49 protein-coding genes (1 of these 49 cut by a window edge) are annotated in these 57,671 nt (G+C 42.2%); 14 read left to right on the top strand and 35 right to left on the bottom strand.

Features of this window, described 5'->3' with window-relative positions; translation table 11 throughout:
- Positions 1–134: 134 nt before the first annotated feature.
- The 3 genes from PSYC_RS07410 (at position 135) to PSYC_RS07400 (ending at position 2,433) form a co-directional block, all read left to right on the top strand.
- Positions 135–848, top strand: coding sequence for a CoA transferase subunit A (locus PSYC_RS07410; RefSeq protein ID WP_011280698.1), 714 nt, complete (start codon positions 135–137; stop codon positions 846–848).
- Between the two features lie 76 nt (positions 849–924).
- The gene (locus tag PSYC_RS07405; RefSeq protein ID WP_011280697.1) at positions 925–1,554 is read left to right on the top strand and encodes a CoA transferase subunit B; all 630 of its coding nucleotides are present in this window, start codon (positions 925–927) and stop codon (positions 1,552–1,554) included.
- Positions 1,555–1,632: 78 nt separating this feature from the next.
- Positions 1,633–2,433: a 3-hydroxybutyrate dehydrogenase gene (locus PSYC_RS07400; protein ID WP_011280696.1), complete on the top strand. Its 801-nt coding sequence runs from the start codon at positions 1,633–1,635 to the stop codon at positions 2,431–2,433.
- Between the two features lie 44 nt (positions 2,434–2,477).
- Here the strand turns inward: PSYC_RS07400 and PSYC_RS07395 are convergent, their stop codons facing one another.
- Positions 2,478–3,359, bottom strand: a complete 882-nt coding sequence (locus PSYC_RS07395; RefSeq protein WP_011279666.1) for an IS982 family transposase — start codon at positions 3,357–3,359, stop codon at positions 2,478–2,480.
- 403 nt (positions 3,360–3,762) lie between these two features.
- Between PSYC_RS07395 and apbC the strand changes: the two genes are divergently transcribed.
- Together apbC and dcd are read left to right on the top strand one after the other, a co-directional pair.
- Positions 3,763–4,989 carry an iron-sulfur cluster carrier protein ApbC gene (gene apbC / locus PSYC_RS07390; protein WP_011280695.1) on the top strand — a complete coding sequence of 409 codons (1,227 nt, stop codon included), beginning with the start codon at positions 3,763–3,765 and terminating at the stop codon, positions 4,987–4,989.
- A gap of 485 nt (positions 4,990–5,474) precedes the next feature.
- Positions 5,475–6,050 carry a dCTP deaminase gene (gene dcd, locus PSYC_RS07385; RefSeq protein WP_011280694.1) on the top strand — a complete coding sequence of 192 codons (576 nt, stop codon included), beginning with the start codon at positions 5,475–5,477 and terminating at the stop codon, positions 6,048–6,050.
- Between the two features lie 88 nt (positions 6,051–6,138).
- Here dcd and PSYC_RS07380 read toward each other — a convergent pair whose 3' ends face one another.
- The 6 genes from PSYC_RS07380 to PSYC_RS07355 all read right to left on the bottom strand — a co-directional run bounded on the left by PSYC_RS07380 (position 6,139) and on the right by PSYC_RS07355 (position 12,442).
- A complete protein-coding gene (locus PSYC_RS07380; protein ID WP_011280693.1) occupies positions 6,139–6,579 on the bottom strand; it encodes a ClpXP protease specificity-enhancing factor in 441 nt (146 codons plus the stop codon).
- Between the two features lie 149 nt (positions 6,580–6,728).
- Positions 6,729–7,343, bottom strand: coding sequence for a glutathione S-transferase N-terminal domain-containing protein (locus tag PSYC_RS07375; RefSeq protein WP_011280692.1), 615 nt, complete (start codon positions 7,341–7,343; stop codon positions 6,729–6,731).
- 195 nt (positions 7,344–7,538) lie between these two features.
- Positions 7,539–8,252: a cytochrome c1 gene (locus tag PSYC_RS07370; protein ID WP_011280691.1), complete on the bottom strand. Its 714-nt coding sequence runs from the start codon at positions 8,250–8,252 to the stop codon at positions 7,539–7,541.
- Positions 8,252–9,472, bottom strand: coding sequence for a cytochrome b (locus PSYC_RS07365; protein ID WP_406621539.1), 1,221 nt, complete (start codon positions 9,470–9,472; stop codon positions 8,252–8,254). Before PSYC_RS07365 ends, PSYC_RS07370 begins: the two co-directional genes overlap by 1 nt.
- Before the next feature lie 7 nt (positions 9,473–9,479).
- On the bottom strand, positions 9,480–10,064 hold the full coding sequence (petA, locus tag PSYC_RS07360; protein WP_011280689.1) for a ubiquinol-cytochrome c reductase iron-sulfur subunit: 585 nt from the start codon (positions 10,062–10,064) through the stop codon (positions 9,480–9,482).
- Between the two features lie 431 nt (positions 10,065–10,495).
- Complete coding sequence (locus PSYC_RS07355; protein ID WP_011280688.1) at positions 10,496–12,442, bottom strand: ATP-binding cassette domain-containing protein; 1,947 nt, start codon at positions 12,440–12,442, stop codon at positions 10,496–10,498.
- A gap of 195 nt (positions 12,443–12,637) precedes the next feature.
- Here PSYC_RS07355 and PSYC_RS07350 point away from each other — a divergent pair, with 195 nt between their 5' ends.
- The 3 genes from PSYC_RS07350 to PSYC_RS07340 all read left to right on the top strand — a co-directional run bounded on the left by PSYC_RS07350 (position 12,638) and on the right by PSYC_RS07340 (position 15,896).
- Positions 12,638–12,919, top strand: coding sequence for a SlyX family protein (locus PSYC_RS07350; RefSeq protein ID WP_011280687.1), 282 nt, complete (start codon positions 12,638–12,640; stop codon positions 12,917–12,919).
- Between the two features lie 221 nt (positions 12,920–13,140).
- On the top strand, positions 13,141–14,301 hold the full coding sequence (locus PSYC_RS07345) for an OmpP1/FadL family transporter (protein WP_011280686.1): 1,161 nt from the start codon (positions 13,141–13,143) through the stop codon (positions 14,299–14,301).
- Between the two features lie 380 nt (positions 14,302–14,681).
- Positions 14,682–15,896: an OmpP1/FadL family transporter gene (locus PSYC_RS07340; RefSeq protein ID WP_011280685.1), complete on the top strand. Its 1,215-nt coding sequence runs from the start codon at positions 14,682–14,684 to the stop codon at positions 15,894–15,896.
- Between the two features lie 88 nt (positions 15,897–15,984).
- Here PSYC_RS07340 and putP read toward each other — a convergent pair whose 3' ends face one another.
- Both putP and PSYC_RS07330 read right to left on the bottom strand, forming a co-directional pair.
- Entirely contained in the window at positions 15,985–17,484 is a 1,500-nt protein-coding gene (gene putP, locus PSYC_RS07335) for a sodium/proline symporter PutP (protein WP_011280684.1), read from the bottom strand.
- Between the two features lie 537 nt (positions 17,485–18,021).
- The gene (locus PSYC_RS07330; RefSeq protein WP_011280683.1) at positions 18,022–18,894 is read right to left on the bottom strand and encodes a LysR family transcriptional regulator; all 873 of its coding nucleotides are present in this window, start codon (positions 18,892–18,894) and stop codon (positions 18,022–18,024) included.
- 314 nt (positions 18,895–19,208) lie between these two features.
- On the opposite strand from PSYC_RS07330, the gene leuC reads away from it, so the two are divergent.
- The 4 genes from leuC (at position 19,209) to leuB (ending at position 23,424) form a co-directional block, all read left to right on the top strand.
- Positions 19,209–20,627 carry a 3-isopropylmalate dehydratase large subunit gene (leuC, locus tag PSYC_RS07325; RefSeq protein ID WP_011280682.1) on the top strand — a complete coding sequence of 473 codons (1,419 nt, stop codon included), beginning with the start codon at positions 19,209–19,211 and terminating at the stop codon, positions 20,625–20,627.
- A gap of 47 nt (positions 20,628–20,674) precedes the next feature.
- Entirely contained in the window at positions 20,675–21,325 is a 651-nt protein-coding gene (gene leuD / locus PSYC_RS07320; RefSeq protein ID WP_011280681.1) for a 3-isopropylmalate dehydratase small subunit, read from the top strand.
- Between the two features lie 173 nt (positions 21,326–21,498).
- Positions 21,499–22,236: a hypothetical protein gene (locus PSYC_RS07315; RefSeq protein WP_011280680.1), complete on the top strand. Its 738-nt coding sequence runs from the start codon at positions 21,499–21,501 to the stop codon at positions 22,234–22,236.
- A gap of 84 nt (positions 22,237–22,320) precedes the next feature.
- Complete coding sequence (leuB, locus tag PSYC_RS07310; RefSeq protein WP_011280679.1) at positions 22,321–23,424, top strand: 3-isopropylmalate dehydrogenase; 1,104 nt, start codon at positions 22,321–22,323, stop codon at positions 23,422–23,424.
- A 298-nt stretch (positions 23,425–23,722) separates the two neighbouring features.
- On the opposite strand, the gene infA is transcribed toward leuB, so the two are convergent.
- The 15 genes from infA to PSYC_RS07235 form a co-directional block, all read right to left on the bottom strand.
- On the bottom strand, positions 23,723–23,944 hold the full coding sequence (infA, locus tag PSYC_RS07305) for a translation initiation factor IF-1 (RefSeq protein ID WP_010199824.1): 222 nt from the start codon (positions 23,942–23,944) through the stop codon (positions 23,723–23,725).
- 124 nt (positions 23,945–24,068) lie between these two features.
- Positions 24,069–24,899 (bottom strand): tRNA pseudouridine(38-40) synthase TruA, encoded by an 831-nt coding sequence (truA, locus tag PSYC_RS07300; RefSeq protein WP_011280677.1) that lies wholly within the window; start codon positions 24,897–24,899, stop codon positions 24,069–24,071.
- A gap of 45 nt (positions 24,900–24,944) precedes the next feature.
- On the bottom strand, positions 24,945–26,030 hold the full coding sequence (locus tag PSYC_RS07295; RefSeq protein ID WP_011280676.1) for an asparaginase: 1,086 nt from the start codon (positions 26,028–26,030) through the stop codon (positions 24,945–24,947).
- Between the two features lie 162 nt (positions 26,031–26,192).
- Positions 26,193–27,788: a FimV/HubP family polar landmark protein gene (locus PSYC_RS07290; protein WP_011280675.1), complete on the bottom strand. Its 1,596-nt coding sequence runs from the start codon at positions 27,786–27,788 to the stop codon at positions 26,193–26,195.
- A 50-nt stretch (positions 27,789–27,838) separates the two neighbouring features.
- Positions 27,839–29,653, bottom strand: coding sequence for a type IV pilus assembly protein FimV (locus PSYC_RS07285; protein WP_011280674.1), 1,815 nt, complete (start codon positions 29,651–29,653; stop codon positions 27,839–27,841).
- A 120-nt stretch (positions 29,654–29,773) separates the two neighbouring features.
- The gene (gene queA, locus PSYC_RS07280; protein ID WP_011280673.1) at positions 29,774–30,985 is read right to left on the bottom strand and encodes a tRNA preQ1(34) S-adenosylmethionine ribosyltransferase-isomerase QueA; all 1,212 of its coding nucleotides are present in this window, start codon (positions 30,983–30,985) and stop codon (positions 29,774–29,776) included.
- A 230-nt stretch (positions 30,986–31,215) separates the two neighbouring features.
- A complete protein-coding gene (locus PSYC_RS07275; protein ID WP_011280672.1) occupies positions 31,216–32,412 on the bottom strand; it encodes an aromatic amino acid transaminase in 1,197 nt (398 codons plus the stop codon).
- A gap of 235 nt (positions 32,413–32,647) precedes the next feature.
- Positions 32,648–33,358, bottom strand: coding sequence for a pirin family protein (locus tag PSYC_RS07270; protein ID WP_011280671.1), 711 nt, complete (start codon positions 33,356–33,358; stop codon positions 32,648–32,650).
- Positions 33,359–33,640: 282 nt separating this feature from the next.
- A complete protein-coding gene (locus PSYC_RS07265) occupies positions 33,641–34,363 on the bottom strand; it encodes a YoaK family protein (RefSeq protein WP_011280670.1) in 723 nt (240 codons plus the stop codon).
- Positions 34,364–34,541: 178 nt separating this feature from the next.
- Positions 34,542–34,736 carry a DoxX family membrane protein gene (locus PSYC_RS07260; protein WP_227500317.1) on the bottom strand — a complete coding sequence of 65 codons (195 nt, stop codon included), beginning with the start codon at positions 34,734–34,736 and terminating at the stop codon, positions 34,542–34,544.
- A gap of 283 nt (positions 34,737–35,019) precedes the next feature.
- The gene (locus PSYC_RS07255) at positions 35,020–36,081 is read right to left on the bottom strand and encodes a CaiB/BaiF CoA transferase family protein (RefSeq protein WP_011280669.1); all 1,062 of its coding nucleotides are present in this window, start codon (positions 36,079–36,081) and stop codon (positions 35,020–35,022) included.
- Complete coding sequence (locus tag PSYC_RS07250; protein ID WP_011280668.1) at positions 36,074–38,245, bottom strand: 3-hydroxyacyl-CoA dehydrogenase NAD-binding domain-containing protein; 2,172 nt, start codon at positions 38,243–38,245, stop codon at positions 36,074–36,076. The genes PSYC_RS07255 and PSYC_RS07250 overlap by 8 nt, the downstream gene beginning before the upstream one ends.
- Before the next feature lie 202 nt (positions 38,246–38,447).
- Positions 38,448–39,656, bottom strand: a complete 1,209-nt coding sequence (locus PSYC_RS07245) for an acetyl-CoA C-acetyltransferase (RefSeq protein WP_011280667.1) — start codon at positions 39,654–39,656, stop codon at positions 38,448–38,450.
- Positions 39,657–40,539: 883 nt separating this feature from the next.
- Positions 40,540–41,073, bottom strand: coding sequence for a DUF2058 domain-containing protein (locus tag PSYC_RS07240; RefSeq protein WP_011280666.1), 534 nt, complete (start codon positions 41,071–41,073; stop codon positions 40,540–40,542).
- A gap of 188 nt (positions 41,074–41,261) precedes the next feature.
- Positions 41,262–41,957: a haloacid dehalogenase type II gene (locus PSYC_RS07235; RefSeq protein WP_011280665.1), complete on the bottom strand. Its 696-nt coding sequence runs from the start codon at positions 41,955–41,957 to the stop codon at positions 41,262–41,264.
- A gap of 195 nt (positions 41,958–42,152) precedes the next feature.
- On the opposite strand from PSYC_RS07235, the gene PSYC_RS07230 reads away from it, so the two are divergent.
- Positions 42,153–42,761: a TetR/AcrR family transcriptional regulator gene (locus tag PSYC_RS07230; RefSeq protein WP_011280664.1), complete on the top strand. Its 609-nt coding sequence runs from the start codon at positions 42,153–42,155 to the stop codon at positions 42,759–42,761.
- A gap of 192 nt (positions 42,762–42,953) precedes the next feature.
- On the opposite strand, the gene PSYC_RS07225 is transcribed toward PSYC_RS07230, so the two are convergent.
- The 7 genes from PSYC_RS07225 to bhcA form a co-directional block, all read right to left on the bottom strand.
- Positions 42,954–43,508: a carboxymuconolactone decarboxylase family protein gene (locus tag PSYC_RS07225; RefSeq protein ID WP_011280663.1), complete on the bottom strand. Its 555-nt coding sequence runs from the start codon at positions 43,506–43,508 to the stop codon at positions 42,954–42,956.
- A gap of 231 nt (positions 43,509–43,739) precedes the next feature.
- Positions 43,740–44,558 (bottom strand): sterol desaturase family protein, encoded by an 819-nt coding sequence (locus PSYC_RS07220; protein ID WP_011280662.1) that lies wholly within the window; start codon positions 44,556–44,558, stop codon positions 43,740–43,742.
- 155 nt (positions 44,559–44,713) lie between these two features.
- The gene (locus PSYC_RS07215; protein WP_011280661.1) at positions 44,714–46,882 is read right to left on the bottom strand and encodes an FAD-dependent oxidoreductase; all 2,169 of its coding nucleotides are present in this window, start codon (positions 46,880–46,882) and stop codon (positions 44,714–44,716) included.
- Between the two features lie 443 nt (positions 46,883–47,325).
- Entirely contained in the window at positions 47,326–48,327 is a 1,002-nt protein-coding gene (gene bhcD / locus PSYC_RS07210; RefSeq protein ID WP_011280660.1) for an iminosuccinate reductase BhcD, read from the bottom strand.
- A 124-nt stretch (positions 48,328–48,451) separates the two neighbouring features.
- Complete coding sequence (bhcC, locus tag PSYC_RS07205; RefSeq protein ID WP_011280659.1) at positions 48,452–49,603, bottom strand: 3-hydroxy-D-aspartate aldolase BhcC; 1,152 nt, start codon at positions 49,601–49,603, stop codon at positions 48,452–48,454.
- Positions 49,604–49,718: 115 nt separating this feature from the next.
- On the bottom strand, positions 49,719–50,699 hold the full coding sequence (bhcB, locus tag PSYC_RS07200; protein ID WP_011280658.1) for a beta-hydroxyaspartate dehydratase BhcB: 981 nt from the start codon (positions 50,697–50,699) through the stop codon (positions 49,719–49,721).
- Between the two features lie 79 nt (positions 50,700–50,778).
- A complete protein-coding gene (gene bhcA / locus PSYC_RS07195; protein WP_011280657.1) occupies positions 50,779–51,954 on the bottom strand; it encodes an L-aspartate--glyoxylate aminotransferase BhcA in 1,176 nt (391 codons plus the stop codon).
- A 759-nt stretch (positions 51,955–52,713) separates the two neighbouring features.
- On the opposite strand from bhcA, the gene PSYC_RS07190 reads away from it, so the two are divergent.
- Positions 52,714–54,396 carry an NAD-dependent malic enzyme gene (locus PSYC_RS07190; protein ID WP_011280656.1) on the top strand — a complete coding sequence of 561 codons (1,683 nt, stop codon included), beginning with the start codon at positions 52,714–52,716 and terminating at the stop codon, positions 54,394–54,396.
- A 177-nt stretch (positions 54,397–54,573) separates the two neighbouring features.
- On the opposite strand, the gene PSYC_RS07185 is transcribed toward PSYC_RS07190, so the two are convergent.
- The 4 genes in view from PSYC_RS07185 to PSYC_RS07170 are tightly spaced (at most 20 nt apart) and all read right to left on the bottom strand, a layout consistent with a single transcriptional unit that may run on beyond the window.
- Entirely contained in the window at positions 54,574–55,485 is a 912-nt protein-coding gene (locus PSYC_RS07185; protein WP_011280655.1) for a DUF7281 domain-containing protein, read from the bottom strand.
- Positions 55,458–56,786 (bottom strand): hypothetical protein, encoded by a 1,329-nt coding sequence (locus PSYC_RS07180; RefSeq protein ID WP_011280654.1) that lies wholly within the window; start codon positions 56,784–56,786, stop codon positions 55,458–55,460. Before PSYC_RS07180 ends, PSYC_RS07185 begins: the two co-directional genes overlap by 28 nt.
- Positions 56,783–57,382: a hypothetical protein gene (locus PSYC_RS07175; protein WP_148201657.1), complete on the bottom strand. Its 600-nt coding sequence runs from the start codon at positions 57,380–57,382 to the stop codon at positions 56,783–56,785. Before PSYC_RS07175 ends, PSYC_RS07180 begins: the two co-directional genes overlap by 4 nt.
- Positions 57,383–57,402: 20 nt before the next feature.
- Positions 57,403–57,671, bottom strand: the end of a protein-coding gene (locus tag PSYC_RS07170; protein ID WP_011280652.1) for an ATP-binding protein. The gene runs 3,667 nt beyond the window's last position; only the last 269 of its 3,936 coding nucleotides appear in the window; its start codon lies off the right edge, out of view — the gene reads right to left on this strand; its stop codon occupies positions 57,403–57,405.

Genomic DNA, 57,671 nt, shown 5'->3' with positions numbered 1-57,671 from the left:
CTCTATATTTTATAGTGATATAAAATGTATTACTTTAAATATAAACCCGATTAATAGCCAAGTATTTGCTTGAATGAGCAAAACCTCTAATGAACAATGTAAATAATAAAAATGATACTTGCAAGGAGATAAGCATGAGTCAATCAAAAGTGTATGACAGCGCAGAAGCGGCGCTGAGCGGTGTTGTGCGTGACGGACAAACGCTAGCCATCGGTGGTTTTGGTCTATGCGGTATTCCTGAAGCATTGATTGAAGCGCTGCGTGATAGTGAGGTTAAAGATTTGACCTGTATCAGTAATAACGCTGGCGTTGACGACTTTGGTTTAGGGTTGTTGTTACAAACGCGTCAGATTAAAAAAATGATCTCATCTTATGTGGGTGAAAATAAAGAGTTTGAGCGCCAATACTTAGCAGGCGAGTTAGAAGTTGAACTGACTCCGCAAGGTACACTAGCAGAAAAGCTACGTTCAGGCGGTGCAGGTATTCCGGCATTTTACACGGCAACTGGCGTCGGCACCTTAGTTGCTGAAGGCAAAGAGACGCGTGATTTTAATGGGCGCACTTATGTGCTTGAGCATTCATTGCGTGCTGATGTGTCATTAATTAAAGCGCAAAAAGCGGATAAAGCAGGCAACTTAATCTTTAATAAAACCGCTCGTAATTTTAATCCAGACTGTGCGATGGCAGGCAAGATTACCATTGTTGAAGTTGAAGAAATTGTAGAAACAGGCATTTTAAATCCTGATGAGATTCATCTGCCAGGTATCTTTGTACAGCGTATCGTATTGAACCGCAATCCTGAAAAACGTATCGAAAAAACCACGACTAAAGCTGTCGAAGGCGCTTAGTCATTGCGCTTGCACCACAATTCATAAATGATCAAATTGATAATACTAGAATATCGTAAAAATTAAGGAAATTACTATGGCATGGACAAGAGAGCAGATGGCACAGCGTGCCGCACAAGAGTTACAAAACGGTTATTATGTCAACTTAGGCATTGGTCTACCGACGCTCGTTGCAAACTATATCCCTAAAGATGTCGATGTTTGGCTACAGTCAGAGAATGGCTTATTAGGTATTGGCGAGTTTCCTACTGCAGAAAACGTCGATGCAGATTTGATTAATGCGGGTAAACAGACGGTCACTGCCGAGTCAGGCGCCAGTTATTTTAGTAGCTCAGAGTCGTTTGCGATGATTCGTGGCGGTCATGTCAACCTTGCGATATTGGGTGCGATGGAAGTCTCAGAGCAGGGCGATTTGGCAAATTGGATGATTCCGAAAAAGATGGTCAAAGGCATGGGCGGCGCGATGGATTTGGTCGCAGGCGTGCAGCGCGTGATTGTTTTGATGGAGCAGGTCAACAAACACGGCGAGCCAAAAATCCTTGCCAATTGCGAGTTGCCACTGACGGGTAAAGGGGTCGTTGATCGCATCATCACAGAGCTTGCCGTACTCGATGTGACTGACAACGGTCTAAAATTGGTTGAGCTAGCAGAGGGTGTTAGCTTTGATGAGTTACAAGAGAAAACCCCAGTGACCATTATCCAATAAAAAAGCGTACTAAGCATTGCTCTGTATGCACGCTCGTAAAGGTTAGATGCTGAACGCTCTCATTATTAAGGACAATATATGGCGACCCAATTGCAACAGGATTTGACCGGCAAAGTGGCATTGGTCACAGGCGCTGCCAGCGGTATCGGACGTGATATTGCCGAAACTTATGCCAAGGCGGGCGCTGCGGTTGGTATTGCAGATATCAATCTTGAGGCTGCTCAGAAAACCGTCGATGCTATTGAAGCAGCAGGCGGGCGTGCCCTTGCGATTGCGATGGATGTAACGTCTGAAGCTGCTGTTAATGACGGTGTTCAAAGATTGGTCGATACCTTTGGTGGTATTGATATTCTTGTCTCTAATGCCGGCATTCAAATCATTGATCCCATCCATAAAATGGCGTTTGAAGATTGGAAAAAAATGCTCGCCATTCATCTCGATGGCGCGTTTTTGACCACCAAAGCTGCCATACAGCATATGTATAAAGACGATAAAGGTGGCACCGTTATTTATATGGGTTCTGTGCACTCGCATGAAGCTTCATTATTTAAAGCGCCTTATGTCACCGCCAAACATGGTCTGCTTGGTCTATGTCGGGTATTGGCAAAAGAGGGCGCTGTTCATAATGTACGCTCGCATGTAATATGCCCAGGGTTCGTCAAAACACCTTTGGTCGAAAAACAAATCCCACAGCAAGCGGCTGAAAAAGGCATCAGTGAAGAGTCTGTGGTGAATGACATCATGCTAGTTAATACCGTTGATAAAGAGTTCACCACTGTCGATGATATTGCCCAGTTGGCCTTATTTTTAGCAGCGTTCCCAACTAATGTCTTTACCGGACAATCAATTGTTGCAAGCCACGGCTGGTTTATGAATTAAGAATATGAATTAAGAATATGAATTAAGAATATGAAACCCCACTCTCAACTTGAAATAAGCAATTCAAACTGAAGTGGCGGGTTACCAAGTTTTTTGTTGAGTACAAAGCATAGATTATGTGACAGAATTTTACGAATCAATCGATGAGACAAATGCCATAAATCTCTTGCTCGTACCCTTTGTATATTAAATCGTTCTGATAGCTGACCAATGACTGTTTCAACGATACGGCGGGCTTTCATTAGCCGTTTTACCACAGGTTTGGGTCTATCCTCTTTCATGTTAGCTCTGAGTGGCGTTTGTAAATCCACTCCTTGAGCGTCGTAGTACTGAGTGAGACTAGGGCTGATATACCCTTTATCAGCGCCGAGCAAACCATAGATATTGTCAGTAATATCAGGCGCAACCGCTCTTTCATCAACATTGGCAGGAGCAAAGGTAAAGCCTTTAATCATGCCCGATAAGTTAACAAGCAAATGTCCTTCAAAGCCATAGTACCTCTCTTGCTTAGCCGCACAGTAGCTAAAAGCCGCTAAGTCTTGATAGTTTTTATGCCGATAAGCGCGTCCATAATGACAGACGGGTATCGGAAAACCATCCATAAAATGGATGTTGTCACGGCCCTCAAGTTGACTGACGTTATCTTGTATCCGCTGTTTGACTTGCCACAGATTCGCGCAATGCTTTGCGAAGTTAGGATATGAGCCTATGGCTGGAAACCAGGCTTGCCAGTGCTGGGTAAAATATTGCCAAATCTGTTTGTCTTGATCAAGGTTTAAAAATTCACCGACCAGTTCCATGCAAATGATCTCAGGATCACTCAGCTTTGGCGCGTAACCTGCACCTCGCAAGGGTTCAGTAACGACTATTTTGTAATATTGCTCTACCATTAAATAGATATTGATGATAAATTCGTCTATGGGCATCTCATGACTCCGTTGTATTCTTGGTCGAAAACAATAGATTAGTGAGATGCTCTTCTTTTTTCAATCACTTTCGAAGTTGAGAGTGGGGTAATATGAATTAAGAATATGAATTAAGAATATGAATTAAGAAATCGCTTGGTCTGTTAGCTTATCAGTATTCGAGTGTTGTACCGTAAGCGGGTATTTTGGCTGGTATTTTTGTCCATTGGTTCAAGGATTCTACAAGAGAGTTATCAGCTAACGACATTACAGGCTAGAAGCGTTACGTAAAAGGCCGTCTTACTAGCATCATAGTTTTTTTATGCTTGCAATTGAGCTACACTAATACGATAAAAGGTTTAGCTAAAAAGTTCATGGTATTTTTTAGCATACCAACCCACTTGTATAGGTAGTCACGGTCGCTATGTTTAATTTTATGAAGAAAAAACCCACCGCACAAACGGAAACTCCAGAGCAGCAAGCCGCGCGTGATAGCGCCATTGATAAAGTGCTGCTGGGTTATCATGTTGGTGATACCAGTATTGCGACGATGGTCACTGGGCTTGAGCGTAATGGTGGTGAGCTGACATTAGAGTTGCGTCTGCCACATGAAAGCGATCTTGAGAGCATTCAGCAAGCGCTTGGGCAGCTATTACAGCCGCACGGTATTCAAACCATTCATATGAATGTACGGATATCAGCGCCGATGAAAGGGGCAGAAGCAAATTTACCGAAAGCAATGCCAAAAACCACCAATGCGATGGACAGTCAGAGTAAGCCTGTCGCCAAGAGTGATGATAGTACGGTAAATGCTGAGCCACCTATCACGAAGCCTGCGCCAACCCAAGCTTCGTTGTCCGCTCATCCGCGCATTCGTCATATTATTGTAGTTGCCTCAGGTAAGGGCGGTGTGGGTAAATCAACCACCACTGTCAATATCGCCTTGGCATTACAAAAGCTTGGCAATCGTGTTGGGGTGTTGGATGCTGATATCTATGGCCCCAGTATGCCAGCGATGCTAGGTGTGGGTAGTGTTAGACCTGAGCTTGAAAATGAGCAATTTGTGCCTATCAATGCGCATGGACTAGCGATGTTATCGATTGGTAGCTTACTTGATGGTGACAATACGCCTGTCGCCTGGCGCGGTCCAAAAGCCACAGGGGCATTGATGCAGCTATACAATCAAACCAATTGGCCACAGTTAGATTACCTAGTGATTGATATGCCACCAGGTACCGGTGATATTCAGCTCACGCTTGCTCAGCGTATTCCGGTAACGGGCGCTGTTATTGTGACGACGCCGCAGCATATTGCGTTACTTGATGCGCAAAAAGGCATTGAGATGTTCAATAAAACCAATATTCCTGTACTTGGCGTGGTTGAAAACATGGCGCTACACACTTGTAGCAATTGTAATCATACCGAAGCCATCTTTGGTACAGGCGGTGGCGAGAAAATCGCTGAGCAATATCAAGTGCCGCTGCTAGGTCAGTTGCCCCTGGCAAGCGCTATTCGTGCACAAGTAGATAAAGGCGAGCCAAGCGTCTTAGTAGATGATGAGTTTGCGTCTTACTATTTGAGCATTGCTAAAAATATTGAAACCAATATTAATAAGTTTGCTAAACCGGTCGATGATAAGCGTATTTTTTAATAACTAAGCTTTAATGCTGAAAGTCATGACGTTTGCATAATCAAGAGACTATCGTTTGCTATTATAAAAAAGTAGTAGAGTCGGTGAAAAGTAATATCGATACAACCCGTATTGCTGGTGCAAATTTTTCTTGCTTGCTGTGCCTACGCAGACAGAGGCTGCAAAAAATTTACACCAGCAATACGGTAGCGACTTTAAAGTATTTCAACTATAGCAAGCGATGTCTATTACATATAGTCGGTTCAAAATAAAATCGATACGTTATTAAAGAGGTGCGACTGGTATAAACTTCTCTTGCTTGTTGCTATCACAGAGGCTACGAAAAATTCATCCCAGTCACGCTGTATCGGTTTTACAGTGGATCTACTATAGAATTGGTTTTAAAGTGCGGCTAAGTCTATAAATCAGGCCATCAATTCCGTATAATCGTCGCTATCAAAATACTGTTGTCATAATCGCTATTAAATATTTGCTAAGGAACAATGATGTCTATCAAATCTGACCGCTGGATTCGTAAAATGGCTGAAGAACACGGCATGATTGAGCCGTTTGAAGCGGGTCAAGTACGTTTTAATGACGCCGGTGAGCGTTTGGTCAGTTATGGCACTTCAAGCTATGGTTATGATGTACGCTGCGCGCCTGAGTTTAAAGTTTTCACCAATGTGCATTCAGTGATCGTAGATCCTAAAAACTTTGATGAAAAGAGCTTTATTGATATCATCGGCGACGAGTGCATTATTCCGCCGAACTCTTTTGCATTGGCACGTACGATGGAGTATTTCCGTATTCCACGCGACGTATTGACTATCTGCTTAGGTAAATCAACCTATGCCCGCTGCGGTATTATCGTTAACGTCACACCACTTGAGCCTGAGTGGGAGGGACATGTGACCTTGGAGTTTAGTAATACGACCAATCTGCCTGCCCGTATCTACGCTGGCGAAGGGGTTGCGCAAATGCTGTTTTTCCAAAGCGATGCGGACGATGTCTGTGAGACCAGTTATAAAGATCGTGGTGGTAAATACCAAGGTCAACGCGGTGTTACCTTACCAAGAACGTAATCGTTTTTAGGATTATAGTCCTTTTAGATTGGCAATAAAAAAGCTGAGCATATTTAATATGCTCAGCTTTTTTATGAGGTATATTTTGTTATTTTAAGACTTTTAAACCGGCTTTATTATCACGTTTGGGCTTAGGAGTGGCAACCTTTGTTTTAGAGCTGCTACTCGCAACGGCATCCTCTTCAGGCACATAGTCATCATATTCATTAGGATCGAAAAACATCCCTTGTGAGTTCTCTTTTGCATAGATACCGAGCACTGCCGTTAACGGCACCCAAATATCTTGTGATACCCCACCAAAGCGTGCACTAAAATGAATATAGTCATTTTTCATACTCATATTACCGGTGGCACGGCTGGCAATATTGAGCACGATGCGACCATCTTGCACGTGCTCCGTTGGAATCTGCAGGTTATCAGCAGTCGCATCAACCATCAGATACGGCGTCAGCGCATTGTCTTCTATCCATTGGTAAAGGGCGCGCACCATATAAGGACGAGTTGGGGTTATAGATGTGGTTTCGCTCATATTTTGGTTTCCTATCATAAGGGTATTAGGTAATGATCAATAAGATATTTGCCACAAGTTTTTATTGGTTTACAGTTTTTAGTGATTGATAACAAATAAGTCATTTTTTAATAGCGTCTATTTTAGGGCAGTCATCACGCTTTGTCTAATTAGCGCACGCTTTTTTGAAAGCTTTGACGCTCAAATACTCGAGTTTGATAATCAAACAGGGGACGACTGATAGCGCGTGGTAGCTCAATGCCCATTTCGTCCAATCGCCATAATAAAGGCGCTAGCAATACATCACACCAGCCAAACTCGTCCGCCATAAAATAAGGTTTATGAGCAAATAACGGCGATAGAGTAATCAGAGAATCGCTCAGCTGTTTTTTAGCGCTGGCGGCTTGAGCCTTATTAAAACTGTCAGGGTGCATCAATAGACGTTTACCCAACACCAACCAATCACGTTGGATACGCCAAGCTAACTGGCGAAATTGTGCCCGCTCTTGCGGTGTGTCAGGCAGGAGCTTATTGGCATGGTAACGCTCTTCAAGATATTCAAAGATTACATTTATCTCATAAAGTGCAATTTCACGCTGTTGCAGGACAGGTAAGGTATGATAAGGGTTTAGCTCGGTCAAATCCTCAGGACGCTCAGAGTGTAGCCGTGATAAGTAATAAGCGAGCTTCTTTTCTTCAAGTAATAGGCGTACCACATGACTATTGTAGCCGTCATCAGCGTATAAAATTAGCTGACTACTTGGAATGTCATTCGCATCAATCATGAAAGCCTAATGTTCATAGTAAAGCCTGTCATCGTAAACAATGTTGCTGTGTTTATCAAGGTAGCATGCGTAAACATTGCCACTGCGCTTATTTTTAGATGCTCATTTATGAGTAGTCTAAACAATAAAAAGCACTACCGAAGTAGTGCTTTTTTATACCAATATATTGCTTGACTGATAAATTCTCAGTATTACTTATTTGATATCTTTCCAGAATTCTTTATTGAGCAAGTAAACTGGAATCAATAAGACAAGTAAGAATAAAATCACAAAGAAACCAATGACTTTACGGTCATGACGAATAGGCTCAGCCATCCATGCCATAAAGTTAACCAAGTCGCCTACTTCAGATTCAAACTCTTCCTGACTCAGCTCTTCTTGCATGTTATGCAAGACATGAGGCATTGCCGCGTTGTGTAGCACTAAGTTGTTAGCACCCCAAGGACGGCTTGGATCTTCATAGAAAGACAAGAGGTAAGTGTAAACCCAATCATCGCCGCGCAGTCTTGTTTCAAGTGACAGATCCGGAGGCGCTGCGCCAAACCAAGACGCTTGAATCTCAGGGTCAATCTCAGCATTGATATGCTCACCAATTTGATCGGTGGTGACCATCAGATACTTTTCAACCAATTCAGGCGGTATTTCTAGGTCTTTGGCAATGCGCGAATGACGAACGTACTTTGCTGAATGGCAGCCAGCGCAGTAATTCATAAACGTTTTAGCACCGTTTTGTAATGAACCCTTATTGGTAAAATCAATAGGAGCTGTGCTACAAGCTAGATGTTCTTCAACACCCTCAGCATTGGTAAACGTACCGCAGCCACTACCTGACGCTAGAGCGCTACCAGCAGTCAAAGTTAATGCCGCGCCTAAGCCCAAACCTGCTAGGGATTTAATTAGCGTGCTCATTAGTGACCTCCGGTAACGCGTTCTGGTGGCTGTTTACACTTCTCAATGGCAGTGTAAAACGGCATCAGTAAGAAGAACAAGAAATATAGAATCGTAAATATACGAGCCATAAGAGTGGCTGTTGGCGTCGTTGGTGTCGCACCTAAGTAACCCAATACAACAAAGCTAATGGCAAAGACAGTAAGAGCAATCTTAGACAAAATACCTTTGTAGCGTATAGAGCGTACAGGCGATCTATCCAGCCATGGTATCAAGAACAATACGGCAATAGCAGCACCCATCGCAATAACACCACCAAGCTTATCAGGAACGGCACGTAGGATGGCATAGAAAGGGGTGTAGTACCATACCGGTGCAATATGCGCTGGTGTCTTCAATGAGTTTGCTGTCTCAAAGTTTGGTGGCTCAAGGAAGAAGCCGCCGCCTTCTGGGAAGAAGAATACCACAGCAAAGAACAAGATAAAGAAGACAACGATACCAACCATATCGTGTACGGTGTAGTACGGATGGAATTCGATACCATCTAATGGCACACCGTTTTTATCTTTTAGCTTCTTAATGTCAATACCATCAGGGTTGTTTGAACCCACATGATGCAGTGCCACTAAATGCATAAAGACTAAGCCGACAAGTACCAGCGGAATCGCTACAACGTGTAGAGCAAAGAAGCGGTTTAGAGTGATACCTGAAATAATGTAATCACCACGAACCCATTCAGCAAGCCCGTCACCAATAACTGGTAGAGCTGCAGGTAAGTTTAGAATAACCTGAGCACCCCAGAATGACATGTTGCCCCAAGGGAGTAGATAACCGAAGAAACCTTCTGCCATCAATGCTAGGTAAATACCCATACCGATGAGCCAAATCAGCTCACGTGGTTTTTGGTATGAACCGTATAGCAAGGCTCTAAACATATGCAAGTAAACTACGACGAAAAACGCAGATGCGCCGGTTGAGTGCATATAACGGATGAGCCAGCCACCCTTGACATCACGCATGATGTATTCAACAGAGGCAAATGCCCCTTCTGAACTTGGGTTGTACATCATCGTTAGCCAAATACCAGTCACCAATTGGTTGACCAGTACGACCATCGATAGCACGCCAAAGAAGTACCAAAAGTTAAAGTTCTTTGGTGCATAGTACTTTGACATATGATATTCATAGGTTTCGGTCGCTGGAAAGCGCGCGTCCACCCAATGCATTAACTTTTTACCCATGCTCATATTAAGCCTCCCCAATCGTCAAGATGGTACCATCCATGTTGTAATCTGGGACAGGTAAGTTGAGCGGTGCAGGTACACCACTATAAACGCGACCCGCTAAATCGTATTTAGAGCCATGACAGGGGCAGAAAAAACCGCCATACCAGTCATTACCACCTAAATCGGCTGCGCCAACATCAGGACGGTAGTTTGGTGCACAGCCCAAATGCGTACAGACGCCTTCTACCACCAATATTTCTGGCGAGATAGAGCGTTCAGGATTTTTACAGTACTCAGGTTGCAAAGAGGCATCAGAATCAGGGTCAGACAATAATGGCTTTACTGACTCAAGCAACGTCAGCATCTCTTCAGTACGCTTAACCACAAAGATAGGTTTGCCACGATATTTGATGACAATCATTTGTCCTGCTTCGATAGAACCAATATCTTGGGTCACTGCCGCACCGGCAGCCTCAGCTTTAGCGCTTGGGGTCCAAGAGCGGACAAAAGGTGTTGCCACAGCAGCTACCCCAGCTGCACCAATTACGGCAGTCGAGGCAATAAGAACTCTACGGCGTTGTACGTTAACGCCTTCGGCATGGCTCATTAATACTTCCTCCAGGTGAATGAAATGGGATTATCCCACACTGGGTTTGTGGCTTAGAATAGAAACAATTATCAAGCCACGTTAGCTGTGCCTAATTTTGCTAATTGTTGCTATTCTAAGCTATTTTGGTCATAAAATAAATTATTGTGTTAAAAATAAAGCAACCTCGATAGGGCACGCTACAACGTTAAACAAGACAATCAAGACATAACATCTTGATTATCATTGTTTAACGCCGGCTTTATCTCAACAAAAATGTTATGAATAATGACCTTGTAAATGATAAGGGTATTCAGCAATAGCGAATGATACTTGAAATTACGACAATGTTCACTAACTTTCAGCACATCACTACTTTGTAAGTCGCTGTGACGCGATTATCACCACTTTATATTATAAAATGATGATAATTGCATGCGTAAAGACTTAGATTAGCTCTCGAGCGTATTCCAGCGTTCAAGCTTAGTCATCATCTCATCTTCAATAGCGAGTAAACGCTCACTAGCAGCCGTTGCTGCATCAAAGTTTTGATTAAACCATGACCCATCCGCCAGCTTTTCTTCTAGCTGAGTTTGTTCCGCTTCTAAAGCGGCAATCTCTTTTGGCAACGCATCAAGTTCACGCTGGTCATTAAAGTTGAGCTTTTTAGCGGCGTTATTAGGTTTCGCTACTGCCGCTGATTTATTGGCAGATTTGCTGTTGGCGGTATTACTACTACTAGAAGATTTAGCTGCTTTAGAAGCTTCTTCGCGATTCTTTTGTACCAAATACTCTTGATAGCCACCGACATACTCGCTGACTGTTCCTTTGCCATCTTCATCAGTATCAAACACCCAAGTAGAGGTAACGACGTTGTCCATAAATGAGCGGTCATGACTAATCAATAGAATCGTACCACCAAAGCTTGCTACTGATTCTTCTAATAACTCAAGCGTTGCCATATCCAAATCGTTGGTTGGCTCATCGAGCACAAGGATATTGGCAGGCTTTAAGAGTTGCTTGGCAAGTAGCACGCGGTTACGCTCACCACCTGACAACGCTTTTACGGGCGTACGTGCACGCTCTGGGGCAAATAAGAAATCTTGCAGATAGCTCATAATGTGCGTCTTGCGGCCGCCAACTTCGACGAAGTCAGAGCCTTCTGAAACGTTTTGCGCCACACTGGCTTCAAGATCTAACTGATCACGCAGCTGATCAAAGAAAGCGATTTTTAGGTTAGTACCTAATTCAACGCTACCTGTTTTGATCACATCATCGTCTGACATATCGAGTAGGGCTTTAATAAGCGTGGTTTTACCCGCACCATTAGGACCGACGATACCGATTTTGTCACCACGCATGATAGTCGTACTAAAGTTATCAACCAATACATGGTCGTCATACTGTAGATGTAGGTTTTTGACTTTACAGACCAGCTTGCCGCTTTTCTCACCTTGACCCATCGTAATATTGACATTACCGACTTGCTCACGGCGGTCGCCACGCTCTTCACGTAAGGCCTTTAGCTCACGAACGCGGCCTTCATTACGGGTACGGCGCGCTTTGATGCCTTGACGAATCCAAACTTCTTCTTGCGCTAACTTTTTATCAAAGTTGGCATTATTTTTCTCTTCAGCTAATAACTGTAGCTCTTTGAGCTCTTGGTAACGTGCATAGCCGCCTTCACCTTGTGTGACGTCATAGCTGGTCAATTGACCACGATCAAGCTCAATGATACGAGTCGATAGTTTATTAACGAATGCTCTATCATGGGTGACAAACAATAGTGTCAGACCTTGCCAATCTAATAAAAAGCGCTCAAGCCACTCAATACTATCAACATCTAAATGGTTGGTTGGTTCATCAAGGAGTAATACATCAGGCTTAGTCACTAAAGAGCGCGCTAATAAAACACGGCGCTTACGACCACCAGAGAGTGACGATAAATCATCTTCTGGATCGAGACCCATTGTGGTGATAAGGCGGGTGGCTTCACGCTCCAAATCCCAACCATGTACCGCATCGATATCATGTTGCAAGTCTGCCATACGCTCGCACGCATCCATGTCACCATTGGCACATAAATCAGTTTGCGCATTATAGTTAATCAGCAGCTCGGCAGTGCGTTTGCTACCACCCATAACGATATCTAAAATTCTACCGCTCGTCTCGGGCACATCCTGCTCAAGCATGGCGACGCGCACACTGTTGTTAATAATAACTTCGCCGCTATCAGGCAACAGTGTGCCATTAATTAGCTTAAATAAGGTGGATTTTCCTTCGCCATTGCGGCCAATTAAACACACGCGCTCGCCTGAATCGATAGCAAAGTCAATACCATCAAGGACAGGAGCGACGCCAAAGGCAAGGTGAATATCTTTTAAATGTATCAGTGCCATAGAGTATCTTAAGCTTATATAATAGGGAGGTAGGGGTTGTTGCAAAATTTGCAGCAGTATAACATGCTGCCACCTAACTGTAGTGTGCGTAAATAGAATTATCAGCACAATTTAATCAGCAGTATTTCATGTCATAGCGTAAAAATTTTGCCGCCACCTTAGACATCGCCCTAGTACCTTATTATCGAGAAAAACATGAATGAAATTAATCCAAAAAATAAAAATGTGTCCAATCCTCAAGTCGACAACTTAACCACACAAGCTGATTTACAATTGCAATTAGTCGAACTGCAGATGAATATGTCTCATCTTGAGCTAACCGTAGAACGACTTGACGAAGTCATTACCCGTCAAGATAAGCATATCCAAACCCTACAACGACAATTGCAGTTTATATATAAGCAAGTTGAGAGCCAAGATGAAGAAGGAGGCGTGGCACCATTTGATGTTATGGCAGATAGACCACCCCATTATTAAACCTAATATCGCCATGCATAAACAGCGAATAAACTGAATTATTTTGAATGAATTTATATGTGTATTTTCGAAAAAAACTACCTTGCAGTGACTATCCAGTCATATTAGAGAAATAATGTTGTTTTAGTGTACTAAAAATATTAGTATCCTTCCCCTTATGTACCGTCTACCTAACAAAGTTCGGGATAACGGTAAACAACGTGGATGTTTGGAGATACACAATGGGCGCAAATTTTAATCTTAAAACCCTCACGGTAGCAATTGCTACTCTATCTATTGCTAGTGTCGCGAGTGCGGCAGGTCTTGATCGTTCAGGGCAAGATATCACCGCATTTTTGCAAGATGGTGTATACGCTGAAGCGGTTTATACCTATATTGATGGCGATGTCACTGGTAAAGATTCGTCAGGTAAAGAGATTGATGATATTGCCGAGTCTTATGACTTCTTTCGTTATGGTGTAAAGGCAGATATCAATGATACGTTCAGTGTTGGTGTTTTATATGATGAGCCTTTTGGTGCGGCAGCCAAATATAGTGGTGATAATAAGTTTGTTAATGCGAAAGGTGAAGGTACGAATGTAGAGGTACGTACAGAAAATCTGACAGCTATTATGGGCGCAAAACTTGGTGAAAATAAAAACTTCCAAGTATATGGTGGTCCAGTCGCCCAACGTGTACAAGCGGATGTGAAATTACGTGGCGATGCGTATCAAGCAGCTAATGGCTATACGGCACATATCAGTGCTGCTCAAGATTATGGTTGGTTAGCTGGTGTTGCTTATAGTAAACCTGAAATTGCGTTACAAGCTGCTTTAACCTATCGCTCAGAAATTGATCATACTTTACCAATTTCTGAAAAATTTCCAGCATTAGGTGCTGCCGCAAACAGAGTTGGTGAAATTGATATCACTACTCCTAAGTCAGTAAACTTTGATTTCCAGACCGGTATCAATCCTACTATGTTAGCCACTGCTAAAGTACGCTGGGTACCGTGGAGCGATTTTGAAATTGTGCCACCTTTATATAACCAAGCTAGCAAATTATCGTTGGTTAGCTATGATGAAGATCAGTGGTTAGTAGAATTAGGTCTAGCTAAACGTCTAACACCAGTATTAGCTATGACAGGTACAGTTGGTTGGGATAGTGGTGCAGGTAACCCAGTATCTTCTCTAGGTCCTATCGAAGGTTACTATAGCGCTGGTTTAGGTGCAAAGTATAACTTAACTGACAACTGGGCAATTTCTGCTGGTGGTAAGTACTTATGGTTCGGTGATGCAAAAGGTCAAATTCCAAATAAAACTGTTGTCAGTAATTTTGAAGACAATGATGGTTTTGCGCTTGGTGTGAAACTATCTTACCAAGCCAAGCAAAGTTTTAACTAAAAGCTCATGGTTTTACGCTAAATCAGATTATTTGAATAATTTCAAAAACGATCCTTAATGGGTCGTTTTTTTATGCCCTGTTTAAATGCCAGTAAGTATATTTGATACTTATCATCAATTAAAAAGCAAATTTAAGTTTAGTGTAAAGAAGGATGTTGATGTCGCTATAAACAAACTATTGTTTTTAACTTAATTTGCTATTTGTTATTGATACTGATCAGTCATTTGTAAGAAATAAAGTAGGTTAGCTATTGTCTTAGTGCTAAAAAGCCATTACTATTCATCTCAGGACATCGTTTACATAACCTTATATTTTAAGCAACAATGCTGAATATGAGTTATGAAGATGATTTAACAACGAGGACGTTTGGAGATATACAATGCGCGCAACCTTTCATTTAAAGACTCTTTCGGTAGCTGTCGCTGCTCTTTCTGTTGCTAGCCTCGCTAGTGCCGCCGGTCTTGATCGCTCTGGTCAAGATATTACAGCATTCTTACAAGATGGCACCTACGCTGAAGCGGTCTATACCTATATCGATGCAGACGTTAGTGGCTATGATAATGCGGATACACCTCCACTTGGCACAGCTAATAGAGAATATGTGCGTGGTGACAACACAGGTGATATTTCTGAGTCTTATGATTTCTTCCGTTACGGTGTAAAAGCAGACATTAATGATACTTTTAGTGTCGGTGTTTTATATGATGAGCCGTTCGGTGCAGCAGCCAAATATAGTGGTAATAATGATTTTGTAGATGAAAAAGGCGAAGGTACTAACGTAGAAGTTCGCACTAACAGTATTACCGCTATCGTTGGTGCGAAGTTGGGTGCCACTAAAAACTTCCAGGTATACGGTGGTCCAGTAGCACAGCGTATTCAAGCGGATGTAAAACTGCGTGGTGAAGCTTACAGTGTTGCTAATGGCTATGACGCGCATGTGAACCCTGATCAAGATTATGGTTATATTGCTGGCGTTGCTTATAGCAAGCCTGAAATTGCACTAAAAGCAGCTTTAACCTATCGCTCTGAGATTGAGCACAAAGCAGATATATATGAGGATTATCCAGCAATAGGTCCTTTCCTTCGTACCATGCAAAATAGTGAGATTGAGATTACTACTCCTAAGTCAGTAAATTTTGATTTCCAAACGGGTGTTAATCCTACCACTTTAGCAACAGCTAAAGTACGTTGGGTACCATGGAGTGACTTTGCAATCACCCCACCGCTATATAATACGAGGGCTAAGCAGCTAGCTGGTCGTGATCTGAGTCTGGTCGAGTATGATAAAGACCAATGGCAAGTAGAGCTTGGTCTTGCTAAGCGATTAGCACCAGCCTTAGCGGTTAGTGGTACAGTTGGTTGGGACAGTGGTGCAGGTGACCCAACGACATCACTCGGTCCTGTCGATGGCTACTACAGTGTTGGTCTAGGTGCTAAATATAATCTTACAGAGAACTGGGCAGTATCAGCCGGTGGTAAATACCTATGGTTCGGTGATGCTAAAGGTCAAATCCCAACAGGTCAGATCGTTAGTGATTTCCAAGACAATGATGGCTATGTCGCTGGTGTAAAAATATCTTATCAAGCTAAATAAAACGTTATTATAGTTAGTCAAGATAGACATAAAAAAGCGACCCATTATGGGTCGCTTTTTCTATCTAACAACAGTAATGACAAAGTGCTTATTGGTCTAAGTTCATTTCCATCTCTTTAAACTTCGCTGAGACGGACGCTTTTGGACCACCCGTCATGATACTAACAGCAAAGATGGCGATAGTACTTAAGACAAAGCCCGGAACGATTGCATATAACCAGCTATTCAGCGCCATACCATTCATCTGGAAAGGACCATAAATCCATAAGATGACAGTTAATGCACCAACGACCATGCCAGCAACTGCACCGTTTCGATTCATACCGCGCCAGATAAGACTGAAAATAACCAACGGTCCAAAGGCTGCACCAAATCCTGCCCAAGCGTTAGAGACCAAACTTAATACAGAGCTTTCAGGATTAGAAGCCAGCAAAATGGCAACTATTGCGACCACGATAACTGAAAGACGACCCACCATGACTTGACGTGCTTCTGGTGCATCTTTATCAAAAAACAGCTTATATACATCTTTAGTTAATGAGCTTGATACGACCAATAGCTGTGATGATATCGTACTCATAATCGCGGCTAAAATAGCGGCTAACAAGAAACCTGAAACCAGTGGTGTGAATAAAAACTGTGTAAATACTAAGAAGATAGTTTCAGGATCATCTAAAGTCATCGCTGTTTTTTGTACATAAGCACGACCCGCAAAACCAGTCATCAATGCACCAATTAAACTAACAATCATCCAACTCATACCAATGTTACGTGCTGTTGGTATATCTTTAACTGAACGAATAGCCATAAAGCGCACGATAATATGTGGCTGACCAAAGTATCCCAAACCCCAAGCCATTAACGAGACAATGCCAAGGATCGTCATGCCACTGGTAACATTGAGTAGGCTTGGATCGATATTTCTGACCGCCTCAGTTGTGGCTGAAATGCCACCTAAGTCTGTAAAGGCGACGACAGGTACGATGACCATCGCAAACAGCATGATGATGCCCTGTACAAAGTCAGTCATTGACACGGCTAAAAAACCACCAAATAGTGTATAGGCGACGACCACACCAGCAGTCACCCATAGACCCGTGCTATAAGAGAGGTTGAGTGAGCTTTCAAAAAGTTTACCACCACCAACTAAGCTGGCTGCGGTATAGACGGTAAAGAATAAAATAATGACCACTGCTGAGATAACACGCAGCATGTGTGATTTGTCTTCAAAGCGGTTCGCAAAGTAGTCAGGTAATGTGATGGCGTTGTCTGCAATCTCAGTATAAACACGTAAGCGCGGTGCCACGATTAGATAGTTTAAAAATGCACCCAATGTCAAACCGAGCGCAATCCATATGCTCACGACTCCATCGGCATACATATAGCCCGGTAAACCAAGTAGTAACCAACCGGACATATCTGACGCACCAGCGGATAAAGCAGTTACTGCAGGACCGAGGCTACGACCGCCAAGCATATAGCCTTCAGTATCATTGGCTTGCTTAAAATAAGCGTAAACCCCAATCCCAATCATCACTAAGAAATAGGCGCCAAGTGATATTAGCACGCCACTAGAAACTCCGTTCATATAAATAGTCCTTAACCAACGTTGTTGGCTGTCATTATTTTTAACGAGAAAAATTAAGTCTTGCAAGACGATGTTTAGAAACAATATCTAAAGACAAAAAAAGCCATTAAGTAGGACATAATGGCTTTTATTCAATATCTTCTGTTAGTTTTATATGATTGATGCTGTTCTAGGACCAATACTTATCAAACAGTGCTCTAGAAAAAATGGCGAATATACTTCCGTATTGCTATGCTAAATGCTACTTCTTCTTCACCACTTGCCAAATATTAGTCGCTTATATAACCAATCATTTAAAACCATTAAACCTACTGCTTACTATCATATATCACTAGAACTGTTCACTATATGATTATCAGTGTTAGTTGAGTAAAATTATGTTATAAAAAACGTCAGACGTATTATAACGTATGAGAGTCACAAATGCGAACTTGGTATCTTTTCAGCAAGAAATGTTTGAGCAAGTGATATTACCTTAGTCATTTAGCGCAAATAGATTGGAGGCTATTACCCAGTAGCAGGTTATTTAATAGCTGTCTACTCAATTGGTGCCAGCAAATCTAATAGCGCAGTGACGCTGCTTGATTGGGTCAGTTTTGGATTAATTACCACACCCAAATGACGCTGCAATTCGATATTGTCTGCCATATCAATACACTCTAAATCTTGACTAATCATCGTTTGCGGCAATACTGACCAACCAAGCCCAACAGAAACCAGCATCCGAATAGATTCAAGCGGGTTGGTACTCATGGTGGCATAAGGCTTTAGGTTGTGCTTGGCAAATTCAGCCAAGGTAATCTGACTGGTAAAGGTGTTGGCAGATGGCAAGATAGCAGGGTAGCGTGCCAATTGCTCTAGCGTCACATTCGACTTGCTGGCCAAAGGCGATAAGGTGCCAGTCATAAAGTAAAGTGGATCCGACCATAGGGTATGATAGGTCAGACGCTTGTCATAAACAGGCGGCAGCGTCAAAAAGGCTAAAGACAAGTCGCCATCGAGTACTGCTTTGTGTGCTGTCTCTGAATCGACGAAATGCACCTCTAACTGTACGGCAGGATAGGCTTGAATAAAATGCTTAAGCACAGGGGCAAGATGGTGTAACCCTATATGGTGACTGGTGCCAATGACCAGCTTGCCCGATACAATATGCTTAGAGTGTTGTAAGTTGATTTTAAAGTTTTCGTAGTCTTCAAGCCAGCGTTTGGCATGAGGTAACATCTCACTGGCGGCTTGGGTTGGAACAATACCGCGACCCACTGTATCAAATAAAGTGATGTTGAACTCATCTTCTAGGTTTTTGATGCGTTTACTGACTGCAGGCTGAGTGATAAACAGTTTTTCTGCTGCACCCGAAATACTGCCTGTATTCATTACGGTCACGAATGTCGTCAAATTTGTGGTATTCATACCGATGTCCTTAGCTATATAGCGAGCTATAAATAAAAGTTGGCTAACCCAATCATAATGTATTAGAAATAAAAGTTTGCAACTATGAAAAAATCATCAATTATTATTATAGGATTAGCCTGCTATAATCACAAGACATACGAAACGTATTTCGACATATTTATTGTATTTACTTTACTTGATAATCTGCGCCATAAATCTTATTTTAGGCATCGATTATCGCAATCATGATTAAATAATAGATAAAAAACCTAGCACATTATGGGCTTGGTAAATGAAAAATAAAGTCATTAGCCACTAAAAAGGATAGCAACATGGCCGGTCAAACGTTATATGACAAACTTTGGAATGCTCACGAAGTCACCAAGCGTGATGATGGTTCGAGCCTGATTTACATCGACCGTCATTTGCTACACGAAGTGACAAGCCCACAAGCATTTGAAGGTTTAGAGCTGGCGAATAGAGCGCCGTGGCGTCTATCTGCTAATATTGCAAGTCCTGACCACAATGTACCTACAGTCACTAAAGAGCGCTCAGAAGGCGTGGCAGGTATTAAGGATAAGGTCTCGCGTTTACAAGTATTGACGTTAGATAATAACTGTGCCAAATTTGATATAGCTGAATTTACGATTAATGATGCGCGTCAAGGTATCTTGCATGTCGTCGGTCCTGAGCAAGGCTTGGTGTTGCCTGGTATGACCGTTGTTTGCGGTGATTCACATACCGCCACTCATGGCGCACTTGGCTGCTTAGCGCATGGTATCGGCACCTCTGAGGTTGAGCATGTATTGGCAACCCAGTGTTTGATTCAGAAAAAATCAAAAAATATGCAAATCCGTGTCACGGGTGAGCTTGGCGTTGGCGTGACTTCAAAAGACGTCGTACTGGCTATCATTGCAAAAATTGGTACCGCTGGTGGGACAGGGCATGCTATTGAATTTGCAGGTCAAGTCTTTGAAGATATGAGCATGGAAGGTCGCATGACCGTCTGTAATATGGCGATTGAAGCAGGCGCGCGCGTTGGTATGGTTGCGGTCGATGATACGACTATTAACTATGTCAAAGGTCGTCCTTATGCACCGAACGAGTCGCAATGGCAGCAAGCAGAAGCTTACTGGCGTACTTTTTATTCAGATGATGACGCTGTATTTGATAGCGTGGTTGAGATTGATGGCAGTCAAATTGCGCCGCAAGTCTCTTGGGGTACGTCGCCTGAAATGGTGGTTGATGTCACACAGTCTGTTCCAACACTGGATCAAGCCATTGATGAGGCACAAGAAGAAGGTTGGTTGCGTGCTTATACTTATATGGGTTTGGAAGCGGGTCAAAAAATTACCGATATCCAGCTGGACCGTATCTTTATTGGCTCTTGTACCAACTCGCGTATCGAAGATTTACGTGATGCTGCCGCCGTGATTAAAGGTCGTAAAGTTGCTGATAATATCAAAGAAGCGATCGTCGTTGCTGGCTCTGGACAAGTGAAGTTGCAGGCGGAAGCAGAAGGCTTAGATGCTTTGTTTACGGATGCAGGTTTTGAATGGCGTGAGCCTGGCTGCTCGATGTGCCTTGCGATGAATGCTGATAAGCTTGAGCCACAAGAGCATTGCGCTTCGACCTCTAACCGTAACTTTGAAGGTCGTCAAGGTAATGGTGGTCGTACGCATTTGGTCAGTCCAGCTATGGCAGCGGCAGCAGCATTGGCAGGTCACTTTGTGGATGTGCGAACCTTTTAGTTATTACGCGTCATTTAACAATAAGCACAATATTGATAGGAAATACTATGCAAGCTTATAACACCCAAAAAGGTATCGTTTGCCCACTTGATCGTGCAAACGTTGATACCGATCAGATTATTGCAAAACAGTTTTTAAAGTCTATTAAGCGTACCGGTTTTGGCGTCAATTTATTTGATGATTGGCGTTATCTCGATGAAGGGTATCCGGGTCAAGACAATAGCACACGTATTATCAATCCTGACTTTATTTTAAATAAGCCACGCTATCAAGGTGCTAGCATCTTACTGGCTCGCCGAAACTTTGGCTGTGGCTCAAGCCGTGAACACGCCCCTTGGGCACTTTCAGAGTATGGCTTTCGTACCGTTATAGCACCAAGCTTTGCTGATATTTTTTATAACAACTGTTTTAAAAATGGCATGCTACCGATTGTATTGGACGAAGAAATCGTTGATAGCTTAATGAAAGCCACATTTGCCAACGAAGGCTATGAGCTGACTGCAGACCTTGAGCGTCAGGTAGTCATCACACCCACTGGCGAAGAGTATGCGTTTGAAGTTGACGACTTTCGTAAGCATTGCTTATTAAATGGTCTAGATGATATTGGACTGACGTTGCAGCAAAGCGATGCCATTAAGGACTACGAGCAAAAAATGATGCAAAAAACGCCTTGGATATTCAATGAAGTGAGAGCGTAGCTTTTAATCATAAAACAGCTAACAGCAAATGGTTAACAACAAAGTATTAATCGCCATAAAAAATAGCGTAGCGCTAATACAGCGTTGAGTTATGGTGACTAAGTGGCTAAAATGAATGGTAATGTATTTTTACCTTATTATAATTTTCCACTTGATAAATAGTAGCTGCCATTATGAATAAAATACGTTTTGCTGTTTGGATAAGCACGCTTATTGCTACAATCTTAGGGCTATCTGGCTGTCAGGTGTTGACTGGCTATCATCAGATAGACCAAGCAGAAACCGCCAAAGCTTGGACGGGCAATATTAAACCGATCGCTGGTGAAGTAAACCTTGCCTGTGTCGGTACCTATCACTGTGAGATTGTGCAGATAGACCGCACCATGATTATATCGTCTGAAACTCATAAGCCTGTGAATTCTAATATGTTGGTTGCAATGAAGGCTACCAGCGAAGGTAAGAAAATCTTTACTAGCAGTAAGCATTCCAAAGTCACTATGACGATGGATATGACGCCGCTTATGCATAATAATTCGATTAAGATTGTGCCATTATCAGCGTCTGCTATGCCAATGCTAACCAATTATTATGCTCGAGTAAAGCCTGCTAAACGCGAAGTGCATGTGAATTTTTATCCAGAAAATAACGTGGGCTATGTAGAACGCTTTGCGATGATTCATGATTTTTCGACTCCGGGCACTTATCAGCTGCGCGCTTATCAAAACAAGCCTGGTCAAAAATCCGGTAGCTTACTAGAAACAGCATCACCCGAGCCTTTATGTGTTGAGCTTTATCAAGGGAATACGGTACAGCGTCGCTTTTGCAAACAGATTGGTACTGACTATCAAGGAGAGTTTGCAGAAACTCGTGTCATCAAGGCAGCATCACCAAAAATAAAAGCCAAAGTATAATCGCTAAAAGTCTGCCGCCATGAGCGGATAGCAGAAGCAAGCATAAAATAAATAATAGAAAGTCACTTAACCACAAGGATTAGTATGGCAACGATTTTAACATTAGCGGGCGATGGTATCGGCCCTGAAATCATGACTCAAGCCATTGATGTGCTGAACGCTGTCAATAATAAGTTTGCGTTAGGTTTGACCCTTGAGTCTGGATTAATCGGCGGTGTGGCAGTTGATGCAACAGGTGAACCTTTGCCAGAAGAGACGCTACAACGTGCACGTGCAGCAGATGCAGTGTTATTAGGTGCAGTTGGTGGTCCTAAGTGGGATGGTATTGAACGTAGTAAACGTCCTGAGCGCGGTTTGCTAAAGATCCGTAGCGAGCTTGGTTTATTTGCTAATCTGCGTGTAGCCAAACTTTATCCGCAGCTTGTTAATGCCTCAAGCATTAAACCTGAGATTATTTCAGGTCTAGATTTGCTTATTGTGCGTGAGCTGACCGGTGGCATTTATTTTGGTGAGCCGCGTGGTATTCGTACGCTAGAAAATGGTGAGCAGCAAGGCTATAACACGATGGTGTATAGCACCAGCGAAATTAATCGTATCGGTAAGGTTGCTTTTGAATTGGCGCAAACACGTGCGCAAGCAGCAGGAACCCCTGCCAAAGTTTGCTCTATCGACAAAGCCAATGTATTAGAAGTCACTGAGCTTTGGAAGCAGACCATGATTGAGCTACAGCAGGCAGAATATAGCGATGTGGCGTTATCGCATATGTATGCTGATAATGCCTGTATGCAGCTGATTAAAGACCCCAAGCAGTTTGATGTTATGGTCACTGGCAATTTATTCGGTGATATTTTATCTGATGAAGCAGCTATGCTGACAGGCTCTATCGGTATGCTACCATCAGCCAGCCTTGATGAAGCGGGCAAAGGCATGTATGAGCCATGTCATGGTTCAGCGCCTGATATCGCAGGACAAGATATAGCCAATCCATTGGCGACTATTTTATCGGTCGCTATGATGTTACGTTATACCTTTAAACAAGAAGTGGCAGCACAAGCGATTGAGCAAGCGGTCAGTGATGTGCTTGATGATGGCTTACGTACGGTCGATATCTTGGATCGTAATGAAGCTGGACTCATACAAGTCGGTTGTCAGCAAATGGGACAAGCGGTATTGGCAAAATTGCTCTAATAGACATCGCTTGAACTGACCCCCAAATCTTGGACAGTTTACGTTTATTTCAAGGACTGAGTTCTGTACTTCACAACAGGCAATGGCTTGAATGGCTGACCATGTGGAGGAATAATCGCTAAAATGTAGACAAAAAAATACCGCTGATATTTAGCGGTATTTTTTATGGTAAAAGAAATATTAACTTACTAACATATGATAGGCAATAATGAGTAGGTTAGCAGTATCATTATTATTATCAGTTAAACCACTCAAGCATTATAGTCATGCTCTTATAACTATCTTAGTAGATAAAAATTTAGTTTTTACCACGGTAAGTAATGCGACCTTTAGATAAGTCATAAGGTGTCATCTCAACCTTAACTTTATCACCAGTCAAAATTCGGATGTAATGCTTACGCATCTTACCTGAGATGTGCGCAATAATTTCGTGTCCGTTTTCTAAACGAACTTTAAACAAAGTATTTGGAAGGGTGTCAATGACTTCGCCTTCAAATTCAATAATCTCGTCTTTTGCCATAATTTGTATCATCAATCAATTTAAAATAAGCCCATATTATACGTAAGTTAGCAGATTAAAGCAATACGGAACCTGATTTTTACTTGACAGCCTGTAAGTGATATGTATGCCAGCTCATATGAATCTAGTCGGGAAGGTTGAGCCAAATAGGGGTTAAAGGGGCATTGGGCAGTAATGTTTGAAAATGCTCAGGATAGTAGGCATTAATGAAATACAATCCATCACCTGAAGCAGTAGGCGGCGCTATGGTCCGATCTTTTTTAGCCAAAATATTCAAAAAGTCAGCTGGTTCTAACTCGTGTCTGCCAATCGCATATAGCGTTCCCATGAGATTTCGAACCATGTGGTGCAAAAATCCATCGGCTTGAATATCGAAGACAATAAACGGACCATGAGTAAACAGATTGGCATGGCTAATATGCCGTACAGGTTGGTTCGATTGACAGGCGGCAGCACGGTAACTACTAAAATCATGCGTACCAACGATATCAGCTGCTGCAAGCTGCATCGCTTTTAAGTCAAGCGGCTCATAGATATGGGTCACTTGATGATTCAGGATGGCAGGACGCTGAGTTTGGTTTAGAGTGATATAACGATAACGACGGGCAATGGCAGCAAAGCGCGCATGAAAGTCAGCAGGCATCGGCTGAACCCAGCGTAAAGCAATATCATCAGGCAAAAGACTATTCACACCGCGCAGCCAGTTGTGTGTGGGTCGATAAGCATGAGTGACAAAATGGGCAATCATATTGCTGGCATGAACACTTGAGTCTGTGCGCCCTGCGGCAATCACTTCTACTGGCTCATTGGCGACAGTACTGATAGCGGTTTCTAACGCTTGTTGTACGCCCAATACTTCTCTTTGGCGTTGCCAGCCATGATAGTGAGTGCCCAAAAATTCAATAGCAATGGCTAAGGTGTAAGTTGGGCGCTTTACTTCGTTGTTTTCGGTCATAGACATAGTCATTTTGGAACTTATACAAGAATGATGAATATTCATTTAGCGTTTTTTGATACTTGTGCCAGTTTGCTGGACATTGTTTAACCAGCGTTGGCGCCGCCGGGCTGGGCTGTCGTGGCGCAGTAACAACCATAGCAAGCGTGCATAAATGGCCGGAATAGTTAAACGCCCACCTGCAAGCACTTGATAATCGTATTGCCAACTACCAGCAGCATAGGTGTCACTTACGCCGCCAAATGGCGATTGGCTAGCGCACACTACCATGTGACCTTTTTCATAAGCCAGTTGCAAGGCTTCTGCTAATTCTACTGAATAAGGGACGTTGCCAGCACCATAGCCTAATAAAATAATGCCACAAGGCAGCTGTGATAATAAGGCGCGCAGCTGTTGGTTTAATGCGTCGGTTGTATTAGGCAAGCAGTACAAAGCATGAACGTAAGCATGCTCGGCACGAACTGCAATATCAGCGCTGATATCTTGTTGGTCATTAAGCCAATGCTGTCGACGGGTATCTGGCAAAGTTTTGACATAACTATTGGCAGGATATGCCGCTCTAGAGTGCCCAGTAAATGCCATAAAGTCATGGCTATGTATTTTTTGTACCGTTTGAGCTGGCCATGATTCGCCGCCGAAGCTAATTTTTACGCCAGATTCACCTGCACTTGCTAGTTTTAAAGAGTCAGTAAAGTTGTTCCAAGCATCACTTTGGGCATCTACTTTGTAAGAGTGTAGTTCCTCGCTGTCTAATAGAGGACGCATACTACCGGTAACGACAATACAAATATCGCTACCCGCAAAGGCTTCTGCTAAAAAAGCGCCCAAATAACTTAGCGTGTCCGTCCCTGTTATTAACACAAAACGTCTACTGCCTTTTTGATAAGCGGAGAGCAGCAGCTGATAAAAATGCACAAAATCACTAGGCGTGAACTGACTGCTGTCTTTAATCAGGATGTTATTAAGCCAAGCGATGGGCGATAGATTAAGCGCATTATCCGGTTCAGCCAGTAGTTGCTGCAAAGTTGGCAAAAACACCTCTGCTGATAGTGGCGCTAATGGACGACCATAACTGCCAAAAGTGCCGCCAGCATAAATAAGCTGGATGGGTGCAGGGATTGTATTTGTCATAGCTGAGAGCACTGTATTGGTTTTAAATTGAATAGACGATAGAGCAGAATTATTAAGAGAGGAACCGTTTCTAGAGGAATGATAGAAAAATAAAAAGCACCATTATAATAAATTCAGCGAGTATTCTAAACGGGTAGAATGCTCGCTGTCACACCAGTCATTTTAAGCAGTGCGATCGAGCAATCGTTGTGCTTGCTGCTGCTGTTCACTATTGCCTTTAGCAATGACTTCATTGAGTAGGCGTTTGGCACTATCGTATTCGCCAAGTTGCACATACTGACCTGCTAAATCTAGCGTTACTTGATTACTATCTAAGGATTTGACAAAATCAAAATCTGCTGCGAACCGTGATGAAAAATCTTCAGCACTGCCAGTATCAGCTGCAGGAGCTATATCAATAGCATCATCGATATGAGTAATGGTATGTTCGCTATCAATTTCAACTGGCGTGCTCGCTGTTGTAGACTCTGATAAAAAATCAAAGTCGAAATCATCGTCTATTACCGTATCATCATCGAACATAAGGGTAGTAGGGGCAATGCTAGAAGCGTCAGACGCATTTTTTACAATACCTATCTCATCAACGCTTACATCTTCAATATTTGCGTCTTCGATACTGATGTCTTCGAAACTAAAATATTCAAAATTATCTTCAACAATAGAGTGCTGAATCTCTGTTTGATTTGGCGTCTCATTTGACACGTCATCATTGTCTAAAGATAAGGTCAGACGGTCATCATCTAAATAAGTTGTCTCTGTGGTGACAGGCGCATTGTTGATAACGTTATTGGTATCGGCATCACTGTCTAATTCTAAGAAAAAGTCATCCTCTAATGATAGCTCGTTTAAGCTGTTATCAAAATTATCATCGGTAGCGTCATTGGTGGGAGCCTCTGTAGTGGTAAGACTCTGCTCCGACAACTCAAAATCAAAATCGCTGTCAGTACTAAGACTAGTATCGGTGTCTATAATCATCGTTGCAGGCGTAAAAATATTTTCATCTACTAAGTCAAGCGTGGTGACAGGTGCCGAGTTAGCATCAGTAGTATGGACAGGTTCATGACTGCTGTCTTCTAAATCACTCAGACTAAGATCGAACGCTTGCTCAATATCATCGAAATTATTATCATCAAAAGCCGTTAAGGTTTCAGTAGCAGTCTCTAATAACTCGTTTTTATGCTCAATATTTTGAGTCGCATCAGTATCAAGGACTGGACTGTTGCTTTCGGCTTTATTGACTGGTAGATCAAAAGCTAAACTTTCAAATCCAGCATCTTGGCTATTGTCTGCCAGAATAGTTTGTTTAGCGAAGGGTTTTTGTTCTTCAGTCAACAAAGCTTTTAACTCATCAGCTTGTGCAATACTTTTTTCATCATTATTTGCTTTGATAGCATCATAGACTTTATTAAAATTCTCAGATTCATCTATCGTGGCATATACCGCAAGTAGCTTGAGAGATAACTGGCTGTCATTTGGTTTTTTCTTTAGACCGCGATTGAGTGTTTCAATGGCTTTATCATAGCGCTGTTGGTTCATAAAACGCTGAGCAATCTCAATATGATCAAACTTTTTATCATTATTAATAGCTGTTTGAGTGGGCGTACTTTTAGAAGCAGTATGCTTCGATAAGGGCTCGATTTTGCCAGTATTTGTACTCAACTGCTCTGATGGCTTTTGCGCTTTGTTTTTGCGCATGACCAAGACCGCGACGAGTAAAATGACCACCAATCCAGCGATGATATATAGCATATTGTCCATGGTTACTCCACGCCTACGATCAGAGCTGCTTGCATTGATCTGTTAGGCAATTATTGATTGCGTAATTTTTTGAGACGAGCTTGCAGCTCAGCCAGTTTTTGGTTTTGTAATTGTAATTTGTGAGTATAGCTATCAAGCGTACCACTAATTTTTGATAATTTCTGAGCTTGTGATGCTGTACTTTGTCTTGATGATTTAAGCATGCTTAACACATCGGCGCTAAGTCCGTTACCCGTTGCCATGCCTGTTTTAGTTTTAGTACCATCTGCGCTGCCTTCATGACCAGGAGCAAGGACAGAAAACTGTGCCTTTGGCAAAATTTGTGTCTTGGTGGTCGCCGGTTTTTTAGTATGTGTGGCTGCTTGCGCAGTGTCGAATTTGGATACGGGTTTTAGAGCAGTTTGTTTGTTTGCGACAGGCGTATTGGCGGCTCTATATTGTCTTTGAGCACTGATGGCAGCTTCAAGATTTTGCTGTGATGGTAGCGCATCATAATTAGGCAGGCTTAACTGCGCATCTGCTTTTAATTGATTGGCGTTTTTGTTGATAAAAGCATCAGGATTTTGCGTCTGAATTTCTTTCATAACGGTTTGAACGTCGATATTGTTTTTCTCTGCGATTTGCTGCGCAATAACCCACAAGCTGTCGTTACGTTGCACGGTATAATTAATCTCGCTGCTAGCTGACTTATCTGATGCTGCCAATACTTGGCTTGAAGTGTTTTTTGCTGCGATAGACGTCTTGGGCGTTACTGCTTGCTGCAAGGCATTCGAGTTAGGTGGTACATTATTGAGAGGGGTTGTAGCGACAATACTATTACCATCATTTGGGACAATAGCTTTATTTTTACTGTTTAAAGCTGCTTCATTCGGTGTCAGGGTTTTGAGCGCCATAGGACTAGCGACCATCATGTCCGTATCACTTTTACTCTTCGGCTGTATCTGACGAGTAATTTGTATGTTTAAGATATCGAACTGTTTATTAGTTTCGCTAGCAGCAGAAGGCGTACTCTTTAATGAGGCGGTTAAAGCTGTATTATTATCATTATTTGCGCTCACCATTACACTATTGTTTTTCACATCAATAGGATTATTTAATCGACCGTTTTCTAAGCGGCTAGGCATATAGGTTGTGGTATTGTTTTGTGTTGTTGTCGCAACGGCTGTCGGTGAGTCAGACGATATAGTCGTTGCTTGAGCGCTCAGTATTTGAGAATTTGAGGCTTGGATACTCGGCGTTTGAATAACAGGCACTTTTATATTAGGCGATTGGACATTACGTTCGGGTAATGTTGCAGGCTTCAATATAGATGTCGATGAATTAGATGGTAATAGAGGTGGCGGTGCGCCTTTCCTAACCGTCAATGGCTGCGCGTTAGTTGTAGAAACCATGGGTAAGTTAGGCTTCTTTGCGCCAGTTACGATGTTTTTAGAAGTGGCAATCGGTAAGCTGTCATTAAGCAGCATCAGTAATGTCTTTGGAATAATATTGCGCTGATTGCCATCATTAATCGCTAAAACCACATCGGCAAAGGGTTTGGACACAGGCTTGGTAGTGGTGATAAAAACTTGACCACTCGTAGCTGAAGTCGGATGAAAGCGTACGACCATGGAATCAGTTGGGGTCAGCCCCATTTGCTGATAAATAGCGGAATTTGCCAAACTGGCTGAGAAATCAGTGTTTTCAATATCAGTAACCATAATACTGGCAACTAAAGGTTCGTGCTGAGCTGAAATAACGACCGTCTTGCCAATGGTTGCTGCTTGGGCGTTAGACACTAAGGCTGCATAACCTATTGAATAAAACAATGCCATCGATACTGCACGATGCATGCTAGTCAAGCGATAAGATAAATGACAAGACATATGCAGCCCTTTGGAGTAAAAGTTGTCTGTGTTGTTATAACAAAATACTGTTTAGTTTACCAGTTTATTTCACGGCTGTTGTGACCAATAACTTAATTGTATGCTTAATATTTATGCATATCAGTCAACTTGTTTATCAAGCAACATGGCATCACCATAACTAAAAAACCGATACTGCGATTTGATGGCATGTTGATAAGCTTGTTCGATAGATTTTTTAGTGGCAAAAGCAGACACTAGCATCAGCAAAGTAGACTTTGGTAAGTGAAAATTGGTCAGTAATTTATCCACCACGCCAAACTTAAAGCCTGGATATATAAAAATATCCGTATCACCTGACCAGCCAGAAAGAGATTGTCCATCGACTGCTGTTTGTTGATAAGCCGTTTCAAGGACACGTGTGACGGTAGTGCCGATAGCAATCACTTGCTTGCCATTGGCATGGGTCTGATTGATAAGCTCAGCAGTGGCTTGAGGCAGATGCGCATATTCACTGTGCATAGTATGATTAAGCAGGTTGTCTGTTTTCACCGGAGCAAAAGTACCCGCGCCGACATGCAGCGTAACAAACGCGGTTTGAATACCTTTTGCTGCCAGTTTTTCTAATACAATATCGTCAAAATGTAAGCTTGCTGTCGGTGCAGCGACGCTGGCAAGCTTAGCAGGGTCATGAAAGACAGTCTGATAGCGGGTATTGTCAGTCGCATCCGCATGGCGCTCAAAATAGGGCGGAATAGGCAGCTCACCATACTGCTCTAAGTCAGGCAGAATGGGCGTATCAAAAGCCAAGATAAATAAGTTCTCTTGGCGTCCAATCATGATACCAGTCATGTGACCATCAGCAAGTACAAGACCTTGCCCAAGTTTCAAAGCTTTACTGGCTTTGATATGGCAAAGCGCGATATGTTTTTCTGCAATAATCGTGGTGTCTATAGTTTTAGAATTTGCAATTATTTCGTCTAAATACGCGCTATTTACATCTGATAGAGAGACCAAACGCTCTATTAATACTTCAATCTTTCCGCCGGTATCTTTTTGACCAAACAGGCGTGCTTTCATCACCTTAGTGTCGTTAAAAACAATCAAATCGCCTGCATTGAGTATATCAGGCAACTCAGAAAACAGTTTGTCTTCAACCTGACTATTAGCATTGTTAGTAGGCAAATAGAGTAGCTTTGACGCGGAGCGCTGCGCCAATGGATAACGGGCAATCAGCTGGTCTGGCAGTTCATAATCATAATCATCAACACTTAGATACTCTAAAATATCATCATTATGATTGGCAGTGATTTCAGAGTTATTATTTAAGGTTTGAGGTTCAGAATCAGTCATAAGAAATTCTTTCGATAGAAGGGGGTTTTGAGAGCAATTGTAGCAGAAATGAGGGTATGAAAGAATGTTTTACTAAGCAGTAGGTTTTTATCTACTACTGATTATAAATAAAATAGCCTAAGTAGATAGTGTGGTGGTCGACTAATTTCAGGACGGGACATTAAGCATAAAAAAGGCTGAGCAACTATGCTCAGCCTTTTTGGAAAAGCTCAATAGAAAGTATCGGTCGATTAGTCTTTTAAGACGTCAACCATGGCATTGGCAATATAGTCGATATTACTGCTGTTTAAGCCGGCAACACACATACGTGAGTTCGATACCATATAGATACCATACTTGCTTTGTAGCTGTGCAACTTGTTCAGGCGTCAGACCTGTGAAGCTAAACATGCCGTTTTGTGCGGTCAAGTAATCAAAGTTACGACCTGAGATTTTTTCTTCTAATACTGATTTGAGCTTGGTGCGCATAGATTTGATACGGTCACGCATCGCATATACTTCGCCAACCCATTGCTCATGCAAGGCTTCGTCGTTCATCACGATATCGACCACGCGACCACCATGTGATGGCGGGCTTGAGTAGATACGACGTACCATAGAGTTTAGCTGACCAAAAACACGGTTAGTTTCATCGACTGTTGGGCACACGACTGATAGACCACCGACACGCTCGCCATATAGCGATAAGTTTTTAGAGAATGAGTTGCTAACAAACAATGGCAGACCCATATCAACCGCTTTACGAATTGCGTAAGCATCGCTGTCCATATCTTCACCAAAGCCTTGATAAGCGATATCCATAAACGGAATCAGCTCACGCGCTTGAATGACGTTTAGTACTTGATCCCATTGCTCGCGAGTCAAATCAACGCCCGTTGGGTTGTGACAGCAAGGGTGAAGCAAAAGAACGTCATCTTTATTCAACGTCTCAAAAAACGCGATCATCTCATCAAATTTGATGCCACCAGTAGCGGTGTCGTAGTATGGGTATTTACCGACTTCGACGTCAGAGCCTTCAAAAATAGCAATGTGGTTGCCCCACGTTGGGTCACTGACATAGCACTTAGACTGCGGGAACCATTCGTGGATAAATTCTGCGCCGACTTTTAATGCACCAGAACCGCCGATGGTTGCGATAGTAGCAACCAAGCCATCTTGTAAAACCTGAGCATCTTTACCAAACAGCAATTCTTGACAGCCTTTGCGATGTCCTGGTAAACCTGCCATTGGCAAATACGGACGAGGAGAGATTGGGTCTGCAATACGCTGTTCAGCTGTTTTTACACACTCAAGTACTGGCATTTTGCCATCTTCGTCATAGTACACACCGACACCCAAATTGACTTTATCTGGGTTGTTATCTGCTGCAAATTTGTCCATCAATCCTAAGATTGGGTCGCCGGCATAGTAATCGATACGTTCAAACATGTGTTTTCCTTACAAGGGATATAAGTACAAAGGATAGAAGTTGAGGCGCTAAAAAGCATAAACCAGTTTGGGCATTAACTCAATGTTAGATTCCATTATCCTCACTAATTCATGCATTTTTTTGCCTAGTGATATCATTTTTACTTGAATCATCATTTAACTTGTTTTGATAAAGGGTATAAAGCTGGCTGTTAAATGTTTTGCAAATCATCAAAATGGTGCGTTGCAGCGTCCATTAGCTCATTGGTACTTCCATTGATAGGACTTTAGCATCATCGATGATGTCCATCGTAAAGCTCTTAGTATCCCAGATGCCAAGACCATCGCGGGTATCCAGAGTGTTACCGTTTACAACGACTTTACCGCTAATGACAAAGATATAAACGCCATTGTTAGGGTCTTTTAGCTGGTAAGTCTGGATGATACCTTTATCAAAATCACCCATGCTAAACCAAGCATCTTGATGAATCCATACACCTGCATCGTTAGGGTTTGGTGAAAGTATTTGGTTAAACTTGTTTGGCTGCATGATGTCATCCATGCATACTTGCTGGTAACGAGGCGCTACGTTCATTTGGTTTGGCATAACCCAAATCTGTAGGAACTTCACATCTTCTTTGTCATGGCCATTCATCTCGCTATGAATGATACCGGTACCTGCTGACATAACTTGGATTTCACCGGTTTCGATAATGCCATTATTACCGATGTTATCACCGTGACCGAGCTTACCATATAACGGAATACTGATAATTTCCATATCGCGGTGCGAATGCTTACCGAAGCCTTGACCACCGATCACGAAGTCATCATTAATAACACGTAGGGCGCCAAAACCCATACGCTCTGGATTATGGTAATTGGCAAAGCTAAAAGTATGCTTGCTTTTTAACCAGCCATGGTCGGCATCGCCACGAGAATCTGCTGCATGATAGATCGTTTGCATAATTTATCCTTATGTATGAATAGTTTAATGTCTGTAAACTTATAATTAATAAAATTATTTGAAAGATAGGTCTATTATAATTGTTGTTTATTCATAGATAAATTACAACAATCACAATTAACTATTCTTATTTTTAGAACAATTGAATGGCAGAGATAGTGTCACATATGCATAGTGGAACCAGGAATTTTATAATAGGGTCAGTTGCATAAAAGCTTACTATAAGCCCAGACTATCAAGTTAATAACGACTAAGACAATTGCTATTAAGCCAAAAAAGCCATTACGCAATATGTTGTAAAAAGTTTCTATCACGCGCCATTACGGATAAATAGAGCACTGGTAGTACAAACAATCCTACTGCCCAAAAACTCAGCTGCATATATAGCAGTGCGCCCACCAACGCACCTATTAAAAAGCTGAAAACCAATACTGAGCTGTGTGCCAGTTTTTTGCCATTATCCGCAGTGCGATTGACCAAGTAATCGGTCAGATTGATACCCAGTTGAGTGGTATTGCCCGTCATCAATACGGTTGGACTCATGTGCTTAATCACCGTTTTACTGGCGGTATTACGAATCGCTAACGCAATGAGACCGAGTCCACCCGTTATGGCTACAGTAATATCGCCTGCATCAACAAAAGGCTGATAGTAAAGACCACCTATCATGAAAGCGGTCAAAAAAACGGCTTCTGCTAAAAACAAATGGCTCAAGGTTAGCTGTTTATTTTTATTATGATCAATGAATATTTTGGTAATCATGACTGTCAAAATAAACAATGGCAAGGCGGCAAGCTTAATCCATAGGCCAGCGTCACCTTTCACTAAGCCACTGCCTGCCATCACCAAGTTACCTGTGACATGAGCGGTGAAGAAACCAAACAAAGTAATAAAGCCAATGGTATCAATTGCCCCACCAACCACTGTTAATAGTACAGGTGTTTGATGGCGCTGCCAAAAACTTGGCAAGTTATCATTAGAAGGGCTGTGAGCGTTAGTTGTCATAATAAGGATCTGTCATAAGTATGAGTGAGCATAAATGCACGTTTAACCATCGTTTTCTTATTTTTAGTCATAGGCAATTATCTGTTTGTATTACTATTATCTATTAAATAAGCGCCTGCACCATTAGCAAAAATCATCAAGAAACCACCTGCTATCGCGATATTTTTAATAAATGGGTTCATTTGTGCTTCATCAATTGTGCTTCATCAATCCATAATTGGTGAAAAAGTAGCGCTGATATGATGTTAAAACCTACAAATAGTAATGCAATTAAACGTGCTTTAAAACCAAGCAGAATAGCGATATCACCAAATAACTCAAGGGCAATCACCAACGGTAATATAGTCGATTCCAAATAAAGTAGATACATCATGTTTTGACGCGGGACTGGTATAAATTTTTCTGGCGTGCTGTGCCTGCGCAGACAGAGGCTGCAAAAAATTTACACCAGCAATACGGTAGCGACTTTAAAGTATTTCAACTATAGTTTTAATATTGGTATCATGAACGATTTTTTGCAGAACGGCGCAAAATGGGGTCAAGATAAAGATGGCTTTGGCATCAGAATCACTAAGTTGGTGTCTAAATTTTTTTCATCATAAACCTTCCTTGGTTTTTGGCGATTAACTTTACAATAGCAGCCTTAGTGAATCATTTTATTGCCAGCCTAATGTGGCACTATGCTCATCTTGGTGTGCAAATAAAGGGTGCGCGCGAGCTTCTTCTAGTGTTAGTACTGGGGTGACGCAAACATCGGCTGTTTCAAACACCTGCTGCCAGTAAGAAAGGTCGTGGCTGGCAAACTTGTCAGCAACCGTTTGCGCTGCTTCTTGACTGTCTTTAGTATTGGGCATTACGCCCATTTGCCAGTGCTTAGTTTTGAGCTCAGGCAATTCTAATACCTCACATAACCCTTGCCAAAACTTCAACTCTAAGGAGCCGACTGCTATATGACGCTCATCGAATGTTTTGTATAAACGATAGCAGGGTAGTAAGCCACCTAAAAAGTCATGTTGCGGCTTTGGATTTTTGCCAGAAAAGCTTTTGACCAGTTTTCCGGTCGCCTTTGGCATGACCATATGCTGATACAAGCTGTGGGTCATACTGACTGCAACGTGACGGCCTTTGCCAGTACGCTGTGCTGAAAACACGGCGGCCAAAAGGGCAATCACTGCCGTATCACTACCACCTGCCAAATCTGCAAACTGGATATTAGGCATTGCCTGATCGCCCTCTGCCGTTTTCAACTGATCGAGCACGCCGCTCATCGCCATAAAGTTGATGTCATGACCGGCTTTCTGGCTCCAGTCATGGGTAACGGTCTCGCCATCAGCCACGCCATAACCAGTAATCGATACCATGACTAGCTTTGGATTGATAGCATGCAGGGTTTCGGCGGCAAGTCCCATACCTTCTAATACTTCAGGCCGAAAGCTATCGAGCATCACGTCGGCATCTTTAAGATGCGTTTTGATTGTCTCAATACCTACTGGATCACGAAAGTCAATTTTTTGAGTTTCTTTACCGTGGTTCAACGCGGTGAATATCTCGCCAAAGGCACGAGCAGGGTCACCATTAAGCGGTTCAATCTTAACAATTTCGGCACCAAGGTCCGCAAGGAGCCTGGTCGCAAATGGACCAGGTAAATTGCGGGTTAGATCTACTACTTTAATACCTTGAAGACAATCAGCCATTTGATTCATTAGTATATTACTCATCGCTAAACTCCTGACCTGACTCAGCCATCTCTACTAAGATTTTAGCAGGTTCAAAACGCTTACCGTATTTGCTAGCAAGCTCGCGGCTACGTTCAACAAATTTGTCGACGCCTACTGAATTGACAAACTGAAGCGTACCACCTTGATTTGGTGCAAAGCCCCAGCCAAAGATTGAACCTACATTGGCATCAGCCACTGTACGTACGACATTTTCCTCGAAACATTTCGCGGTCTCATTAGCTTGAACGTATAATAAACGGTCTACCAAGTCTTGCTGAGATGGCTGCTCATCTTTAGTTGGATACAGTTCAGTGAGCTTGGGCCATAAGCGTTTTTCACCATTTTCAGGATAATCATAAAAGCCTTTAGTGACTTTCTTACCTTCGCGGCCAAGCTCATTAACCATCTTTTCTACTACTGGCATGGCAGGATGCGGAGTAAAGGTTTTGCCTTCCGATTCTAGGGCACGCTTAGTTTGCTGCATGACATGTAATGACAAACTTAGTGACACTTCGTCCTGCAGTGCGAGTGGCGGCATCGGCATACCAGATTTCATACCAGCCACTTCAATGCTGCGTGGGTGAACACCTTCACCTAACATCGCAATACCTTCTGATACGTAAGTACCAAATACGCGAGAGGTATAGAAGCCGCGGCTGTCATTGACAACGATCGGTGTCTTACCGATTTGACCAACATAGTCAAAACCTTTAGCTAGCGTTGCATCATCCGTTTCTTCGCCAACAATAATCTCAACCAATGGCATCTTATCTACTGGCGAGAAGAAGTGTAGACCGATGAACTGTTTTGGACGTGTGCTAGCTCTTGCAAGCTCAGTAATAGGCAGGGTAGACGTGTTTGATGCATAAACCGCGGTCTCTGGAATAACCACTTCAGATTTACGCGTACATTCAGCTTTAATGTCTACATCTTCGAATACCGCTTCGATAATTAAATCACAGCCTTCTAAGTCGTCATAAGACGTTGTGGTTTTGATAAGGTCTAATAACGCTTGTTTTTTCTCTTCAGTAGATTGACCACGGCTGATAGCCTTGTCTAACAACTTAGTAGAATAGTTTTTACCTTTTTCAGCGCCTTCGAGAGCCGTATCTAACAATACCACTTCCATGCCCGCTTTGGCTGAGACGTAAGCGATACCTGCGCCCATCATACCGGCACCAAGTATGCCGACTTTGCTCACTTTAGATTTTTCAAACCCTTCAGGGCGTGATTGGCCTTTTTTGATGCTATTAAGCTGCGTCCAAAGCGTATTAATCATGTTTTTGGACACATCTGATAACGCGCAAGCCACAAAAAAGCGCGACTCGATTTTAAGACCGTTGTCGATATCCGTTAAGCAGCCCTCAAAGACACTAGATAAGATATGGGTAATGGCAGGATAGTTGCCGTGCGACTTTTGATTAGCCATCGCAGGAGCAATGGAGAATATCGGTACTATTTTAGGGTTTTTGCTATCACCACCAGGAATCTTAAAACCTTTATTGTCCCATGGCTGGCTAGCTTGAGGATTGTTGTTGATCCATTTTTTGGCTTTTTTGATAAGCTCTTCATTGTCGTAAGCCACGTCATGGATAAGACCGATTTCAACGGCTTGCTGTGGGCTAAGCTCTTTACCTTGCGTCATTAGTTCAAGTGCTTTTTGGATACCGACTAGACGTGGAAGACGCTGAGTGCCACCACCGCCAGGTAATAAACCAAGTTTGACTTCAGGTAAACCAAGTTTTGTCTTTGGTGAGTCAATAGCGATGCGATAATGACAAGCTAAAGCCAGCTCTAAACCACCACCTAAGGCAGTGCCGGTAATTGCGGCAACCACTGGCTTGCCAGAAGTCTCAAGCTTACGTAGGCTGGCTTTTAAATCCTCTACTAAGTCAAACGCTTGCTCAGCAGTTTCGATAGTGGCTAGTTGATCAATATCTGCCCCAACCACAAAGGTTGATTTACCAGAGGTTAAAATTAAACCTTTCGCTTCTGCATCACTGATAAATGCATCAGTTAATGCCGCAAATGCTTCATTAAAACCATCACCAATCACGTTCATTTTACGGTCAGCTTGATCAATAGTAACGGTGATAATGCCGTTGTCTGATTCTGCAGAAAAACTGTTTAATTCATTAATGGCATTTACGCTGTTTGTGCTCATTTGATATCCTTATTTTCTATTCGTATGTTATGTCCGTATCTAGACTATATATAGTTGCAATACTTTAAAGTCGCTACCGTATTGCTGGTGTCATTTTTTTGCAGCCTCTGTCTGCGTAGGCACAGCAAGCAAGAAAAATTTGCACCAGTAGTACGTGTTGTATCGATATTACTTTTCACCGACTATAGGTAATATTTGAGGCTTAAACACGCTCAATAATGGTAGCAATACCCATACCACCACCCACACATAGGGTAATCATAGCGGTATTCAAATTACGGCGCTCCAACTCGTCTAATACGGTTGTCACTAACATCGCACCAGTTGCACCAAGCGGGTGACCCATTGCAATAGCACCACCATTGACGTTGACGATATCAAGCGAGAGGCCAAAGTCATTTGCGGTATTAAGAGGTACGGCTGCAAATGCTTCATTAATTTCCCAAAGATCGATATCTGCAGCAGTCATACCGGCTTTGGCCAGTGCTTTCTGACAGGCTGGGGTTGGGCCCGTTAACATGATAGTTGGCTCTGAACCAATCACAGACGCCATCGTTATTTTAGCGCGTGGTTTTAGACCTGCTTTTTCGCCAGCAGCTCTACTACCCACAAGACACAATGCTGAACCATCAACGATGCCTGAAGAGTTACCAGCATGGTGAACATGATTTACGTTTTCAATCGTAGTGTATTTGTCAAGAATAACGCCATCGAAGCCCATTTTACCTGGCATCATAAATGATGGGTTTAGGCTCGCTAGCGTTTCTACTGAAGTATTTGGACGAATGGTTTCATCTTTGTCTAATAGTAATAAACCGTTTAGATCTTTCACTGGAACGACTGACTTATCGTAGTAGCCTTTTCCCCAGGCAGCCGCTGCTCTTCTGTGTGACTCTGAGGCAAACTCGTCAACATCTTTACGGCTGAAACCCTTTAATGTAGCAATGGTATCAGCGCCAACACCTTGAGGTACGAACTGAACAGCATCGTTTACTCGTGGATCCATATACCAAGCACCGCCATCTGAACCCATTGGTACACGGCTCATTGATTCAACGCCACCAGCAACGACTAAGTCTTCCATGCCAGACATTACTTTGGTTGCCGCAAGGTTAATTGACTCTAGACCAGACGCACAAAAGCGTGACAGCGTTAAACCTGCCACGCTCTCATGCCAATCGGCGTCGATAACGGCGATACGTGCGATATCAGAACCCTGCTCACCGACTGGTGTCACACAGCCTAAAACGACGTCGTCTACTAAACTGGTGTCTAAATTATGGCGTTGTTGCATCTCTTTTAATAGAGTACGAACCAGCCAAATAGGTGATGCCTGATGGAGGGAGCCATCTTTTTTCCCTTTGCCACGTGGTGTACGGATGGCATCATAGATATAAGCGGTCTCAGTCATAATAAATCCCTTTAATATTTAATTGGATATTTGTTAAATAATGAAGTCTTGAGAAGAATGTATTGTCCTCAATTAAATGCTTAATAACATTCATGTATTGGCTTGCATATTTTGGTTTATATATAGTTGATAGTTGAACCGCCCCGAGTATATCGGAGACTGATTTACTTAAGTCAAGCAGCGATGCCTGACAGGATTAAACTATCATAATACCGCTTTTCAAACTCAAAAGGCGACACATATCCAATCGTGCTATCCAATCGTGCTATGCAAACGGGTTTTGCTGAACCAGTCCACTAAACTTAGCAATATTCTTTACCCACTGAATCAACTCTTGATGTTCTATATCAACAGATTTTTGTGACCTTCGCTTTTGATATAGTCGGTGAAAAGTAATATCGATACAACACGTATTGCTGGTGCAAATTTTTCTTGCTTGCTGTGCCTACGCAGACAGAGGCTGCAAAAAATTTACACCAGCAATACGGTAGCGACTTTAAAGTATTTCAACTATAGCTTACCGTTTCTTCTATATGAGAACACCTGCTGAGGTGCATGGCAGTTATTTATGTCCTGCTTAATGTAAAAAAGCCAGATACGCACGGTATCTGGCTTAGCAAAAAACTATCAATCTATTTTAGGACGGGACATATATAGTCGGTGAAAAGTAATATCGATACAACACGTACTACTGGTGCAAATTTTTCTTGCTTGCTGTGCCTACGCAGACAGAGGCTGCAAAAAATTTACACCAGTAATACTGTAGCGACTTTAAAGTATTTCAACTATAGTTAGTTTAAAATAAAATCGATACGTTATTAAAGAGGTGCGACTGCTATAAACCTCTTTTGCTTGTTGCTATCACAATTTTTGAGAGTAGCAACTACCACATCAAATCATCTGGAATCACATAAGCGGCATATGGATCGTCTTCTGCCAGCTCATCTTCTACAGTATCATTAGAGACCACCATAAAGCCTTCTAGCTTTGAGTCGATACGATCGGCAAGCGGACGCGGCAGTAACGCGTAGCTATCGTCTAAGCGGGCAATGACCACGTGACCTGACACGATCTGATCGTATAGCTTTTGAGTAATAAAAAGTTTTTTAACTTTAGAATCATCGACAAACTGATAGCTGATGTCACCATTTGTCTCAGTCAATTGATGCTGCTTTATCATTTGAATGATATTAGCTTTTAGCATCTTTTCTTCTAAAAGCTGTTGTTTTTCTTGATTGAGCTTTTGATCTTTCTCTATTTTTTTAGCTTGGGCATCTGCCAAGGCTTTTTTAGCGTCGATGTTTGATGAATCGCCAGTACGCTTAGCATGCTGCGTCTGCTTGCTAATTTTGTTGGCTTTTTTACTATCAACCAAGCCTGCTTTTAGAAGTTGAGCCTGTAGGGCGTTTTTTGCCATATCTGCATTACCTAAATGAAACTACCTAAGTGAAATGATCTAAATCGTCATAAGTTATGGTAACAAATTCTGCCAAGAGATGTCATCAAATACGGCAATCCCAAAATTTTTTATTGAAAAAACCGTCTGTCATATAACTGAGTAATATACCTTTCTAGACTAATTGTCATAGATGGTTGTCCATTTTTCTAAGAGCTTTGATGATTAATAATGTGTTCAGCAAGGGTGATGAGGTCTGAAGCGATGAAGTCGGGTTTTGGTACGTTGGGTGCCGAAAGTAGCGCATTATAAGGTCGGGTTACAAAAGCTCCTTGGCAGCCAGCAGCTTGAGCACCGATGGTATCCCAGATATGACAGGCTACAAGACATAGCTCTGAGGTCTCAACGGACAGCTCGCTGGCGACCATCTGATATATTGCCGGTGCAGGTTTAAATTGACGGACACTGTCAACACTGAAATTCTGCTCAAAGAATTCACTCAGTCCTGCTTTTTCAAGCCGTGTCGGAGAGGTGCTGGGGGCTGAGTTGGTCAAGGTCACCAATCTAAATCCTGCATCACGCAGTTTAGTCAAAGCAGGGATAACGTCAGGGTGAGCTGGCGTCTCACTCATGCGCTGCTTAAACTCCTGTATATCTTCTTCTGTTAGCGTAACGGCATGAATATCTGCGGTCATTTGCAAGGCACCAACGCCAAGCTCGCCAAAAGGCGTGTAAAGACCAGATAAAGTCATGGTTTGCGAATAAAGTACCAATTGCGCGAACCACTCTCTGAGTCTATTTTCGTCCCCAAATAATCGCGTGAATAAGGGCGTGAGCGTATCGATATCTAGGAGCGTTTCATTGACATCGAATACGAGAATCGGAGCTGAGTAGATAGAGGACATAAAAGTACCTTTTTCAATAAAAGTAAGTCGCACTAGCGAAATTTATAACTATAACTATAACTATAACAATGACATTCTATAAACTTACTTTAGCTGGACTTGAATAATCATTCAAGATAAAATTGAGTAATCATTCAAATTGTATAACCATGTTTACTTTACTTTCTAAAATTATGGGATAAAAATTGGAATATTATGTCACGTACTACATTATATAATCGTCATGAAGCATTAGAGCGAGCCATGCAGCTATTTTGGCAAAAAGGCTTTCATGCGACGTCTTTAAAGGATATCGAGCAAGCGCTTGATATGCGACCAGGCAGTATTTATGCCGCTTTCGGTAATAAGGATGGACTGTTTCAAGAAGCGCTCGATTACTATGCTCAGGCAGAACTAAAGGAGTTTGAGCGTATATTGAGCAGCTATGAGTCCCCTTTGTTAGGATTGGCGGCTTACGTGCGTCAACTTGGCGGTATCCGCGAAAAAAACTTGCCCAGTCAGGTGTGTATGCTGGTCAAAAGCTTACTTGAGCTTGGTGCTCGTGAGCAGCCAGCACTTGAAAAGGTCGAGAAGCTATTAGCTGGCATGGAAATGCGCTTTGTAGAGTGCTTTGCTCAAGCCCAGCGGTTGGGTGAGTTGGATGATCAGCTGGATGCTGTCAGGCTTGGACGGCGCTTGCAGGCAGAAGTTATGGGCATACGCGCTTTTGCTCAGCGTGATGCCGATAGCGTGGCGGTGCAGGCAATTGCAGATGATATAGCGTCTTCTATAGAGGCGATGCGTAAGGGTGTGTCTGCTGGTTAGTTTTAGAATTTAGACAAGTGTTACTGCTTATACACAGTTAAAATCATTTTTAAAAATACAGTAACATAAAAATATATACCAATAAAACGGGCAGCTTAAAGTGTTAAGCTGCCCGTTTTTATACCCGAATCACGCTATTCGTGCGTATTTATTTTACATTGAATGGACTAGATATTGGTATATCGCAAATAATTAGTCCGTTTTTTGCCATGCAAATTTTTCAAATGGCTTATCTATAGGCGTCTTCGCCAAATGGTTGGTGTAATTACTCATTATCTTTTGAGCGGTACCCAACACCACTTCTAGTATCTGACGTTTGCTAAAACCAGCATCTAGAAAATCTTGCACACTCTCATCATCAACGTTACCACGATTGCGAACAACAGCGAGGGTAAAAGTACGTAGCGCTTCTAGCTTTGCAGTTGGTAGTGAGGTTTCATTACGCAGGGCATCGGTGATGGAGTCATCAACGTTCATGCTTTTAGCAATGCCTGTATGAGCCGGAACGCAGTAATGGCACTCGTGCTCCACATTGATCGTTTGCCACACTACCGTGGTCTCTTCAGCATCAAAACTACTGTCTAAGAACAGCTGATGCAAACGCTGATAGCCCTCTAGCAGCCCTGGCGCTTCAGACATTGTTGCATGTAGGTTTGGAATACTGCCAAAAGCTTTAATCGAATTGTCTAGTGACGCTTGGCTAGCTTCTGGGGCAGTGGTTTTATCATATAGGGTAAATTCGGTCATATAAAATCCTTAATGGTATAAAGGTATTTTTGATAGATTGCTGTAGCGATAGAGATGAATAAGACATCGCGTCTATCAGCTCATTGAACTTACTATAAATGATTTTGAGCAATCACTCAAGTATAAATTGAATGATTGCTCAAGTATTTGTAACGCTGGTTAATAACTAAAAGTTTTGATAGCAATTAATTGTCCGTATCTATCAGCTTAGTTGGTGTTTAGATGCTGTATTTACTTTTGGTTGGATTGATTTATAGCATGTTTATCTTTAAATGGCATGAGCAGTAATCCCCATAGCGAGGCATTTTGCTTGGCATCGGGATATTCTATTAGACCGATATCTAACGCTTGGTCAGGTTTTGACGCGTTACTTTTATAGCTACCAAAGAGCCTATCCCACCAAGTCACACTCACACCGTAGTTGGAGTTGGTCTCACAGACCCGTTTGCTATGATGAATACGGTGTAAGACTTGCGTGACTAAAATTAAGCGTAATGGCTTCTCAATCACTGGTGGCAGGCGAATATTGGCATGATTAAACATAGACAGCCCATTTAAAGCAATTTCGAATATGAGTACCGCTATAGCTGGGACACCAAGCAGGCTAATGACAACGAGCTTGAGCAAGATGCTTAAGACAATCTCGATAGGATGAAATCTAAGCCCCGTGCTGGCATCGATATGCGCATCAGCGTGATGGACACGGTGCAAACGCCAGAGAAGTGGCACTCGGTGAAATAAGCGATGTTGCCAGTAGATGACAATATCAAGCAACAAGAAGCTTAAAATAATAGCTGCGACATTCGGTATCTCAATTAAATTAAATAAACCGATACCATTTTTTTGATGATAAATGGCTACCGTTGTCAGCCCAATAGGAACGGCCAAACGGGCAACAAAAGAAGAGGCAAATACCAGCCCAAGATTGGCAAACCAACGTGTGCTGGTTTTAATCGGTGATTGACGTGCGGGATGCCTATGCTCAATGAGCATCATAATGACTAATATGCTAAAGAAAAAGCCCAAACGCCACCACATTTCATTTGCCATTATTGACCTCCTTAATGGGCTTATATAGTCGGTGAAAAATTTATACCAGTGCCGCGTCAAAACATGATGTATCTACTTTATTTAGAATCGACTATATAGCGGCGCAGTTTTTTTGGTATTGTCAAAGCTGCTGGCAAGCTAGTAGGGTGCATGAATTAACCTCGACGCCAAGTATGATATTTTTCAAGCAACTGTAGGGCTTTTTTAGGCGCATGATTGCGTTTCCATTCGCCAGCTGCATACTTATTGCCTTCCGCCCATGTTGGATAGATATGAATGGTGCCCAGTATTTTATTCAGCCCTAAATTGTGTTTCATGGCCAATACAAACTCAGCCATCAAGTCACCTGCATGTTCAGCGACGATGGTCACACCCAATATCTTATCTTTACCTTTTGGCGTAATGACCTTGATAAAGCCATGATTAGCGCTTTCGGTCACCGCCCGATCTAAGTCTTTGAAGTCATAACGTGTGATTTCAAAATCAATACCTTTATTAATCGCTTCTTGCTCGTTTAAGCCCACTCGTGCTACTTCTGGGTCAATAAACGTCGACCACGGAATCACGCGATAATCTACTTTGAATTTTTTAAGATGACCAAATAAGCCATTGACCGCAGCGTACCATGCTTGATGGGCAGCCACATGGGTGAATTGATAGGGACCCACGATATCACCTGCCGCATAGATATTGGGGTAGAGCGTCTCAAGATACTCATCTGTACTGATGGTGCGCTCAGTGTCGATGCCCAAGGTGTCAAGTCCGTAACCTTCTAGGCGTGCACTACGACCGACTGCACAAATCAACTCATCATACTCAATGGCAGTTTCTTGTTGATCATCATTGCCGCCTTTTGGTGCGACGATAATATATTTTTTACCATTGCGAGTCTCACAGCGAATTGCTTGCTGTGAGGTCAAGATATTCACGCCGCTCTCAGTCAGTGCTTCTTGCGCAAATACAGAAACGTCGACGTCTTCCTTTTTCATCAGCCGCGCGCCTCTTTCGATTTGGGTCACAGCAGAGCCTAAACGAGCAAAGGATTGTGCCAGCTCACAGCCAATGGGTCCGCCGCCAAGTACTACCAGCTTGCTCGGCACTTTATCAAATTTTGCAAACTTATCCCAGAGAGTATCGCTTGTCACATAACCCGTCTCTTCTAAACCTGGTAGGTCTGGCACAAAGGGGCGCGCGCCCGTCGCGATAACGATAGAGCGCGCGGTTAATGTTTGAGTGCCGCCATCATTGAGGGCAATCTCAACCGTCCATGGGTCAATGAGCTTTGCGTAGCCTTTTAATACCTCGACACCCAAGCTCGTATAACGCTCGACACTGTCATTTGGGGCGATATCAGCAATGACTTCATGGATGCGAGACATGATGTTCTTAAATGCAAAATCCGGTTGGGTATTATTGAGTCCATAACGTTTGCCATGGCGTATCTGCTCAACCACTTTTGCACTTTTTACTAGTGCTTTACTGGGGACGCAGCCATAGTTTAAGCAGTCGCCGCCCATCTCACCTGCCTCAATCAATGTGACTTTTGCTTTGACGGTCGCGGCAATATAGCTGGTAACAAGTCCGCCAGCACCGGCACCAATCACAATCATATTACGGTCGAATTTTTTGGGCTTAGTATGGTTTTTATAGATACGGCGTTTCTTTAGTATCGTTAATATGCCTTTTGCTATCAGCGGAAATAACCCTAATAAGGCAAATGAAGCAAGTAGATTAAAGGACAAAATGCCAGATAACTGCTCAATTTTTGCCAACTGTGTACCGGCATTCACAAATACAAAGGTGCCGGCAAGCATGCCGATTTGGCTGACCCAATAAAAGGTTCGTACTTTTATAGCAGTCAGACCCATCAATAAGTTGATGAGAAAAAAGGGAAATATCGGTACAAGGCGTAACGTAAATAAGTAAAACCCACCTTCTTTTTTTACACCTGAATCGATGGAGGCAAGACGGTCAGGAAAACGCTGTTTAATGGTATCGCGTAACAAATAGCGTGAAGTCAAAAAGGCGAGTGTGGCACCGATACTTGAGGCAAACGAGGCTACCAGTATACCCTGCACTAAACCAAATAAAGCACCGGCTGCCAAGGTTAAAATAACTGCGCCCGGTAAGGATAATGCTGTGACCAATATATATACTACAAAAAAGCCGCCGATGACCAACCATGGCGACTGTGTTTTATATTGCTCGAACTGATCCATCGAGCCTTTTAAGCCCTCAAGCGTTAATAATTCATTGAGGTCAAAATAAAAAAAGCCAATGACGCCAATCAAGACCGCGAATATCAAAACTATTTTTTTAATCATGGATTATCCAGATAAATAATACTTAGATTAGCACATGAAGTGCAATATCAAAGAGCAGGTGAAAAAAAGACTCTTATCCATTGTAATCATTATTGAGTGATTGTTCAAATGTGTTGTTATAAATGATTTGTTTGAGACAAATTTTGAAGTCTAGTCGGTGAAAAGTAATATCGATACAACACGTACTACTGGTGCAAATTTTTCTTGCTTGCTGTGCCTACGCAGACAGAGGCTGCAAAAAATTTACACCAGTAGTACGGTAGCGACTTTAAAGTATTTCAACTATAGCCTAGAAGAGGGTAGTGATAATCGTCCTTTGCTTCTATTAGCATGCGAACGGCGAAATTAATTTAATGTCATATTAGGATTATAAAAACCGCCAAATAAACTCATTATTTGACGGTTCTAAAATGCAGTGACTAGCCTCCTAATTATAACGGGAGCTATAATGAGATATGCTGAGCTTCGCCTTTTTCAAGTGCAAGCTTAGCAGCAGCAGAGGCTACTGCTAAATCCTGTAAACCAACACCTGTACCATCGAACAAGGTAATTTCATCATCTGAGCTGCGACCTGGGTGATCGCCATTGATGACATCGCCAAGCGTAGTAATATCAGACTCTTTGATCGCGCCAGATTTAATTGCATGCTGGGCTTCACCAAGACTGATCGATTGTGCGATCTCATCAGTGAATACAGTAGCAGAGGCAACTAAATTGACATCAACTTCTTGCTTCCCAACGGTATCGGTACCCATACAGGCGATATGCGTACCCGGTTTGATCCACTCTTTCATCAGTAATGGCTCAAACGCTGAAGTAATGGTAATGATCACATCCGCCTCGCTACATAACTGTTCGCGCTCAACGGCTTCAAACGGTACGCCTAATTCTTCAGCGACTGCTTGTAAGTTTTTGAGACGATCTTTATTCTTATTCCAAGCCACTACCTTCTCAAAGCTACGTTGCTCAAGAGCGGCACGCAGCTGAAAAGTAGACTGATGACCCGCACCCACCATACCAAGTACTTTGCTGTCTTTACGTGCTAGATGGGCGATTGATACTGCCGATGCTGCTGCCGTACGTACCGCTGTTAGGTAGTTGCCGCCGACTAGTGCACGCAATTTGCCATTATCTGGATTGAATAAGAAAATCGTTGACTGATGATTGGTCAAGCCTTTAGCGGCATTGCCTGGCCAATAACCACCTGATTTTAGACCTAGTGATTTACCAGCACGGTCAAAACCTGATTTAAAGCCATATAGCGCATCAGCATAGCCAATGGCTTCACGGATGACAGGGAAATTATACGCGTCCCCTCGTGACATTGACGCAAAAACATTTTCAACGGCGATAAATGCAGAAGGGCGATCAATCACTGATTTGCAAGCGTCTTCTGATACGATCAATAAACCTTCGTTACTATTAACACTATTTGCTTCACTCATTATAAATTCCTTTTTATACTTCTTAATTTGTAATTCTTGAATAAAAAGGGGCTGTTGTAGGCTAAAGCTACAACAGCCCCTTTAAACTAAATTGATAAAATCATACTAATTTAGCTTATAAGTCTTAGTACATTTTACCGCGTGCAGATACTGGCCATACGGTTTCAACTTTACCATTACGCACACCAATATAAAAATCATGAACGTTACAAGTAGGATCACAATGACCAGGTACCAGTTTTAATTTTTCATTGATTTCAAGTACGCCATTTGGATCGCTGACTACGCCATGCTCGTCTGAACATTTAACATATTCAACATCGTCACGACCATAGACAAAGGGTAGGCCGCTGTCAACTGACTGAGCTTTTAGACCGGCATCAACAATGGCTTTGTCAGCTTTGGCATGGCTCATAACAGAAGTTAGGATGAATAAGGCATTTTCCCATTCACCCGCATCGATACGGTTGCCGTCTTCGTCTAGAATACGACCATAATCCGCATCCATAAACGCGTAAGAGCCACACTGTAATTCGTTGAAAACACCTGAATTACTTTCGAAATAATAACTACCAGTACCGCCACCTGAAACAAATTCTGGCTTAAGACCGATCTCTGTTAGCGCATCGATTGCTTCTTGTACCTGATCAATAGCGATTTGTGTTTTAGCTTTACGATCGCTAAAGCTGTCCATATGCTGCATGGCACCTTGATAGGCTTGAATACCAGTGAATTTTAAATTTTCAGCGGCATCAATCGCTTTGGCAATCTCTACTACAGCTTCAGTCGTCGTGACACCACAACGTCCAGCGCCACAGTCGATTTCGATATAACAGTTCAGTTCAGTGCCTGCTTTGGTTGCAGCAGCTGATAGCTCAGCGACGTTATCGATATCATCGACACAAACGGTGATGGTTGAGCCCAGCTTAGGCAAATTGGCTAAGCGCTCAATTTTGGCTGGATTGCGGACTTGGTTTGATACCAATACGTCTTTGATACCGCCACGTACGAACACTTCCGCTTCAGAGACCTTTTGACAGCATACGCCGATTGCGCCGCCAAGTTCTTCTTGTAAGTTTTGTACATCGACAGATTTGTGCATTTTACCGTGACTACGGTGACGCATATTATGCGCTTTAGCATAATCGCCCATTTTTTTGACGTTACGCTCAAGGGCGTCAAGATCCAAGATCAAACAAGGGGTTTGAATGTCAGCTTCGTCCATACCAACAGTGGCGGGTACGTTATAACCTACTTCTAATTCTTCAGTAATCATTTTAATTCTTCCATATTGTTGGTTAGTTTTACAAAAAGCCGTTTAAACATGCGCATTACTGGCGCTGAGTTAACGCTTAATTTGTAATCAGTTAATGATACTTAATTGCCGATCATTAGTTCCAAGGCAATTTGTCTAGATCAACGTTACCACCAGTGATGATGACGCCAACCTTTTTACCTGCAAAAACGTCTTTGTTCTTCAAGATGACAGCAAGCGGTACTGCACAACTTGGCTCGATGATAATTTTCATATGAGTCCAAGTCAGCTTCATCGCTTCAACGATTTCTTCTTCAGTCGCAGTCAAAATGTCAGTCACATAATTACTGACAAAATGCCAGGTCAAATCTTTAAGCGGTACTTTTAAGCCATCAGCGATAGTATCGGGTGCATCATCAGCGATAATATAACCGGCTTTAAATGAGCGTGCAGCATCATCAGCATTTACTGGCTCTGCAGCATAAATTTTGACATCAGGGGCTAGGTTCGATAGCGTTAAGCAAGTGCCTGAAATCATGCCACCACCACCAATAGGTGCCACAACCATGTCAGGTTTTTGACCGATCTCTTCCATTTGCTCTAGAAATTCACGTGAGCAAGTCGCTTGTCCGGCGATTACGCGTGGATCATTGTACGGATGGACAAAGTCGCCGCCTGTTTCTGCTTGAACTCTGGCAAACACTTCTTCGCGTGAAGTGGTTGATGGCTCACACTCAGTAATGATACCACCATAGCCACGGACTGCCGCTTTTTTAGCTTCTGGTGCACTATGCGGCATCACCACATGACACGGTACGCCGCGTCGACCCGCTGCATAAGATAAAGACAGGGCATGGTTGCCTGAGCTGTGTGTACAGACGCCATTTTTTGCGGCTTCGTCAGACAGACCAAACACCGCGTTTGATGCGCCGCGTACTTTAAAGGCACCCGCTTTTTGAAAGTTCTCACATTTAAAGAACATCTCACAGCCTGCCATTTCGTTTAAAAAGCGAGAGGTCAAAACAGGAGTGCGATGGATATATGGCTTAATGCGCTCATGCGCCTCTAGCATATCATCAAGGGTTGGAATCACTAATCCATCATCATTTGTGATCATAAAAAATAGTCCTTCATCTTTTGTTTAATGGCTTGTTGTTTAATGGCTTGTTGTTTAATGGCTTGTTACTTAATAGCTTTTATTTAGTTGTTGCAGTGTTGCGATAATACTCTTGTGCAGCAGCGACACCCTGACCCAGTTTAATAGGGTAGTCCAAATCAACCATTGCCATTTCAATGGCTGCAAGCCCTGCTAGCACCATGACTTCAGTCAATGAACCCAAATGACCTATTCTGAATGCTTTACCATTCATCTCACCTAAACCAATACCAAAGGAGATACCGTATTTATTAAAAGCATGATCGGTCAGTTTATTACTGTTAAAGCCTTCAGGAACAAAGATAGCACTTACGGTATTAGAATAAAGGTCAGGAGTTTTTGCACATAATATCATACCCCAAGCGCTAACCGCTTGTCGTACGCCTTCGGCTAAACGATAATGACGTGCATAGACGTTTTCAAGACCTTCATCAAACAACATCTCAAGACTTTCTCTTAAACCATAGATAAGGTTTAATGGTGGTGTATAAGGAAAGCCGCCGTTGGCATTTGCTTTCAACATATCACGGAAGTCAAAATAAGTACGTGGTAGCTTAGCTTCATCCATATGACTCAAGGCTTTTTGACTGACGCCTAATATTGCCATGCCAGTTGCGAGCATAAAGCCTTTTTGTGAGCCAGCAACAGCAACGTCTACGCCCCATTCATCCATCTCAAAAGGGACAGAAGCAATTGAGCTGACACCATCTACGAATAATAAAGCGGGGTGGTTACTGCTATCTATGGCTTTGCGAACGGCGCCAATGTCGCTTAAGACACCTGTCGCGGTTTCGTTATGTGTGACCATGACGGCTTTTATTTCGTGCGCTGTGTCTTCGCTCAAAATAGCTTGAAATTGGTCAGCAGGTGCGCCTGTACCCCAAGGACATTCGATAACTTGCACATCAAGTCCGTGGCGCTGACACATATCAATCCAGCGATGGGAGAACATACCATAGCGTGCAATCAGAACTTTATCACCAGGTGAGAGGGTGTTGCTAATAGCAGCTTCCCAACCGCCCGTACCACTGGAGGTAAACAGGATGATTTCACTATCTTGCGTGCCAAATACTTTTTTACAATCAGCAAGCACCGGTAAGAAAGTGTCTGAGAAATCAGGCGCACGGTGATCTTGCGTCGGCACGTTCATCGCGCGACGTAGTCTGTCAGGAATATTGGTAGGACCAGGAATAAAAATTGGGTTTTGTAGCGACATGATTTACATCCTTGTAAATGTATATAAAGGGGACAGAATAGTTGTATAAGCAGGTTTTTATGCGAATTTAATACAAGAGTCTTCCTGACTCATACTGTTTGGTTTGTGTGTTTTTCAGGTTTAAAACATTAACCATGTCAAAGAAAGGAGTTGCAGGTGATTGGTCACTTTACTACTTACTGCGTTCTTACGGTAACGGTTTTTACGAAGGATAAGCTAAGAGGTTTTGGTTGAAAAAGTGTAGATGTTCATCAACCGGTTGAAATATAGCATTAATAGTAAGTCGTAACAAGGTGTTTTTAAATAACCTTTGTGCTAGTCTTCTCGAGACTATTACAGTGACTGTTTTGCGTGAATAGCGGATATTAGTCCTATTTATTCTTCTATGTTTTGACAGAAATAATTCATAATTAACATTTCAGTTGCATGATGTCTTCAAGAGCTGCCATAACTTCAGTATAATATGGTGCCGTGCCGACAAGTTTATCTTTACAGTTTCTTCAGCATCGCTCAGTCTCTAACTTACTAAAAATCATTTATTCAATTAAGCAATCACAATAAGAAAAACCCTTCATCATCAATGCTGAGGGTTTATGAAAGACATTGGATTTCTGATAGTTATCACCTTTAAGTGTGTTAACTTGAATAATTTTAAGAAAGTTAGATAAAGACATAGATTTCTATTATTTAATTACTCCGTAAAAATATTTAAACCATTAACTTTGTAGCACCATATACTTTTAATAAGAAGATTTCATCATGCCAAACCAACGTCCGTTATATATCCCATTTTCAGGTCCTGCACTGTTAGAAACCCCTTTATTAAATAAGGGTAGTGCTTTTTCATCAGAGGAACGCGATAGCTTTAATTTAACCGGTTTACTACCTCATAACATTGAGACGATTGAAGAGCAATCATTACGTGCTTATCATCAACTTCGCTCGTTTACTACTGATATCGATAAGCATATTTACTTGCGTAATATACAAGATACCAATGAAACGTTATTTCATCATTTGATTGAGCAGCATATCGAGGAAGTGATGCCGCTCATATATACCCCAACGGTTGGCCAAGCTTGTGAAAAATTCTCTCAAATTTATCGCCGTAAACGTGGTTTATTCATCTCTTATCCTGATCGCCATAAAATCGATGATATGCTGCAAAACGCCACCAAACAAAAAGTAAAAGTAATCGTTGTCACTGATGGTGAACGTATCTTGGGATTAGGAGATCAAGGTATTGGCGGAATGGGTATTCCAATTGGTAAATTGGCTTTATATACGGCTTGTGGTGGTATTAGCCCGGCTTACTGCCTACCTATATTATTAGATGTCGGTACCAATAATCAACAATTGCTTGATGATCCTATGTATATGGGCTGGAGAAATCAACGAATCTCTGGCGATGAATACAATGAATTTGTAGACTTATTTATTCAAGCGGTTAAGCGTCGTTGGCCGGAGGTATTATTACAATTTGAAGATTTTGCACAGGAAAACGCGACACCATTATTGAATCGATATCGTGATCAGTTATGTTGTTTTAATGATGATATTCAAGGGACTGCTGCTGTTTCAGTCGGTACATTGATAGCAGCTTGTTTAAATAAAGGTCAAAAACTTAGTCAACAAAAAATAGCATTTTTGGGTGCAGGATCAGCTGGTTGTGGTATCGCCGAACATATTATTCGCCAAATGCAGCGTGAAGGTTTAACGGAAGAGCAGGCACGTAAACAGGTATTTATGGTTGATCGTTATGGTTTGCTAACAGATAGCATGACAGAGCTACAAAAATTCCAAGCACCGTTAGTGCAAAAAGAATCAGCTATTGAAAGTTGGGATAAGAGTCAGAAACTTGGGTTAGCGCAAGTGGTTAAACAAGCAAAAATAACGGTATTATTCGGCGTAAGTGGGCAAAAAGGTCTGTTTACACGAGAGGTAATCGAAGCGTTATGTGTTAATACTGAACATCCAATTGTCTTACCGCTGTCAAACCCAACGTCTCGTGTTGAAGCAACACCGCAAGAAGTGACTAGCTGGAGTAGAGGTAAGGCAATTGTGGCAACGGGTAGTCCTTTCCCTAATACCACTTTTGAAGATCAGTCTTTCGAGATTTCTCAGTGCAATAACAGCTATATATTCCCAGGTATTGGCCTAGGTGTTTTAGCAGCACATGCGACGGGTATCAGCGATAATATGTTAATGTCTGCAAGCCAAGCACTTGCAGACATATCAATGGAATATGAAAAAGCACCAGGTGCAATATTACCGCCCATTAAGTTCATTAGAGAAATCAGTGAAAAAATAGCCTATGCAGTTGCCCTACAGGCGATTGAAGATAAATTGGCATTACCTGTCACGGCAGAAAATTTAGAACGTCGATTAAAAGCTAATTTCTGGTTACCTAGATACCACAACTATCGCCGTACTTCTTTCTAAAAATTAGAAAATACGAATAAAAAAGCTGAATGTTACGATTAAAAGTAGCATTCGGCTTTTTTTATTGCCTAGATTTTACTAAAAATTAAGCAACCTAGAATAAATATTTGGTCTACTTTATCGTTAAATGATTGCCCGCTATCGATCTCAATTTCGAAACTAAGTCTTTAACCTGATTCAAACACTAACAATGGTTAAAGGTATCGACCTAGCGACTAAAGCTTCTTGAGTTATTGCTAAAAAATTTTCCTTCAGATGATTATAGTAAGGCTGCAGAGCAGGGTGGCTAACAGTGATATGTGACTGTACAAGCCTAGTTTGCTTCTTATTCATATCTAGCATCTCATCGTTATTGAGCCAAGGATCTTGTGGCATTATAAAGCCAGTAGCTAAAATTGATTCTCCGATAGATTGTGCGATGCTTAGACCAGCGAAATCATAGTCAGCAAAGATATATTTAGAGCACTTAGTGTTTTTGAGGCTTTCGTAAATTAGAGTAGTATTACTAGCCTTGTGGCCTCTATAGACTAAAGCGGTAGTTTGACCATGCCAGCCTTCTATTAATGCTAAGTCTTGCTCAGTAAAACGACAAAAGCTAGTGAAGTTCTCTATGACAATAAGATTATCAATATTCCACTGCATCAAATCATCACTGTGAACACCTAGGTAAGCGTTTTCTTTAGAGGCTCTATGAATATAGTTCTGGGTGGCAAGCGCCAAATCATTATCAGAACCAAGCATTCTTAATTCAAAGAATCCTTTTGTAGGCGCTTTACTCAGCATCTTCTCATTGGACATAGTCAAGCTGTTGTCGACACGATCTTTGGTTTTCATTGCCGTTATGTCGTCGTGCGCTATATCTATCTTAGTATGAGCTTTAATAAGGCTAACAATACGGTTCCAACCACCAGGCTTTATATGTATATTACGTCCTATTTTGTGACCTATATCTGCATCATAAATAACCAGTAGCGCAAAAACATTGCTAGGCGTTCTAAAAGCGATAGTATCCTCACCAGCCTGTAGCTTTTGCTGTATATCAAGCAAAGTCTTACTGCTCTCTAAGCGTTGAGCGAGTTTAGCGTCCATAATTCGTTCTCACTAGGTTCGTTAGATGTGGTATTACATCTAACATACTTAGCATCTGTTATATACAGAGTGTCGCAAGTATCGGATAACCACCGCTTTTTTAGATAAAGCTTCCAATAGCAAGTGTCTTTTTTCTTAATAATATGATCGCTCTTAAAGTTGCTACCACAGACCTTAAGCACTAAAGCTAAAAAGGCCTTATATTCGACGATATGGGTCAAGCCAGCAGTTTGCCAATACTCTCTAACCGAGTAACATTTACTCAGGTCATCGGTGTTGTTATTGGACAGATATTTTAGAACCCAAAGCTTTTCAGCCGAGGGTTTTTGTTGTTCAGTTTTGTCTGTCGATTCAACATACTCACCCTCATAAATATTTATGTCTTTACCTTTGATAATGGGTTTGCTGCTGGCAAGTTTACCCATGATAGTAGCAAGAAGATAACTGTCATCGCTTAACTCAATGTTATAAAGATTATCACTAACCTCTATCCCGCCAAATGCCAAGCCTATGCTTTCGATATCTCTTAACTCAAGCCCCATTTGTTTAGGGATAAACTGCTCGTTTCTCAATGCTTTATGCAGTTGCCACAGTATCTTATTTTGACGGTTCTGATCTCTTTTTAACTTATCGATAAGCAGGATGGTCTTATCTAGATGAACGCCCATTTCATGGTTGAATTTAACGATAGAGTCAGACAGGTATTCATCCAATATGACAGCGGCTTTAGTATAGTCACCATGGAGCTTATAAAGCTCTTCACGACTTAAAATAGCTGTTTTTTGGATCTGCGATTTAATTTTCTTATTCAAGCTTTCAAGGATAATACGCTTAGCTTTTATGTTAGGCGTATTATTAAGGTCTGAGTTAATAATGTACTCAATATTCGACATCTCACGGCCTAAAGCCTCAGATAGCATATTGGCCTCATCTCGGATATTCGCTAAGTGCATCATCTCATCGTGCGTTTCATCAAATGAATCTGATGCAGCTTGTGCCATTTGAATGGAATGATGGATATTTTGCTTCCAGTCCTCTACGTCTGGCATAGTGTGCGTACGATAGGACTTTTGATCAACCGTTCGCAAAATATCTCTAAAACTAGATCCAAGCGTAATACTATTGGCATTAATGCTTATGACGCCACTGTCACGCAGTACTTGATACTGTTTGGAGCTTGTGTTTACAGCACCGAAACACCCTTCAGGAGAGTAGGACTCAAAGAGCACATCAGATTTGTCCGTAATAGCCCGGCCCAAGGTTTTGATCTTGTCCTCGGTAAGTTTTATACCCTCGCTCATAAGCTGAGCCCTTGCTGCAGTTCAATCTCCTCTTCATTAAAATCATCAAAGAGGTTTTCGGTGATGTATTCAAAGATTTGGCTAATATAACTAATCATGCCGGTCACACGGTATATTTTTTGAGCACTATTAGACAAGATGACAATGTCATGCTTTCTTAGTCGCTCAAGTAGAGCTTCTACCTGTTGATCATTGGGCTTTTTGGTAGCACCTGTAATTTCAGAGACTTGATTGAGCATACTCTCAAAATGCTTATTGTCATTAGCAGTTAATACTAACTCAGCTTGTTTGAGCTTATCGCCCATTACCAGAGCATTATTATGTTCATCAGCGCTGGCAAGACAGGTCAGCATTTCAATGATAGGCCCAATATTGTTGTATATGTCATGGAACTGCTTAGAGATGGCCTTTTTGTCAGACTCGGATGGTACGGTGTTCAAGCCAGCATACACGTCGCCATCACACATAGAGACTAGCTTGACACCAAAGGGCTCAAGATGGATTGAGATACGATTAACGTTATCTTCACTATCCTTTAACCACTTATAGGCTTCAGGTTCGCTGATAGGGCAGATAAGCTTGTTCTGCATTATCATTCTTAATATCTCATGCTCTTTCATTCTTCGAATACTCCATATTGCTCTAACTGGTGGTCCTGAGTTAGCGAGTACATATCATCTGTCTGTGATAGCTCATATCTATAAGTGTTAACATCATAAGCACAGCCAATGTTGTTAGAGAATAAGGGGATCACAGCGTCATGAGGATTCTCTGGTGCGGCGCACATGGCTGAAATACCTAGTTTTTGCAGTAAGCCTAATAGCTCTTGGGTATTGGTAGGGTCAAGCACACCCACTTCATCAATAAAGAATTTGAGCTCACTAG

This window comes from Psychrobacter arcticus 273-4, from assembly GCF_000012305.1.
GTDB classification, from domain to species: domain Bacteria; phylum Pseudomonadota; class Gammaproteobacteria; order Pseudomonadales; family Moraxellaceae; genus Psychrobacter; species Psychrobacter arcticus.
This window is presented reverse-complemented; position numbering and strand designations above follow the sequence as displayed.

Excerpts from the sequence above, each read along its gene's own strand:
- PSYC_RS07410 (WP_011280698.1), top strand. The coding sequence starts at position 135 with ATGAGTCAATCAAAAGTGTATGACAGCGCAGAAGCGGCGCTGAGCGGT.
- PSYC_RS07405 (WP_011280697.1), top strand. The coding sequence starts at position 925 with ATGGCATGGACAAGAGAGCAGATGGCACAGCGTGCCGCACAAGAGTTA.
- PSYC_RS07400 (WP_011280696.1), top strand. The coding sequence starts at position 1,633 with ATGGCGACCCAATTGCAACAGGATTTGACCGGCAAAGTGGCATTGGTC.
- PSYC_RS07395 (WP_011279666.1), bottom strand. The coding sequence starts at position 3,359 with ATGCCCATAGACGAATTTATCATCAATATCTATTTAATGGTAGAGCAA.
- apbC (WP_011280695.1), top strand. The coding sequence starts at position 3,763 with ATGTTTAATTTTATGAAGAAAAAACCCACCGCACAAACGGAAACTCCA.
- dcd (WP_011280694.1), top strand. The coding sequence starts at position 5,475 with ATGTCTATCAAATCTGACCGCTGGATTCGTAAAATGGCTGAAGAACAC.
- PSYC_RS07380 (WP_011280693.1), bottom strand. The coding sequence starts at position 6,579 with ATGAGCGAAACCACATCTATAACCCCAACTCGTCCTTATATGGTGCGC.
- PSYC_RS07375 (WP_011280692.1), bottom strand. The coding sequence starts at position 7,343 with ATGATTGATGCGAATGACATTCCAAGTAGTCAGCTAATTTTATACGCT.
- PSYC_RS07370 (WP_011280691.1), bottom strand. The coding sequence starts at position 8,252 with ATGAGCACGCTAATTAAATCCCTAGCAGGTTTGGGCTTAGGCGCGGCA.
- PSYC_RS07365 (WP_406621539.1), bottom strand. The coding sequence starts at position 9,472 with ATGGGTAAAAAGTTAATGCATTGGGTGGACGCGCGCTTTCCAGCGACC.
- petA (WP_011280689.1), bottom strand. The coding sequence starts at position 10,064 with ATGAGCCATGCCGAAGGCGTTAACGTACAACGCCGTAGAGTTCTTATT.
- PSYC_RS07355 (WP_011280688.1), bottom strand. The coding sequence starts at position 12,442 with ATGGCACTGATACATTTAAAAGATATTCACCTTGCCTTTGGCGTCGCT.
- PSYC_RS07350 (WP_011280687.1), top strand. The coding sequence starts at position 12,638 with ATGAATGAAATTAATCCAAAAAATAAAAATGTGTCCAATCCTCAAGTC.
- PSYC_RS07345 (WP_011280686.1), top strand. The coding sequence starts at position 13,141 with ATGGGCGCAAATTTTAATCTTAAAACCCTCACGGTAGCAATTGCTACT.
- PSYC_RS07340 (WP_011280685.1), top strand. The coding sequence starts at position 14,682 with ATGCGCGCAACCTTTCATTTAAAGACTCTTTCGGTAGCTGTCGCTGCT.
- putP (WP_011280684.1), bottom strand. The coding sequence starts at position 17,484 with ATGAACGGAGTTTCTAGTGGCGTGCTAATATCACTTGGCGCCTATTTC.
- PSYC_RS07330 (WP_011280683.1), bottom strand. The coding sequence starts at position 18,894 with ATGAATACCACAAATTTGACGACATTCGTGACCGTAATGAATACAGGC.
- leuC (WP_011280682.1), top strand. The coding sequence starts at position 19,209 with ATGGCCGGTCAAACGTTATATGACAAACTTTGGAATGCTCACGAAGTC.
- leuD (WP_011280681.1), top strand. The coding sequence starts at position 20,675 with ATGCAAGCTTATAACACCCAAAAAGGTATCGTTTGCCCACTTGATCGT.
- PSYC_RS07315 (WP_011280680.1), top strand. The coding sequence starts at position 21,499 with ATGAATAAAATACGTTTTGCTGTTTGGATAAGCACGCTTATTGCTACA.
- leuB (WP_011280679.1), top strand. The coding sequence starts at position 22,321 with ATGGCAACGATTTTAACATTAGCGGGCGATGGTATCGGCCCTGAAATC.
- infA (WP_010199824.1), bottom strand. The coding sequence starts at position 23,944 with ATGGCAAAAGACGAGATTATTGAATTTGAAGGCGAAGTCATTGACACC.
- truA (WP_011280677.1), bottom strand. The coding sequence starts at position 24,899 with ATGACCGAAAACAACGAAGTAAAGCGCCCAACTTACACCTTAGCCATT.
- PSYC_RS07295 (WP_011280676.1), bottom strand. The coding sequence starts at position 26,030 with ATGACAAATACAATCCCTGCACCCATCCAGCTTATTTATGCTGGCGGC.
- PSYC_RS07290 (WP_011280675.1), bottom strand. The coding sequence starts at position 27,788 with ATGGACAATATGCTATATATCATCGCTGGATTGGTGGTCATTTTACTC.
- PSYC_RS07285 (WP_011280674.1), bottom strand. The coding sequence starts at position 29,653 with ATGTCTTGTCATTTATCTTATCGCTTGACTAGCATGCATCGTGCAGTA.
- queA (WP_011280673.1), bottom strand. The coding sequence starts at position 30,985 with ATGACTGATTCTGAACCTCAAACCTTAAATAATAACTCTGAAATCACT.
- PSYC_RS07275 (WP_011280672.1), bottom strand. The coding sequence starts at position 32,412 with ATGTTTGAACGTATCGATTACTATGCCGGCGACCCAATCTTAGGATTG.
- PSYC_RS07270 (WP_011280671.1), bottom strand. The coding sequence starts at position 33,358 with ATGCAAACGATCTATCATGCAGCAGATTCTCGTGGCGATGCCGACCAT.
- PSYC_RS07265 (WP_011280670.1), bottom strand. The coding sequence starts at position 34,363 with ATGACAACTAACGCTCACAGCCCTTCTAATGATAACTTGCCAAGTTTT.
- PSYC_RS07260 (WP_227500317.1), bottom strand. The coding sequence starts at position 34,736 with ATGATGTATCTACTTTATTTGGAATCGACTATATTACCGTTGGTGATT.
- PSYC_RS07255 (WP_011280669.1), bottom strand. The coding sequence starts at position 36,081 with ATGAGTAATATACTAATGAATCAAATGGCTGATTGTCTTCAAGGTATT.
- PSYC_RS07250 (WP_011280668.1), bottom strand. The coding sequence starts at position 38,245 with ATGAGCACAAACAGCGTAAATGCCATTAATGAATTAAACAGTTTTTCT.
- PSYC_RS07245 (WP_011280667.1), bottom strand. The coding sequence starts at position 39,656 with ATGACTGAGACCGCTTATATCTATGATGCCATCCGTACACCACGTGGC.
- PSYC_RS07240 (WP_011280666.1), bottom strand. The coding sequence starts at position 41,073 with ATGGCAAAAAACGCCCTACAGGCTCAACTTCTAAAAGCAGGCTTGGTT.
- PSYC_RS07235 (WP_011280665.1), bottom strand. The coding sequence starts at position 41,957 with ATGTCCTCTATCTACTCAGCTCCGATTCTCGTATTCGATGTCAATGAA.
- PSYC_RS07230 (WP_011280664.1), top strand. The coding sequence starts at position 42,153 with ATGTCACGTACTACATTATATAATCGTCATGAAGCATTAGAGCGAGCC.
- PSYC_RS07225 (WP_011280663.1), bottom strand. The coding sequence starts at position 43,508 with ATGACCGAATTTACCCTATATGATAAAACCACTGCCCCAGAAGCTAGC.
- PSYC_RS07220 (WP_011280662.1), bottom strand. The coding sequence starts at position 44,558 with ATGGCAAATGAAATGTGGTGGCGTTTGGGCTTTTTCTTTAGCATATTA.
- PSYC_RS07215 (WP_011280661.1), bottom strand. The coding sequence starts at position 46,882 with ATGATTAAAAAAATAGTTTTGATATTCGCGGTCTTGATTGGCGTCATT.
- bhcD (WP_011280660.1), bottom strand. The coding sequence starts at position 48,327 with ATGAGTGAAGCAAATAGTGTTAATAGTAACGAAGGTTTATTGATCGTA.
- bhcC (WP_011280659.1), bottom strand. The coding sequence starts at position 49,603 with ATGATTACTGAAGAATTAGAAGTAGGTTATAACGTACCCGCCACTGTT.
- bhcB (WP_011280658.1), bottom strand. The coding sequence starts at position 50,699 with ATGATCACAAATGATGATGGATTAGTGATTCCAACCCTTGATGATATG.
- bhcA (WP_011280657.1), bottom strand. The coding sequence starts at position 51,954 with ATGTCGCTACAAAACCCAATTTTTATTCCTGGTCCTACCAATATTCCT.
- PSYC_RS07190 (WP_011280656.1), top strand. The coding sequence starts at position 52,714 with ATGCCAAACCAACGTCCGTTATATATCCCATTTTCAGGTCCTGCACTG.
- PSYC_RS07185 (WP_011280655.1), bottom strand. The coding sequence starts at position 55,485 with ATGGACGCTAAACTCGCTCAACGCTTAGAGAGCAGTAAGACTTTGCTT.
- PSYC_RS07180 (WP_011280654.1), bottom strand. The coding sequence starts at position 56,786 with ATGAGCGAGGGTATAAAACTTACCGAGGACAAGATCAAAACCTTGGGC.
- PSYC_RS07175 (WP_148201657.1), bottom strand. The coding sequence starts at position 57,382 with ATGATAATGCAGAACAAGCTTATCTGCCCTATCAGCGAACCTGAAGCC.